This is a genomic window from Agrobacterium sp. CNPSo 2736 (assembly GCF_004005385.1).
Lineage (GTDB): Bacteria > Pseudomonadota > Alphaproteobacteria > Rhizobiales > Rhizobiaceae > Agrobacterium > Agrobacterium leguminum.
This window is the reverse complement of the sequence record NZ_RZTX01000002.1, coordinates 397,602-447,847: the sequence shown is the minus strand read 5'-3', so window position 1 is coordinate 447,847 and position 50,246 is coordinate 397,602. Positions and strand designations below refer to the sequence as shown.

54 protein-coding genes and 2 tRNA genes (1 of these 56 only partly in view) are annotated in these 50,246 nt (G+C 59.2%); 22 read left to right on the top strand and 34 right to left on the bottom strand.

The window, feature by feature from the left end; all coding sequences use genetic code 11:
- Positions 1-578 precede the first annotated feature (578 nt).
- Positions 579-833 (bottom strand): heavy-metal-associated domain-containing protein, encoded by a 255-nt coding sequence (locus tag EM858_RS06265; RefSeq protein ID WP_127756169.1) that lies wholly within the window; start codon positions 831-833, stop codon positions 579-581.
- Positions 834-939: 106 nt separating this feature from the next.
- Positions 940-2,397 carry a TrkH family potassium uptake protein gene (locus tag EM858_RS06260; RefSeq protein ID WP_020811121.1) on the bottom strand — a complete coding sequence of 486 codons (1,458 nt, stop codon included), beginning with the start codon at positions 2,395-2,397 and terminating at the stop codon, positions 940-942.
- 80 nt (positions 2,398-2,477) lie between these two features.
- Here EM858_RS06260 and ilvA point away from each other — a divergent pair, with 80 nt between their 5' ends.
- The 3 genes from ilvA (at position 2,478) to EM858_RS06245 (ending at position 5,522) form a co-directional block, all read left to right on the top strand.
- Positions 2,478-3,752: a threonine ammonia-lyase gene (ilvA, locus tag EM858_RS06255; RefSeq protein WP_127756168.1), complete on the top strand. Its 1,275-nt coding sequence runs from the start codon at positions 2,478-2,480 to the stop codon at positions 3,750-3,752.
- A gap of 75 nt (positions 3,753-3,827) precedes the next feature.
- A complete protein-coding gene (locus tag EM858_RS06250; protein WP_020811123.1) occupies positions 3,828-4,139 on the top strand; it encodes an HlyU family transcriptional regulator in 312 nt (103 codons plus the stop codon).
- 117 nt (positions 4,140-4,256) lie between these two features.
- The gene (locus tag EM858_RS06245) at positions 4,257-5,522 is read left to right on the top strand and encodes a GGDEF domain-containing protein (RefSeq protein WP_020811124.1); all 1,266 of its coding nucleotides are present in this window, start codon (positions 4,257-4,259) and stop codon (positions 5,520-5,522) included.
- A gap of 43 nt (positions 5,523-5,565) precedes the next feature.
- On the opposite strand, the gene EM858_RS06240 is transcribed toward EM858_RS06245, so the two are convergent.
- Positions 5,566-6,183: an FMN-dependent NADH-azoreductase gene (locus EM858_RS06240; protein WP_080856228.1), complete on the bottom strand. Its 618-nt coding sequence runs from the start codon at positions 6,181-6,183 to the stop codon at positions 5,566-5,568.
- 149 nt (positions 6,184-6,332) lie between these two features.
- Between EM858_RS06240 and EM858_RS06235 the strand changes: the two genes are divergently transcribed.
- The gene (locus EM858_RS06235; protein ID WP_127756167.1) at positions 6,333-7,301 is read left to right on the top strand and encodes a LysR family transcriptional regulator; all 969 of its coding nucleotides are present in this window, start codon (positions 6,333-6,335) and stop codon (positions 7,299-7,301) included.
- 279 nt (positions 7,302-7,580) lie between these two features.
- Positions 7,581-8,123 (top strand): DUF2087 domain-containing protein, encoded by a 543-nt coding sequence (locus EM858_RS06230; RefSeq protein WP_127756166.1) that lies wholly within the window; start codon positions 7,581-7,583, stop codon positions 8,121-8,123.
- 172 nt (positions 8,124-8,295) lie between these two features.
- Here the strand turns inward: EM858_RS06230 and EM858_RS06220 are convergent, their stop codons facing one another.
- From EM858_RS06220 to EM858_RS06210, 3 genes are all read right to left on the bottom strand, one after another.
- Positions 8,296-10,284 (bottom strand): bifunctional 2',3'-cyclic-nucleotide 2'-phosphodiesterase/3'-nucleotidase, encoded by a 1,989-nt coding sequence (locus EM858_RS06220; RefSeq protein WP_127756164.1) that lies wholly within the window; start codon positions 10,282-10,284, stop codon positions 8,296-8,298.
- A gap of 207 nt (positions 10,285-10,491) precedes the next feature.
- Positions 10,492-10,827, bottom strand: a complete 336-nt coding sequence (locus EM858_RS06215) for a PilZ domain-containing protein (RefSeq protein WP_003502271.1) — start codon at positions 10,825-10,827, stop codon at positions 10,492-10,494.
- A 97-nt stretch (positions 10,828-10,924) separates the two neighbouring features.
- Complete coding sequence (locus tag EM858_RS06210; RefSeq protein WP_127756163.1) at positions 10,925-11,392, bottom strand: DUF1203 domain-containing protein; 468 nt, start codon at positions 11,390-11,392, stop codon at positions 10,925-10,927.
- A 164-nt stretch (positions 11,393-11,556) separates the two neighbouring features.
- Between EM858_RS06210 and EM858_RS06205 the strand changes: the two genes are divergently transcribed.
- A complete protein-coding gene (locus EM858_RS06205) occupies positions 11,557-12,444 on the top strand; it encodes a DUF4344 domain-containing metallopeptidase (protein WP_127756162.1) in 888 nt (295 codons plus the stop codon).
- A gap of 291 nt (positions 12,445-12,735) precedes the next feature.
- On the opposite strand, the gene sseA is transcribed toward EM858_RS06205, so the two are convergent.
- From sseA to EM858_RS06180, 4 genes are all read right to left on the bottom strand, one after another.
- Positions 12,736-14,157 (bottom strand): 3-mercaptopyruvate sulfurtransferase, encoded by a 1,422-nt coding sequence (gene sseA / locus EM858_RS06195; RefSeq protein ID WP_127756161.1) that lies wholly within the window; start codon positions 14,155-14,157, stop codon positions 12,736-12,738.
- Between the two features lie 16 nt (positions 14,158-14,173).
- On the bottom strand, positions 14,174-14,911 hold the full coding sequence (locus EM858_RS06190; RefSeq protein ID WP_080817217.1) for an alanyl-tRNA editing protein: 738 nt from the start codon (positions 14,909-14,911) through the stop codon (positions 14,174-14,176).
- A 12-nt stretch (positions 14,912-14,923) separates the two neighbouring features.
- The gene (locus tag EM858_RS06185; protein ID WP_020810800.1) at positions 14,924-15,961 is read right to left on the bottom strand and encodes a cysteine synthase A; all 1,038 of its coding nucleotides are present in this window, start codon (positions 15,959-15,961) and stop codon (positions 14,924-14,926) included.
- A 122-nt stretch (positions 15,962-16,083) separates the two neighbouring features.
- Positions 16,084-17,523, bottom strand: a complete 1,440-nt coding sequence (locus EM858_RS06180; protein WP_127756160.1) for a deoxyribodipyrimidine photo-lyase — start codon at positions 17,521-17,523, stop codon at positions 16,084-16,086.
- Between the two features lie 189 nt (positions 17,524-17,712).
- Here EM858_RS06180 and EM858_RS06175 point away from each other — a divergent pair, with 189 nt between their 5' ends.
- From EM858_RS06175 to EM858_RS06165, 3 genes are all read left to right on the top strand, one after another.
- Entirely contained in the window at positions 17,713-17,982 is a 270-nt protein-coding gene (locus EM858_RS06175; protein WP_003521573.1) for a DUF982 domain-containing protein, read from the top strand.
- 134 nt (positions 17,983-18,116) lie between these two features.
- The gene (locus EM858_RS06170; RefSeq protein WP_127756159.1) at positions 18,117-18,674 is read left to right on the top strand and encodes a methylated-DNA--[protein]-cysteine S-methyltransferase; all 558 of its coding nucleotides are present in this window, start codon (positions 18,117-18,119) and stop codon (positions 18,672-18,674) included.
- Positions 18,675-18,787: 113 nt separating this feature from the next.
- A complete protein-coding gene (locus EM858_RS06165) occupies positions 18,788-19,231 on the top strand; it encodes a TIGR02594 family protein (RefSeq protein ID WP_080817213.1) in 444 nt (147 codons plus the stop codon).
- 69 nt (positions 19,232-19,300) lie between these two features.
- Here EM858_RS06165 and EM858_RS06160 read toward each other — a convergent pair whose 3' ends face one another.
- A complete protein-coding gene (locus EM858_RS06160) occupies positions 19,301-19,540 on the bottom strand; it encodes a hypothetical protein (RefSeq protein WP_127756158.1) in 240 nt (79 codons plus the stop codon).
- A gap of 170 nt (positions 19,541-19,710) precedes the next feature.
- Here EM858_RS06160 and EM858_RS06155 point away from each other — a divergent pair, with 170 nt between their 5' ends.
- Positions 19,711-20,100: a DUF2934 domain-containing protein gene (locus EM858_RS06155; protein ID WP_127756157.1), complete on the top strand. Its 390-nt coding sequence runs from the start codon at positions 19,711-19,713 to the stop codon at positions 20,098-20,100.
- Between the two features lie 101 nt (positions 20,101-20,201).
- Here the strand turns inward: EM858_RS06155 and EM858_RS06150 are convergent.
- Positions 20,202-20,276: transfer RNA gene (locus tag EM858_RS06150), tRNA-Asn, on the bottom strand.
- Positions 20,277-20,452: 176 nt separating this feature from the next.
- Here EM858_RS06150 and EM858_RS06145 point away from each other — a divergent pair.
- Positions 20,453-20,731 carry a hypothetical protein gene (locus EM858_RS06145; RefSeq protein WP_080817210.1) on the top strand — a complete coding sequence of 93 codons (279 nt, stop codon included), beginning with the start codon at positions 20,453-20,455 and terminating at the stop codon, positions 20,729-20,731.
- A gap of 3 nt (positions 20,732-20,734) precedes the next feature.
- Here EM858_RS06145 and EM858_RS06140 read toward each other — a convergent pair whose 3' ends face one another.
- On the bottom strand, positions 20,735-21,379 hold the full coding sequence (locus EM858_RS06140) for an exopolysaccharide biosynthesis protein (protein WP_003521567.1): 645 nt from the start codon (positions 21,377-21,379) through the stop codon (positions 20,735-20,737).
- Positions 21,380-21,889: 510 nt separating this feature from the next.
- Between EM858_RS06140 and EM858_RS06135 the strand changes: the two genes are divergently transcribed.
- Both EM858_RS06135 and EM858_RS06130 read left to right on the top strand, forming a co-directional pair.
- The gene (locus EM858_RS06135) at positions 21,890-22,477 is read left to right on the top strand and encodes a YqaA family protein (protein WP_059752579.1); all 588 of its coding nucleotides are present in this window, start codon (positions 21,890-21,892) and stop codon (positions 22,475-22,477) included.
- Positions 22,478-22,615: 138 nt separating this feature from the next.
- Positions 22,616-23,170, top strand: coding sequence for a dual specificity protein phosphatase family protein (locus EM858_RS06130; RefSeq protein WP_162936677.1), 555 nt, complete (start codon positions 22,616-22,618; stop codon positions 23,168-23,170).
- 202 nt (positions 23,171-23,372) lie between these two features.
- Here EM858_RS06130 and EM858_RS06125 read toward each other — a convergent pair whose 3' ends face one another.
- From EM858_RS06125 to EM858_RS06115, 3 genes are all read right to left on the bottom strand, one after another.
- On the bottom strand, positions 23,373-23,576 hold the full coding sequence (locus EM858_RS06125) for a hypothetical protein (RefSeq protein ID WP_080817208.1): 204 nt from the start codon (positions 23,574-23,576) through the stop codon (positions 23,373-23,375).
- Between the two features lie 103 nt (positions 23,577-23,679).
- The gene (locus EM858_RS06120) at positions 23,680-23,940 is read right to left on the bottom strand and encodes a hypothetical protein (RefSeq protein ID WP_020811146.1); all 261 of its coding nucleotides are present in this window, start codon (positions 23,938-23,940) and stop codon (positions 23,680-23,682) included.
- A gap of 137 nt (positions 23,941-24,077) precedes the next feature.
- Positions 24,078-24,154 (bottom strand) — tRNA-Pro (locus tag EM858_RS06115).
- Between the two features lie 219 nt (positions 24,155-24,373).
- Between EM858_RS06115 and EM858_RS06110 the strand changes: the two genes are divergently transcribed.
- Entirely contained in the window at positions 24,374-24,910 is a 537-nt protein-coding gene (locus tag EM858_RS06110) for a DUF1269 domain-containing protein (protein WP_003521556.1), read from the top strand.
- A gap of 71 nt (positions 24,911-24,981) precedes the next feature.
- Here the strand turns inward: EM858_RS06110 and EM858_RS06105 are convergent, their stop codons facing one another.
- From EM858_RS06105 to uppC, 6 genes are all read right to left on the bottom strand, one after another.
- A complete protein-coding gene (locus tag EM858_RS06105; protein WP_127756156.1) occupies positions 24,982-25,635 on the bottom strand; it encodes a hypothetical protein in 654 nt (217 codons plus the stop codon).
- Between the two features lie 172 nt (positions 25,636-25,807).
- Positions 25,808-25,957 (bottom strand): hypothetical protein, encoded by a 150-nt coding sequence (locus EM858_RS06100; RefSeq protein ID WP_003521552.1) that lies wholly within the window; start codon positions 25,955-25,957, stop codon positions 25,808-25,810.
- Positions 25,958-26,036: 79 nt separating this feature from the next.
- Entirely contained in the window at positions 26,037-27,278 is a 1,242-nt protein-coding gene (uppF, locus tag EM858_RS06095) for a polysaccharide biosynthesis O-antigen ligase family protein UppF (RefSeq protein WP_127756155.1), read from the bottom strand.
- A complete protein-coding gene (uppE, locus tag EM858_RS06090) occupies positions 27,275-28,828 on the bottom strand; it encodes a polysaccharide biosynthesis glycosyltransferase UppE (protein WP_080852228.1) in 1,554 nt (517 codons plus the stop codon). Before uppE ends, uppF begins: the two co-directional genes overlap by 4 nt.
- 223 nt (positions 28,829-29,051) lie before the next feature.
- Positions 29,052-30,194: a polysaccharide biosynthesis type 4 glycosyltransferase UppD gene (gene uppD / locus EM858_RS06085; RefSeq protein ID WP_164865322.1), complete on the bottom strand. Its 1,143-nt coding sequence runs from the start codon at positions 30,192-30,194 to the stop codon at positions 29,052-29,054.
- A gap of 16 nt (positions 30,195-30,210) precedes the next feature.
- Positions 30,211-30,783 (bottom strand): polysaccharide export protein UppC, encoded by a 573-nt coding sequence (uppC, locus tag EM858_RS06080; RefSeq protein WP_003502309.1) that lies wholly within the window; start codon positions 30,781-30,783, stop codon positions 30,211-30,213.
- Between the two features lie 210 nt (positions 30,784-30,993).
- Between uppC and uppB the strand changes: the two genes are divergently transcribed.
- Positions 30,994-33,264: a polysaccharide biosynthesis protein UppB gene (gene uppB / locus EM858_RS06075; protein WP_127756153.1), complete on the top strand. Its 2,271-nt coding sequence runs from the start codon at positions 30,994-30,996 to the stop codon at positions 33,262-33,264.
- An 18-nt stretch (positions 33,265-33,282) separates the two neighbouring features.
- Here the strand turns inward: uppB and uppA are convergent, their stop codons facing one another.
- A complete protein-coding gene (gene uppA / locus EM858_RS06070) occupies positions 33,283-34,509 on the bottom strand; it encodes a polysaccharide biosynthesis GNAT family N-acetyltransferase UppA (protein WP_127756152.1) in 1,227 nt (408 codons plus the stop codon).
- Positions 34,510-34,607: 98 nt separating this feature from the next.
- The gene (locus EM858_RS06065) at positions 34,608-34,820 is read right to left on the bottom strand and encodes a DUF2842 domain-containing protein (RefSeq protein WP_020811154.1); all 213 of its coding nucleotides are present in this window, start codon (positions 34,818-34,820) and stop codon (positions 34,608-34,610) included.
- A gap of 143 nt (positions 34,821-34,963) precedes the next feature.
- On the opposite strand from EM858_RS06065, the gene EM858_RS06060 reads away from it, so the two are divergent.
- Positions 34,964-36,067 carry a COX15/CtaA family protein gene (locus EM858_RS06060; protein ID WP_164865335.1) on the top strand — a complete coding sequence of 368 codons (1,104 nt, stop codon included), beginning with the start codon at positions 34,964-34,966 and terminating at the stop codon, positions 36,065-36,067.
- Positions 36,068-36,073: 6 nt separating this feature from the next.
- Here the strand turns inward: EM858_RS06060 and EM858_RS06055 are convergent, their stop codons facing one another.
- From EM858_RS06055 to EM858_RS06020, 8 genes are all read right to left on the bottom strand, one after another.
- The gene (locus EM858_RS06055; protein ID WP_127756150.1) at positions 36,074-36,919 is read right to left on the bottom strand and encodes an aminoglycoside phosphotransferase family protein; all 846 of its coding nucleotides are present in this window, start codon (positions 36,917-36,919) and stop codon (positions 36,074-36,076) included.
- A gap of 10 nt (positions 36,920-36,929) precedes the next feature.
- Positions 36,930-37,862 (bottom strand): N-acetyl-gamma-glutamyl-phosphate reductase, encoded by a 933-nt coding sequence (argC, locus tag EM858_RS06050; protein ID WP_035217708.1) that lies wholly within the window; start codon positions 37,860-37,862, stop codon positions 36,930-36,932.
- 70 nt (positions 37,863-37,932) lie between these two features.
- Positions 37,933-38,886, bottom strand: coding sequence for an agmatinase (gene speB / locus EM858_RS06045; protein ID WP_080817200.1), 954 nt, complete (start codon positions 38,884-38,886; stop codon positions 37,933-37,935).
- Positions 38,886-39,218, bottom strand: coding sequence for an XRE family transcriptional regulator (locus EM858_RS06040; RefSeq protein WP_065653999.1), 333 nt, complete (start codon positions 39,216-39,218; stop codon positions 38,886-38,888). The genes speB and EM858_RS06040 overlap by 1 nt, the downstream gene beginning before the upstream one ends.
- Entirely contained in the window at positions 39,215-39,574 is a 360-nt protein-coding gene (locus EM858_RS06035) for a type II toxin-antitoxin system RelE/ParE family toxin (protein ID WP_127756149.1), read from the bottom strand. Before EM858_RS06035 ends, EM858_RS06040 begins: the two co-directional genes overlap by 4 nt.
- Before the next feature lie 115 nt (positions 39,575-39,689).
- Positions 39,690-40,157 carry a 30S ribosomal protein S9 gene (gene rpsI, locus EM858_RS06030; protein ID WP_003521540.1) on the bottom strand — a complete coding sequence of 156 codons (468 nt, stop codon included), beginning with the start codon at positions 40,155-40,157 and terminating at the stop codon, positions 39,690-39,692.
- Positions 40,158-40,159: 2 nt separating this feature from the next.
- Positions 40,160-40,624: a 50S ribosomal protein L13 gene (gene rplM, locus EM858_RS06025; RefSeq protein ID WP_004441288.1), complete on the bottom strand. Its 465-nt coding sequence runs from the start codon at positions 40,622-40,624 to the stop codon at positions 40,160-40,162.
- A 252-nt stretch (positions 40,625-40,876) separates the two neighbouring features.
- Entirely contained in the window at positions 40,877-41,713 is an 837-nt protein-coding gene (locus EM858_RS06020) for an EamA family transporter (RefSeq protein ID WP_127756148.1), read from the bottom strand.
- A gap of 907 nt (positions 41,714-42,620) precedes the next feature.
- On the opposite strand from EM858_RS06020, the gene EM858_RS06010 reads away from it, so the two are divergent.
- The 4 genes from EM858_RS06010 to EM858_RS05995 all read left to right on the top strand — a co-directional run bounded on the left by EM858_RS06010 (position 42,621) and on the right by EM858_RS05995 (position 45,530).
- Positions 42,621-43,055: a CoA-binding protein gene (locus EM858_RS06010; protein WP_080817198.1), complete on the top strand. Its 435-nt coding sequence runs from the start codon at positions 42,621-42,623 to the stop codon at positions 43,053-43,055.
- A gap of 74 nt (positions 43,056-43,129) precedes the next feature.
- The gene (locus EM858_RS06005; protein ID WP_127756147.1) at positions 43,130-44,413 is read left to right on the top strand and encodes an O-acetylhomoserine aminocarboxypropyltransferase; all 1,284 of its coding nucleotides are present in this window, start codon (positions 43,130-43,132) and stop codon (positions 44,411-44,413) included.
- Between the two features lie 147 nt (positions 44,414-44,560).
- The gene (locus EM858_RS06000; RefSeq protein WP_127756146.1) at positions 44,561-45,073 is read left to right on the top strand and encodes a hypothetical protein; all 513 of its coding nucleotides are present in this window, start codon (positions 44,561-44,563) and stop codon (positions 45,071-45,073) included.
- 115 nt (positions 45,074-45,188) lie between these two features.
- A complete protein-coding gene (locus EM858_RS05995) occupies positions 45,189-45,530 on the top strand; it encodes a cupin domain-containing protein (RefSeq protein WP_080817196.1) in 342 nt (113 codons plus the stop codon).
- A gap of 38 nt (positions 45,531-45,568) precedes the next feature.
- On the opposite strand, the gene EM858_RS05990 is transcribed toward EM858_RS05995, so the two are convergent.
- Together EM858_RS05990 and EM858_RS05985 are read right to left on the bottom strand one after the other, a co-directional pair.
- Positions 45,569-46,822 (bottom strand): cytochrome P450, encoded by a 1,254-nt coding sequence (locus EM858_RS05990; protein ID WP_164865321.1) that lies wholly within the window; start codon positions 46,820-46,822, stop codon positions 45,569-45,571.
- 82 nt (positions 46,823-46,904) lie between these two features.
- Positions 46,905-48,152 (bottom strand): GGDEF domain-containing protein, encoded by a 1,248-nt coding sequence (locus tag EM858_RS05985; protein ID WP_080817194.1) that lies wholly within the window; start codon positions 48,150-48,152, stop codon positions 46,905-46,907.
- A gap of 451 nt (positions 48,153-48,603) precedes the next feature.
- Between EM858_RS05985 and clpP the strand changes: the two genes are divergently transcribed.
- On the top strand, positions 48,604-49,236 hold the full coding sequence (clpP, locus tag EM858_RS05980; RefSeq protein ID WP_003521529.1) for an ATP-dependent Clp endopeptidase proteolytic subunit ClpP: 633 nt from the start codon (positions 48,604-48,606) through the stop codon (positions 49,234-49,236).
- Between the two features lie 293 nt (positions 49,237-49,529).
- Positions 49,530-50,246, top strand: partial view of an ATP-dependent Clp protease ATP-binding subunit ClpX gene (gene clpX / locus EM858_RS05975; protein ID WP_059752638.1) — the 5' portion only. Its footprint extends 561 nt past the window's final position; the window shows 717 of its 1,278 coding nt (coding positions 1-717); the start codon lies at positions 49,530-49,532; its stop codon lies off the right edge, out of view.

Sequence of the window (50,246 nt, the reverse complement as noted above, 5' to 3'; positions counted from 1 at the left end):
CGGTGCCGGTATTGGCGATGCGGACGGCTTTTTGTGTTGCGGCATCGAAAAGATCCAGATGTGCCTTTGAGACGTCGCATCCGATGTAAACAGGGTGTACCATGGCAAGCCTCATCCTGTGCTACGAGGTCCGCGCTCACGGCCTCCATCAACTGTTCAGGTTGGGATTATCAGAGCGGGCGGAGGTCCAAAAGCCAGCAGGCGGTCTCTAACGACCAGGATTCCGACGGCCTTCCGCCCGCACTCTACATAGCACAAATCCAATACACAGGATTCCGGCTCAAGGCCGGAATGACGGAGGTGGGGAACGTCACGAATACAATAAATATCGTGCCTTGATCCACCCGAAGGGGTCAGACAGGTTCACAGGGCCGGTGTGACGGCATGTGGATGATTCGCTTCATTAAACTGGAAAAAATCTCCTCCGTCATCCCTGATCGAAAGGGAGAGGCGTTCGCCATCCGGGAGGAAAGAGGGACGGATGCCGTCCATAACCCGTCACATAATTCAGCGTGAAGCGGGGCAGGTGGGGCGATCCGGCGGCTGCAGGGATGAAGCGCCGCCGGTATCTCTTCGGATCAGGCGCGTGCTTCCGGCGTATAGCCTGCAGCGGTGATGATTTCGGCAATACGTGCCGCATCGGAGACGCCGCCGACCACAACCGTGCGGCTTGCCGGATCGGCATGCACGGCAGCGCCGGGAACGGTCTTTTCGATCGCGCCCTTGATCACTCCGGCGCAGTGACCGCAGGTCATGTCTTCAACGTGAAAAGAAAGGTCTGCATCAACCGGTACCGTGGTGGTTTCGGCGTGATGCTGGTGAGCGGTGCACATAGGCGGTTCTCCATGGTTTGGAATTCTAACAGGAGGAGCCTGGACTATTCCAACGTGGGAAGGTCAAGCGCTTTATTCGACGGCGCTCAACAAGTCTGCCACGACATCAGCTGCGCCAGAAGATCGGCATCAGCAGCACCAGAACCGTCAGGATTTCCAGACGTCCGAGCAGCATCAGGACCGAGAGGAGATAAAGCGCGGGATCGCTGATGGTGGAGAAATTACCCGCCGGGCCGATGATCGGGCCGATGCCGGGGCCGACATTGGCGAGCGAGGTCGCAACGGCGGAGGTGGCGGTCAGGAAATCGTAACCCATCAGGCTCATGGCAAGGCTGCCGGCGATCCACAGCGCGATGAAGCAGCTGACGAACAGGAAGATCGTCCGGATCGTATCGGGATCGACCACCTGCTGGCCGTAACGCACCGAATAGACCGCGTTCGGATAGATCAGCTTCTTCAGCCCGGCGCGCACCACGTTAAACATGATGAGAAAACGATAGGCCTTGATACCGCCCGCCGTCGAGCCGGAACAGCCGCCCATGAAGGTTGCGAAAAACGCGACGACGACGACGAAAGGCCCCCAGAGCGTATAATCGTCACTGGCAAAACCGCCGGTCGAAAGGATCGAGGTCATATTGAAGAAGGAATGGCTGAGTGCGTCATCCAGCGGCACGCCGTTCCTGAAATGATGGTAGACGCCGACCGCAATCGAGATCGCACAGAGATAACCGAGGAAGACGGCGATCTGCGGGTCGCGCAGCGTTTCCAGCCGGCGGCGCACGGCCAGCAGGATCATGACCGAGAAGGGCAGGCTGCCGAAGATCAGGAAGATGGTGGCGATCCACAACAGCGCCGTATTGTCGAAATAGGCGAAAGACGCGTCATGGGTGGAGAAACCGCCGGTCGCGACCGTCGACATGGCATGGTTCAGCGCATCGAAATGCGACATGCCGGCAAAATCGTAAGCGATCGTACAGGCAAGCGTCATGATGATGTAAATGGCCACGAAAGCCCGGGTAAAGCTCGCCAGCCGCGCGAAAGGCCGGTCGTTGCCGGTATCGGAAGATTCCATGCGGAAGAAGGTCATGCCGCCGACGCGCAGCAGCGGCAGGATGAAGAGGCCAAGCGCCACGATACCGATACCGCCAAGCCAGCACAGCAGAGAGCGCCAGAGAAGGATGCCCTGCGGCGCGTTGTCGAGACCGGCAATGGCTGTCGATCCCGTCGTCGTAATGGCGGAAACGGATTCGAACAGCGCCTGGCCGAGCGTCAGGTTGAGTTCGGACAGGTAAAGCGGAACCGCGCCGACAATGGAAAACACCAGCCAGAGCAGGTTGACGAGCAGAAAGCCGAAACGTTTGTTGAAGGCCGCAATCGGCCCGCGCGTCGCCAGCGCGCAGGCAAGCGCAAAGCCCCCGCACATGAAACCCGACAGCGCAAACACCATCCAGTCGTCATTGCCGTAATAAAGATCGGTGAGCGCCGGCAGGAACATGGCCGTCGCCATGTAAAGCCCGAAGATGGACGCCACATAAATGACCGAGCGCAGAAGGTTGCTGTTCAAGAAATGAAACCCGGAGTTTGTTGCCGCGCTGAAATGAGTCTTTGTCTCGGACGTCTTCCTATGGCATAGCGGGTGCCATTATGAATTTCAATGGATTGACTATCGTGGACAAGCAGCTTGTGGAAGCAGCGCGGCGAGAAGTGCGGGAAATATTCCCGGAAACGCCGTTGCAGTTGAATGAACATCTCAGCCGTCGGTATGGCGCGTCGATTTGGCTGAAGCGTGAGGATCTGTCCCCGGTTCGTTCCTACAAGATTAGAGGCGCATTCAACTTCCTGCGCAAGGCGGTGGCCAAGGCCGGCAAGAACAAGGTTTTCGTCTGCGCTTCGGCCGGCAACCATGCGCAGGGCTTTGCTTTCGCCTGCCGTCATTTCGGTGTTCACGGCGTTGTTTTCATGCCGGTGACGACACCGCAGCAGAAGATCGAAAAGACCCGCATCTTCGGCGGCGAATTCATCAGCATCCGTCTGGTGGGCGATATATTCGACCAGTGTTATGCCGCCGCCCGCAAATATGTTGAGGAGAATGACGGCTACATGGTGCCGCCATTCGACCATGAGGACATCATCGAAGGCCAGGCGACGGTCGCCGCCGAGATCATGGATCAGCTTCCGGAAGGCACGAAGCCGGATATCGTCGTCATGCCCGTTGGCGGCGGCGGTCTTTCTGCCGGTCTTTCGGGCTTTCTCGCCGGCACGGTCCGCAAGGAGAACTTCGTGTTCTGCGAGCCGGAAGGGGCGCCGAGCCTGAAGAAAAGCCTCGAACGCGGCGAACCGGTGACGCTCACCAAGGTCGACAATTTCGTCGACGGCGCCGCCGTTGCCCGCATCGGCGACCTGAACTTCAAGGCCCTGAAGGATTTTCCGGCCGAGCAGGTCATGCTCATCCCGGAAAACGCCATCTGCGTGACGATCATCGAGATGCTGAACCTCGAAGGCGTGGTGCTGGAGCCGGCCGGTGCGCTGGCGATTGCCGCGCTGGAAAAGCTCGGCCGCGAGAGGCTGGAAGGCAAGACGGTCATCGCCGTGGTTTCCGGCGGCAATTTCGATTTCGAGCGCCTTCCGGATGTGAAGGAACGCGCCATGCGTTATACTGGCGTGAAGAAATACTTCATTCTGCGCCTGCCGCAGCGCCCCGGCGCGCTGCGCGATTTCCTCAACCTGCTCGGCCCGGATGACGATATCGCCCGTTTCGAATATCTGAAGAAATCGGCCCGCAATTTCGGTTCGATCCTGATCGGCATCGAAACGAGCGCGAAGGAAAACTTCGCCGGCCTGCTGGAACGCTTCGAAGCGGCCGGTCTCGGTTATGAGGACATCACCGAAAACGACATCCTGTCGAACCTGATCATCTGATCGGGGAGCGAAAGGCAGGGAAGGGCGGATCGCCTCCGCCCTTCAAAACTGACACAGATTGAGGGAGTGAAAGCCATGGCATCGTTTTTTTCCAAAATCCTCTCGGCCTTCGGCTCCGGCCAGCCGTCCTCCGACGCGCCGCAGAAGACGGCCCAGGCGGAGCCGCATGCGCATGGCGACTATCTGATCTATGCGACGCCGATCAAGGAAGGCGGTCAGTTCCGTCTGGCGGGCCGCATCGAAAAAAAGGCCGGCGATGAAGTGCTGGTGCATGAATTCGTGCGCGCCGACGTCTTCACCAGCATGGACGATGCGGTGGAGTTCACGATCCGCAAGGCAAAGCTCATCATCGACCAGAACGGCGCTTCGCTTTTCCCAGGAAAATGATGACGCATTCTTGCCGCGGATATTAAGATTCCGTTGTTTGCTTCGGCCTATCGTCTCTAGAGGGCATGGAGTCGCGCCAATCAACCCGCGCGATATGGATCGATAGGGCATGTGCCGATGCAATGGGCAAATCTGGCCCTCTTTCTGACGGAGGCCATCGTCTATTTTTCGGTAATGACGGCATTCCTTCATTACCGGCATATTCTTGGCATCGGTGTTTTTCTCACCGCGCTGGGCGTCATGCATTTTCTGGAGACCTATCTGGCGGCCGTCTTTTACGTGCAGCTGCCTTTCGGTGTGGCGTCGCCCGGCTCCTCGATCCTTTTTGCCGGCAAGCTGATGATGATCCTCATGCTCTATATGCGGGAGGACGCGGCGGTCGTTCGACAGCCGATCTACGGCCTGTTTCTCGGCAATATAGTGACCGTCGCCATGGCGCAGATCATCCGTTTCCACCAGACGGTCGCGATCGTTCCCGGGCAGTCGGTCAGCACCGCATTTCTGGATGAGATGGGCGTGCTGATGGTCTGGGGAACCAGCCTGCTCTATATCGACGCCATCGCCATCATCCTGTTTTACGAAAAACTGGGGCGTTATCTGCAGCGCCATATCGTGCTGCGCTTCGCGATCTGCGGCGTCGTTATCCTGAGCTTCGATCAGGCAGGTTTTTATGGGGCGCTGCGATTGTTGTTCAACGCACCTCTCGATGTCTTTTACGATGGCTGGAAGGCGAAGATGGCGGCAGTCGGCATCTATTCGCTGCTGTTTGCCACCTATCTCTGGCTGACATCGGCCAAGGGCCGCTTTCTGACACGCCGCAGCGTTGCCGATGTCTTCAACGATCTCACTTTCAGGGAACGTTACGAGGAGCTTCTGTCCCGCTCCGGACGCGATATGCTGACCGGCGTATCGGACCGCGCCCGCATGGAACTCGATGCGCCCTCCGTCGTCGTGGAGTGCCTGGAGAAAAAGCGGCCGGTCAGCGTGCTGATTGTCGATATCGATCATTTCAAGACCGTCAACGATACGTTCGGGCACCTGCAGGGCGATGAGATCTTGCGGGAATTCGCCGCCGTCCTGAAGCGCGCCGTGCAGCCGCTGGGGCATCTCTACCGCTTCGGCGGCGAGGAATTCGTGGCGCTCCTGCCGGCGATGACGCATGAAACGGCGCTGGCATTTTCGGACAGTCTCCGGGCCGCGATCCTTGCGGACCTGCAGCGACCGGACGGTTCGCCGCTGACCGTCAGCATCGGCGTCGCCACCGCTTTCGAGGATGGACAGCTTTTCCGTGCGCTCTTATCGGAGGCCGATGCGCGGCTCTATGCGGCAAAAAATAACGGCCGGGACCAGGTCCACGGCCGTTACGGAATGTGGGTCGGCTGATACCGGCAATCCTGGCCGGCATCAGCCCGACATTCGATGTGCCTCAGGCGGCCTGCGCCAGCTCGGCAACCTTGGCTTCAGCGGCGGCCACAGCCTTTTCGACGGCTTCCGGACCGAATGCCAGGCCTTCGACATAGATGACTTCCACATCGGTCATGCCCATGAAGCCGAGAACGGTCTTCAGGTAAGGAACGGCATGGTTCATCGATACGGCCGGACCTTCGGAGTAAACGCCGGCAGCAGCCAGAACGATATAGACCTTCTTGCCGGTGGCGAGGCCGACCGGGCCGGTTTCGGTGTATTTGAAGGTCTGGCCGGCGCGGGCGACATTGTCGATCCACGACTTCAGGCCGGAATAAATGTTGAAATTGATGAGGCCGGTGCCGATGACGACGGTGTCGGCGGCCAGAAGCTCGGTCACCAGCTTGTCGGAATAATCGGCGGCAACCGCTTCTTCGGCGGTGCGCTGGTCGGGCGCCTTGCGGATGGCCGCGGTCTTGACGGTGTCGAGATGCGGGATCGGGTCAGCAGCGAGATCGCGGTGGACAAGGGTGTTGGAAGCCGACTTGGCCTTCAGCTTGCTGGCGAGTTCACCGGCAAACTTGTTCGAAACCGATTCGTCGCCACGCGGGCTGGAGGTGATGAGAAGAATGTTGGACATGGTCTTTCCTTGCATATGCGATGAATTGACGGGCGCCTTGGGAGGGCGGGAGAGCACAATGCCCTTCCTTTGCGCTCTATATGAAAAATTACTGCCATCAAGAAAACTGTGATAATGTGGAAGCAATCTATCGATGAAATGGATGGGACATGGACGCGAACCCGACGCTCGATCAATTGCAGGTGTTTTTGACGGTTGCTGAGACCGGCAGTTTTTCCGCCGCGTCACGGGCGCTCAATCGTGCTCAGTCGGTGGTCAGCTATACCATCGCCAATCTCGAGGCGCAGCTTGAAGTGACGCTGTTCGAGCGCAGCGGCGTGCGTCAGCCGAAGCTGACGGATGAAGGCCGCGCCATGCTGGAGGATGCAAGGCGCATCGTCGCCGGCCTGCAGGAGATGCGCGCCCGCGCCAAGGGGCTGAAGCAGGGGCTTGAGGCGGAACTCTCGGTCGCCATCAGCACCATGGTGCCGGCGGAGGCCATGGTGGCCGTGCTGCGGGATTTTCGCCAGCAATTCCCAACCGTCACCCTCAGCCTCAATGTCGGCGAGCTGGGCATGGTCATGGAGATGGTGCTCTCCCGCAAGGCAGGTATCGGCATTGGCGGGGCGATGCTGCGCCAGGACGATGAACTCGTCGTCGAAAAGGTCGGCCATTCCTTCATGTTGCCGGTCGTCGCGTCGGATCATCCGCTGGCGCAGATCGAGCGGCCGCTAGGCCTTGCCGATGTGCGCGAGGAGGTTCAGCTTGTCGTCACCGATGCATCCGGCCTGACCAAGGGCCGCGATTTCAATGTGCTTTCCTACAAGACATGGCGGGTCAGCGATATCGCCACAAAATACCAGCTCATCAAGGGCGGTCTGGGTTGGGGCGGTCTGCCCGCATCGATCGTTCGTAACGACATCACCAATGGCAGCCTCAAGGCGCTTGAACTCGAGGCCTATGAACAGGGCGAATATCCGCTCTTTGCGCTGCGGCGGATCGATTCGCCTGCCGGTCCGGCCGGCCAATGGCTTGCCGAAGCATTTCAGCAACGCCTCTCTGCCTGCCCGAACCACAAGGATTTCAACGGGATGCTTGCGGCGCACAAGCGGAGGACCATTCCTGTCGCCGCTGAGTGACATTGGCTAATTATATCTGGACCGAGCGGGGCCTGCTCGTTTCTTCTCCCCGGTGGGGAGAAGAAACGCGCGGCAACCTCGGCGCTATGCCAGCAAGGCCAATTGACGTGGGCGGGTCGCCTGCCTATACCTAAATCACGGTCAGCAGTTCACCGAGGCATCGCCGTCCCGCAAGGGAAGCTAAACCTGCATTTTCAAAGTTTGACAGCACTTATCCCGTGCCATGTCGGAAGCCGGCGATCAGCGACACCTTTTCGGAATGGCACTTGAGGGTAAGTCATGCCACGTTCGATCCTTTCCATTGATATCGCCGACCTCTCGACTTTCGCCAAATCCGTCCGCGAACAGATCGGCAGGCTGGACCGAAAGCCAAGCCATGTGGAGATGCTCAATCTTCTGAGCCGGGCTGCCGGGTTCCGAAATTTCCAGCATTTGCGAGCCTCGCGCGAGCCATCCGATGGCAGCGGACCATCCCGGCCAGAGATGCTGCCGGCAGCTAATGAGGGCAGGGTGCTGAAGACCGTTCGTGTCTTCGACGCTGCCGGCCGGCTGATGCAATGGCCGGCCCGCCGCTCCCAGCAGGAACTGTGCCTCTGGTATCTATGGGCGAAAATTCCCGCCGGGCGGAGCTTTTCAGAGCGCGAATTCAGCAGCTTTCTGGATAGGCTGCACCTGTTCGGGGATGCGGCCATGCTGAGGCGCGACATGGTCGGCCTCAAGCTCATCCGCCGTAACCGTGACGGCAGCGATTATCGGCGCATCGAGCAGAAACCGCCATTGGAACTGCCGCTTCTGCTGCGAGCGCTCGGTGGGCGCGGTTGAGGCGATAGCCCTCGGTATTGCCGATAGTTTCCATCAAACTCGACGTTATCCTCGGGCTCGTCCCGAGGATCTGCTACAGATTTATTTTGTTGACGTGGTTAGATCCTTGGGACAAGCCCAAGGATGACGGCAGAGCTTCACCCTGCCGCCAACAGTCGAAAGGCCGCAGCCCTCAAAGAACCAGACGGAACTTCGCGAAACCTTCCGCGCCGTCGCCGGCATCCTCGATCTTTGCGCCCTTGATATCGGCCGCATAGTGGCGGCCCTTGGGGCCGGTCTCGAAGATCGCCGTGGTATCGGCCACCGGCGCAAAGGACCAGTTCGCATCCGCAGACGGGTTGATGGTGCCCTGATCGATGATATAGCGCACGATCACGTCGCGGTTGGTATCGGGGGCCACGAAGATCACCTTGTCGCCGGCGATATCGGGGAATTTGCCGCCGCCGCTCGCCCGGTAATTATTGGTCGCCACCACGAATTTCTGCTCGGGATCGATCGGCTTGCCTTCAAATTGCAGGTTGACGATGCGGTTGCTGTCCGGGTTGACGGCCTTGCCGTCCTTGTCGAATTTCGCCGGTTTGGAAATGTCGATCTGATAGGTGACACCGTCGATGACATCGAAATTATAGGACGGGAAGTCCGCATTCAGCAGCGGCGCATCCTTTGCGCCGGCCTCGACCGTATTGAACATGCCGGCCGACATTTCCAGCCAGTTCTTCACCTGCGCGCCGTTGATCAGCACCGCCTGCACCGTGTTGGGGTAGAGGTAAAGATCGGCGACATTCTTGATGGCGATGTCACCGGCGGGGACATCGGTATAATAATCCGCACCGCCGCGACCGCCGGACTTGAAGGGGGCTGCCGCCGAAAGCACGGGCAGATCCTTATATTGCCCTTCCTTCAGCATGTCCTTGATGTACCAGGTCTGGGCATTGGAGACGATCTGCACGGAAGGATCGTCGGCCACCAGCGCGAAATAGGAATAGAGCGGCGCGGAGGTCTTGCCGACGGGACGGCGCACATAGGCAAGGGCCGCCTCGTGATCGGCCTTGGCGGCGGCGAGGACTTCCGCCTTGTCCGTGAAGTCGGCGACGACCTTGCGGTTTTCGTCGCGGTGGTAGATCGGCCGGGCTTCGGAGGTGAAGTCGACGATCTTCCAGCTCTTGCCGTCCTTTTCGAGCAGCAGGTCGATGAGACCCATATGCGAGCCCCAGAAACCGGCCATCACCGCCGGCTTACCCATCAGCGTGCCCTTGACGGCATCCGCACCCTCGATACCGTCCCAGGTCTTCGGACCGGGGAAAACCAGATGCTGGTGGCCGGTGAAGATCGCGTCGATGCCTTCGACACCCGCCAGATAAAGCGAGGCGTTTTCCATGCGCTCGGTCTGGCCCTTGCCGTCGATACCGGAATGGGAAAGGGCGATGACGATATCCGCACCTTCCTCCTTCATGACCGGAACCCAGGCTTTTGCCGCCTCGACGATATCACGCGTCTGCGCCTTGCCCTCGAGGTTCTTGGAATCCCACATCATGATCTGCGGCGGCACGAAGCCGATGATGCCGACCTTGACCGGGCTCGTCACGCCGCCGCCGTCGCGGATCTGCTTTTCCAGAATGACATAGGGCTTGAAGAACAGCTCGTCGTTCTTCGGATCGGAAGCAAGCTGGCCCTTGGTGAGGTTGGCGCAGACGTAAGGGAAACCCGCACCCGCCAGCGTGTTCGACATATAGTCGAGACCGTAATTGAATTCGTGGTTGCCGAGCGTGCCGCAATCGTAACCCAGCACGTTCATGGCGTTGATCACGGGGTGCTTGTCGCCGGCCTTCATGCCGCGCTCATAGGCGATATAGTCGCCGAGCGGGTTGCCCTGCAGGAAGTCGCCATTGTCCACCAGCATCGAGTTTCCGGCTTCGGCGCGGATGGTGTCTATGATCGAGGCGGTGCGCGCCAGTCCCATCGTGTCGTTCGGCTTGTCGGCGTAATAATCATAGGGAAAGACGTGAACATGGATATCGGTCGTTTCCATGATGCGCAGATGCGCCTGGTTGGCCGCCGCACGCGCAGCAAAAGGGTGCAGCATCACCAGCGCCGAGGTGGCTGCGAAGCCACCCAGAAGCGAACGGCGGGTGATGGGGTGGAGAGCGAGAAGCGACGACATGGGAACTCCTTCGGATGAAGCTTGCTCTGTCTTGAAAATTGACAGGGTAGAAGCAATCGCAGAGGAGTCCATCACCAAAATGACAGGCCCGTGACAGATGGGCCGGTTTTCAACCGTTTGATAAATTTTTTATCACGGGAGTGCGGCGCAGGTGTCGCCGCACCGGAGAATGCGCATCCTACGTTCTGTGCATTGCTGCTCTCAGGATCAGCGGGCCAGCGTCGGTTTCACTTCCTCGTGGAAGAAGCGGAAATAGGAAGAGAGCTGCGCCAGCGTGTTGGTGGAAAGCTTGAGCTGCAGGCCGAGGCGGTTCATGTGCTGCCATTGCACGACGCCCTCGATGAAGCCCAGATCCTCACTCTGCACCTTGACCCGGCTGCCCTTGGCGGCGGCGAAAGGCCCGTCCAGCTCGAGCGCCATTCCGGTGGCGGAAAGATCGACCACACGCCCTCTGGTCGACTGGCTGAAATAATGCACGGTCGCAAAAATCCTGGTCTTGCTGCGGGGCGCGGTCCGTGTCGCCATATTGAGGTTGTTTGTCATTTTGCTGCTCAAATCAATTGTTTCCGATACCTGCATCATGGCGCGGAAAACTTGAGAGCCATTTAGTTCTTCTCTTAAAATTGCATGTAATTGCCGATTATGCTGTGTCGATACGGCACTGATAGCAATTATTGCGGGCGGAGCGCACATGCACATAAGCGACATCCGCGCGTTCCAGAAGGTGCCGCGCGCGCGAAACGATCTCGTCTGTCGCCGTTACCGCGCCGGTGCCGTAGACGATGCGGTCATCGGCTCCATAACCGCGCACGATGTAATCGGGGCTGTCCAGCATCGGCGGAATGGCCTGCGTCTGCGGGTAGCGCTCACAGGCGTCGGCATGCAGAAACACCGGCCCCGTTTCCGCATAGGGCTGCAGCGAGGGAAAGGGCCGATAGGCGAGGATCAGCATCCCTTCGCTTTCGCCGATCTGACGCAGGCAGTGGCGACAGGGCATCTCGCCGGGAGAAACGGCCTTTTCCGGCGGATTGCCATAGGCGTCGGCGGCTCCCGCCCGGTAGGCTTCGGCTTGCTTGGCCGGCATTGCAGTGAAAACGAGATCGTTCATGGTAGAGACCTCCTGGGTTGGGATCGGCGTTGCTTCTTTGCAGCTATGGTCCCGAAACGGATCACTATCCACCCGATTCTTGAGAGGCGATGCAACCAGCCCATTGCGTGACTCGTTAGCTTCGGGAATCAGTGACGCTCCTCGTTCCCGGAAGGTCTGATTTTATGTTCCGTCGTTTTCTGGCCGCCGTTCCGCTGGCTTTCGTTTCGTTGACGGCTCCGCTTGAGGCCGAGGCGCAGGTCGCCTCCGGTCTCGATGGCCTGTCCGACGAACAGCTTCAGCAGGCGGTCAATTTCGTCATCGGCAATGCGATCTTCTCGCTTTATCACGAGGGTGCGCGCATGCTGATCTCGGATTTCGGAACGGCGGAGACGGCAAGTGTACAGGCCCCGGCCGATCAACTGGCTGGCACGCTCATCCTCCAGGCCAACGAGGAATGGCTCGACACCGCGCTCGTCAACGCCACGGACAGCTGGTATCTGGCGCGTGAGGCGGAGACTTTGCCTGAGCACGAAGCCCCGGTCTTCTCCGCGCTGGTGCCCGACAGGAGCCGCGATCGCAACATGGCCTGCCTGATGGTCGGCCGCGACAAGGACGGTTATGGCGATCTGGCCGCCATGATGGGGCTCAACAACGCCGAATTCGACAAATGCGCCGCCGCCTATCCGGGCGTCGCTTCGGCCTGGGAGAATTTTCTGAGCTCCCACCGCAGCCAGACGTCTTCCAGACTTTCCGTCAGCTACGTGCCGCCGCGCGACCCGGAGCTTGAGCCCTACGCCATCATGATCAAGGAATCGAAGGTTCTCGATCTCATCAGCCGCAGTTTTAGCAGCTATGGCCTGAAGGGGGACGTCAAGTTGGCGGCCAAATCCTGCGGCCGTCCCGACGTCTACTGGTCGGCGGAAAAGCGCGAGATCACCTATTGCTATGAACTCGGCAAGTTCCAGGCGGAACTGATTGCCGATCACCTGCTGAACACCGTCACCGAAGACAAGGGCGCTGCCGGTGGGCAAATCCCGACGGCCGCCGTTAATCTGGAACGGGAAATCTGAGGGCAGGATTGCCGGACGCTGGTAATCTGGCTTCCTGATATGGGAGGAGAGTGCCGTGCCGAAGATTGTCGTTCGCAATTTCGCCATCTCGCCTGACGGATACGGCGCGGGGCGAGAAGAGAGCAACTTTTCGAAGGGATGGATTCGCCTGCACTTGGTTATCGCTGCACGCTAACCGTGGCCGGCGAGGGCGCTACCCATCTGACTATCGACAAAGCGTGAGTGCTGCGTCCCCTTTCGCCGTCATTTCTGTGAACAAGCACGGGAATGAGGCTAGTGAACCGGCGCCCCTCAATTTCGCAGCGATATCTCCAGAAGCTCGGTATCGGCAAGCGGCTCCACCCAGGCCTCATAGGTGCCGACGGGCGAAAAGCCCATCATCTGGTAAAGCTGCAGCGCGCGCGGATGGTCGAGCGTGTTGGTGGTCACCGTCACCCGTTGCGGATTGTCCTGCCAGGCGGCGTAAAGCGCCTGCAACAGGAACCACTTGCCGACGCCTGCACCGATCGCCTCTTCCAGCAGCCCGAAATAGGACAGCTCGGTCACCTCGTCACTCGCCTTGTTCAGTTCGAAGAAACCGGCGGGCGCACCGTTCATATAAAGAACCGTGACGCTGTTTTTCGGATCGCGCAGGATGGCGGAAAGCTCGGCATCGCTCATGCGCATGCGCTTTTGCCAGTGCCAGCGTTTCCCCACCCGCCAGTAAAGATAGCGGTAGAAATGCAGGGGAATATTGTTGACCCGCATCAGCGCCGTCTGGATGTTCACGGGTATCGGCAGGCTGACCTTCGGCGGAGCCGTCATTTCGAGCTGTGTCACATGCGCCTTCAGCGGTCCGTGCGACAATGTGGGGATTGCATCCGCCGGACCCGTAACCACCGGCGTATCCTGCAATCCGCCCCATTCCGACCATGAGCCGTCATAAAGCGAATTATCCTTGTGACCGAGCGATTCCAGCGCCAGCGTAATGACGGCGGCGGTGACGCCCGAGCCGCAACTGGTGACGACGGGCTTCGAAAGATCGATACCGGCATCGGTCACCATCTTGCGGATGGCGGTGAGGTCCTTGAAGTGACCGTTTTCAGAAAAGGCCGTCGCGGGCAGGCTGCGTGCGCCGGGCATGTGGCCGGAACGCATGCCGGCACGCGGCTCGGCCTCGTCGCCCGTAAAGCGTCCGGCGCCACGGGCATCGGCAATCTGTTTTTCGCCGCTGTCGACAATGCCCCGCATGGCGTCAAGCGAGGTTACGCGCTTTTCGTTGAAATCAGGCGTGAAGGTTGCCGGCTCGATTTCCGGCATACCGGTTTCAAGCGGCCGGCCTTCGCGTTTCCAGCCATCGAGGCCGCCATCCAGCACATAGGCCTTGCGCACGCCCATCACCCGCAGCATCCACCACACGCGCGGCGCGGAAAAGAAGCCGGGGCCATCGTAAACCACGATCGTATCGGTGTCGCTGAGGCCAAGCGCACCGGCCTGTTCCGCGAAGAATTCCGGCGAGGGCAGGGAATGCGGCAGGCCGGTGGTATGATCGGCAATCTTGTCCTGATCGAAGAATACCGCACCGGGCAGGTGACCCGCCGCATATTCTTCCGCACCGTTGCGCTTGTGCGCCGGCAGATACCAGGAGGCATCAACGACACGAAACCCGGCCGTGCCGAGCTGCTTTTCCACCCAGTCCGCCGAAACGACGAAACGGCTCTTATCCGTGCTCACGATGTCTCTCCCAATCTCAGGCAACAGCTTCAGGCGCGCCGAAACGAATGCGGAACCGCCTGTTCTCCTTGCCCTTCTTTTCTATCTTGGCAATGTGAATATCGCCCACTTCCTGCGTTTCGGAAACATGGGTGCCGCCGCAGGGCTGGCTGTCGATGCTGGAATTTTCGCCGATGCAGACGAGGCTGACGCGGCCGAGGCCCATCGGCGGGCGCACATTCTTGGATTTGACGATACCCGGATTGGCCTGCAGTTCCTCGTCGGTGATCCATTGCAGGAAGACGGGATGGTTGGCTTTCACCAGCTCCATCAGCTTTGCCGTGACCTCATCCTTGTCGATGGTTTCCGACATGTCGAAATCGACACGCGATTCATCCTCGCCGACCGCCGCACCGGTAATCGGCCACTGGCAGACGACAGAGAGCAGATGACAGGCCGTGTGCATTCGCATCAGCTTGTAACGACGCGGCCAGTCTACATGCAGGGTGAGTTTTTCGCCGATATCAGGGGAAGGCTGGCCTTCGAGCGGCACATGGACGATCACGCTCTTGTCGGCACCGTTTCTGGTGATGCCGAGTTCGATGCGCGAACCATCGGCCCGCTCGAGAAAGCCGCTATCTCCCGGCTGTCCGCCGGAGGTGGCGTAAAAGCATGTCTGGTCCAGCTCTATGCCGCCATCCTCATGCACCGCCGTGACGATCGCTTCTGCGGTGGAAAGATAAAAATCGTCACGGAACAGGGCATTCACAGGCATTTCGGCATGTCCTCAAACGGTTTCGTACGGAACCGCAATCTCGCTTTTCGTCGCCAGCCACTGCGGAATCGGCAGCCCCTTGGAGCGCAGGAAATCCGGATTGAAAAGCTTCGACTGATAACGATTGCCGTAGTCGCACAGTATCGTCACGATTGTATGCCCCGGACCGAGCTCGCGGGCAAGGCGGATTGCGCCGGCGATGTTGATGCCGGAGGAGCCGCCGAGGCAAAGGCCCTCTTTCGTCACCAGATCGAACAGAACCGGCAGCGCCTCCGCATCGGAGACGCGGTAGGAAAAGTCAGGCGTAAAGCCTTCCAGATTGGCGGTGATGCGGCCCTGCCCAATGCCCTCGGTGATGGAAGAACCTTCGGACTTCAGGACGCCGTGCTTGTAGAATTCGTAAAGGGCCGCACCTTCAGGGTCGGCAAGGCCGATCTTGATGTCGGGGTTGAAATCGCGCAGGCCATCGGCCACGCCCGCAAGCGTCCCGCCGGAGCCGACGGAGCATATGAAGCCGTCGACCTTGCCATCCGTCTGGTCCCAGATCTCCGGGGCAGTCGTTTCGATATGGGCCTGACGGTTGGCGATATTGTCGAACTGGTTGGCCCAGATCGCGCCGTTCTCATCCGTCGCGGCAAGCTGTTTGGCCAGCCGGCCGGAAACCTTCACGTAATTATTCGGGTTGGAATAGGGAGCGGCCGGAACTTCGACCAGCTTGGCGCCAAGCAGCTTCAGCGCATCCTTCTTTTCCTGGCTCTGCGTCTCGGGAATGACGATGACTGTCTTGTAGCCGAGTGCATTGGCGACCAGCGACAGGCCGATGCCGGTATTGCCCGCAGTACCCTCCACGATGGTGCCGCCCGGTCGCAGCTGCCCGCGCCGTTCGGCATCGCGGATGATATAGAGCGCGGCCCGATCCTTCACCGACTGGCCGGGATTGAGGAACTCCGCCTTGCCGAGGATTTCACACCCCGTCGCTTCAGAGGCGGCTTTCAGGCGGATGAGCGGCGTGTTGCCGATGGCACTGAGCGCAGAGGAGTGAATGGTCATGATTGAGCCTTCTTGTCTGAGCGGAAATTAGGTGCCGTTATGTCCCGTTACAACCGCTTCAAGGCAAGAAATTATCTTCCCGGCTTTGGCTTCGCCACGCAAAATTTTGCCGATACCCAATTTTATGCGTTCTTCTTGACATCGGCATAGGCCGCAAGCGCTCTTTCCCGCGCCTTTCCATGGTCGATGATCGGCAGCGGATAGGTCTTGCCAAGTTCGATGCCCGCCTTCTTCAGCGCCTCTTTCGGTGCTTCGAACGGCTTGTGGATGTATTTCCGCTCGAGCTTTTCCAGCTCCGGCACGAAATGGCGCACATAATCGCCATCGGCGTCGAATTTTTCGCCCTGCAATATGGGGTTGAAGATGCGGAAAAACGGCGAGGCGTCCGCGCCCGAACCCGCCACCCATTGCCAGTTGGCGGCATTGGAGGCCGGGTCCGCATCGACCAGCGTGTCGCGGAACCATTTCTCGCCCTTCCGCCAGTCGATCAGCAGATGTTTGATGAGGAAGGACGCCACGATCATACGCACCCGGTTGTGCATGGTGCCGTGTTTCCACAATTGCCGCATGCCGGCATCGACGATCGGATATCCCGTCATCCCCCGGGTCCACGCCGTGAAGGATTTTTCATCGTCTCGCCAGCGGAAGGCGTCGAAACTGTCGTTCCAGTTCTTCTCGTCCAGTTCGGGAAAGTGAAACAGCAGGTGATAGCAGAATTCCCGCCAGACTATTTCCTTGCGAAAACGGCTGATATCGTTTGAGGCGATGTGTCGGGAAAGCCCCTTCGTCGCGTGCCAGACGGTAGAAGGCGATATTTCGCCGGACGCGAGATGCGGCGAAAGCAAAGAGGTTGCGTCCTTTGCCGGAAAGTCGCGGCCTTCTTCATAGCCCTTCAAAGCGCCATCGATGAAATCGTCGAGTTTTTCCCGCGCGCCGCCTTCGCCGGGAGACCAAATGTCGCCGAAGTGTTTCGCCCAGTCCGGCTTGGTGGGTAAGAGTTTCCAATCGCCAGGCTTTTCCGATTTCGGCCACGTCTTCGGCGCCTTCAGACGCTTCGGCGCATCCGCCGGCGCATGCGGCTCCTCGCCGCCCTCCAGCGCCCGCCAGAAGGGCGTATAGACCCGGTAGGGACCGCCGGATTTCGTCTGCAGCCGCGATGGCTCATGCAGCAGATGGCCGGAAAAGCTGCGGACCGTCAGGCCGTCATCCCGAAGCGTCTGTTTCAGCGCCTTGTCCGTCGCCATGCCGGCCGGATCGTATCGGCGGTTCCAGAATGCTGCCTCCGCACCGGTTTCCGATATCAGATGGCGCAACGTCTCGCCGGCGTCGCCGCTGAGAAGCACGAGGCGACTGCCGATTTTCTCCAGTGCGGCGGTAAGGGAGGTGAGGGAATGATGAAGCCACCATTCCTGTGCGCCGCCCAGCGGGCCGCATGATTTTTCCCTGATATAGACGGGGATGATGGGGCCGCCATGTTCCACGGCGGCAAGCAGGGCGAGGTTGTCCGAAAGGCGCAGGTCCTTGCGGAACCAGACGATGGCGGGGGAGGCTGTTGTCGGCATGAAAGGACCCGGTTCACTTCCGCTTGAACGAGTGTTGAAACGCTTTGTTCCGCAAATCGGCTAGAATGGAAAGATGGAGGTGCATGGTTTTTCGAGGGTTATTTTTTCGCCCTTGAAACCGCTGATAAAGGGAACCAACTGGAGGAGCCGGCGTTTGTCGCGGGTTAATAGAGCATGGAAGTGCAATCAATGTTGCTGAATGACGTTAAGTGGGAAAAGCCCGTTACCATCTCCCTTGAAAACGGTGCTCCCCGGATTTTCAATGGCGTTTACGAAGCCTTCGATTTTCTCCAGCACGAATGGCCTGAGCGTGGCGACAAGGTGCATGAACAGGCCCTGCGCCTGTGCCGCGCCTCGCTGATGGGCGACGTGGCGGGGGAAATTGCCCGCACGGCCTTCGTTGCCGCCAGCCGGCAGGCGCAGTGCCTTGTGGAAGAGCCGGGCAAAATCGCGTCCTGAACGGATTTTCGGAACTGATGTGTATAAGGCCACCCGCCAAAACGGGTGGCCTTGTTTGTTGAGGAGCAGGAAACGGGTTGTTTCGAATGCGGGATATGGCATCGTACATGCGAAAAAGCGGATGAGCGACGGCAATGAGCAACCACTACGGCTATATTGTTTTTCCCACAGCCCTCGGCCATTGCGGCCTTGCATGGGCGGGGCGGGGCATTGTGTGTTTGCAATTGCCCGGTTCTGATGCCGGCGAGACCGAAAAACTTCTCCAGAAGCGCCTGCCATCCGCCTCCATCGCCGTTCCCGAAACACGCACGCGTGAGGTGATTGCAATGATCACCCGTTATTTCGGCGGTGAGGAGATCGATTTTACCGCCGTCGAACTCGATCTCGTCGGGCAAGAGCGGTTTTTCCTCGATGTTTACGCCGTTGCGCGGCAGATCGGCTGGGGCGATACGACGACCTATGGCGGCATCGTAAAAACGCTTGGTCTCGGCATGGAAAAGGCACGCGATGTCGGCCAGGCCATGGCGAAAAATCCGGTGCCGCTGATCATTCCCTGCCACCGGGTTCTCGCCGCCGGCGGCAGGCTTGGCGGCTTCTCCGCACCGGGAGGCACCACCACCAAATTGCGTATGCTGGATCTTGAAAATGCCGGCCGCAGCCGCACTGACGAGGCGCAGGGCAGCCTGTTTTGAAGCAATGACAGATCAGCGCACAGGAATAGGCGTCTGATTTCTGCCCATTTCTCGTCAAATTGTCGCTAAATTGTCACAATACACGGGCGCCCTCTAACATAAGGGCGAGACGTTTGAGAGTATCCGCGTTAATTCTATCGGTTGCCTTGTCTTTTACAGTCGTTGCATCGGCCTCCGCCGGCATGCTGAACCAGGCAGAAAAATACACCGGACTGCATGAGTCCAAGAACAACAAGAGCCTCAAGAACATTCTTGGCGCAAATCCCCGCAGCACCCCATGGTGCGGCCTTTTCCTGCATGCGGTCGCCAGCAAGGCCGGCCGGCAATCTCCCAAATCCTATGGATTTGCGAAGTCGTGGACATCCTTCGGTTATGCCGTGCCCGTCAGTCAGGCGAAGCCCGGCGATGTCGTCGTCATTCGCAACGGACGTGGTTACCACGCCGGCATTTTGAAGAGCATGAGCGGCAAGACCGCCCAGATCCTCGGCGGCAACCAGTCCGGCCGGGTGCAGGTGTCGAACTTCAACCGCAAGGCCATCGTGTCGGTCCGTCGGTAAATCTCGTGACATTTTTGACGGCATTTTTTGATAAAGGCGGGCTTTGACCCGCCTTTTCCATTTTTGGGCCTAGGGTTGCTCTCTGGTGCCAGGTGCTGCGTCACGCTGGTCGTCGTCCTCAAGGTCTGTGGCGACGATGAAAGCGTCCTCGTGCTGCCTTGCAGCCTGCCGGCGTGCACGCAGGCTCATGCTCTCGTGCGGGTAAATCTCGCCATCTTTGGCTTTCAGCTCGCTGTCTGTTTCGAAACGCGCGACATCATCGTCCTCAATATCAAGCGGTTTGGTTTTCGGCTTCTGTGGGGTGGTCATGAAGCGATCTCCTGCTGGTTTCTGCAGGCCAAACGATCGGCGGACGATGACGGTTCCCTTTCTCGCGGAAATGCTCATTCGTCGCAGGCCAAGGCGGAACTAACTCTGGCTTTTTTTGTTTTTTCAATGGCACAATCAAAACCGGTGCAACGTAAACAGGGAGGTCCGTTATGAGCCATGACCGCGAAGCCGCAATCCGTGAAAAAGCGCGCGCAATATGGGAGAGGGAAGGAAGACCCGACGGGCATCATGAAAGACACTGGATCGAGGCGGAACGGGAGCTTTCCGCAGATGCGGAAGCGGCAAAGTCCAAAAGCGGAAATGGCGTGAAGAAGTCTGCTGCCACGAAGGCGCCTGCGAAGAAGACGCCCGCGAAAAAGGCAACTCCGGCAAAGGCCAAATCGCCCGCGGTAAAATCGCTTGAGAAAGAGCGGAAATCTACGGACAAGAACAAGGAAGACGATCTCACCGAGAGCCTTGAGGAGAGTTTTCCGGCAAGCGATCCTCCGGCGCTGACCAACGCCACGAAGGCGACGAAGCGGGCGGTCAAGAAGAACTGATCATTTGACGGCCGGATGATGGGGAAGTCACGACAATCCCCGAGAAGAACGGGGCGAATTGCAGCTGCACTTCGCTCTTCAAAACATGTTTTTGAGAGAAATGGCTCCCCGGGCCGGATTCGAACCGGCGACCTGTCGATTAACAGTCGAATGCTCTACCGCTGAGCTACCAGGGAACGTGCGCTGCTTGGCGCGGTGTGAGCGGGGTAATACAAATGCTTTTCCGATTTGCCAAGCGGTTTTTTCAAAAAAAACGCATTCCTCTTGTTTTATCCCTCCAGAGTCCCGATTTTCCGGGCTTATCGCCGGTGAAAAAATTATCCACAGGCCAGATGCAAAAGGGCAGGATGGAATGAAATTCGGTATCGACCACAGAACGCACCGCCTCCATGTCGGAAAATGGAGCCTTGCCATGCCGCGTTCGCGCGTCGGCAGGATTGCGACGGGCTCGGCGCTGGTGGTGGGCGGAACGCTGGGTTTCCTGCCCGTTCTCGGCTTCTGGATGATTCCGCTCGGTCTTATCGTGCTTTCCCACGATCTGCCGGCGGTTCGCCGCCAGCGGCGACGGCTGGCGGTCTGGTGGGCATCCCGGCAGAACCGTCGCGACACCCGCAATGGCGGCGGGCAATAGGCCTTATGCGCCGATGGAGCTGCTGATGCCCTGGCCAGCCCAGAAGGCCGCATAGGCGAGCGCTGCGAAATAAATCGCCGTCAGGCCCAGAAACAGGTAGCCGCCGAGCACGGTGACGCCATCCCTCTGGATCATCCCGGCCGAAAAAAGCAGGATCGCGACGCCTGGAAGGGTGTTGGAGAAGGGAATGAAGCCGAGCGGCATCATCAGCAATACGCCCGCCGTCATCAGCGCAAGCCCGTTTATGCGGTTGGCGATGATGCCGGTCGTCAGCGCGGGAATGCGCGGGCGAATGAAACCGTCGAGCTTGGAGACGATGGCGACGCCTTTTTGAAGGGCTGGAACGAGCTTTGCCGTCTCCATCTGCCGGTCGAGGATTTTCGCCGGCAACCATGGCAGGCGGTTGAGAGTGATTGCCAGGCTGACAAGGATGATCGCCGCACCAAAGACAGTACTGACGCCGGGAATGGAAACCGGAATGAGAAAGGGCAGGGAGGCGATTGCGCAGATAAGCAACAGGCCCTGTTCGCCGATCGCTTCCATCAACTCGCGCAACGTGATCGTCTGACCCTGCAGCTTTCCTATCAGCTTCTCCAGCGTCGTGCTGAGCTTTTCAGACGTATCAGTGAATGCGAATTCGTTCGTCATGCGGCTTCCCGGAAGTTGTTTAACTCCGGGATTGATAACATCCATCCGCCCCGATGCCTATCGCCGATAGAAAAGGAGCCTCATCACATTTGGTCGCGCGGTTCGCCTGGATCAGTGCGAAACCCAGTTGCTGTAGGCGCCCGCAAGAAGAACCACCAGCAGAATGACAAGTATGACCGGATTGATCGATGTAACGAAGTTTACATAGTCCATGATAACTTCCTCCTCTTTCCTCCACCTTCTATTCTACAGCAAAAAGGCGAGTTCATCTACCGCAGGGTGAAATTTCGCATTGCAACAACCGCCTTGCGGTGAGGGCTGGAAATGCTCGTATTTATGATTTTTTGCGATGCAAAAATAAATTTTCCAACATTTGCCATTCTCTTGCGTTGTCTCTAATCCTCATTCGGGCCGGTCTCTCCGGCCCGCCGGCAACCGCATGAATCACCGCCGATATGCCTTGGCTCCCGCCTGCCTTCACTCCGCAACACTCTTCCCCGGAGACACGACATGCTGAAAAACATCTATGCCTGGACGATGGCGCTCGCCGCGCGCAAAACCGCCGTGTGGTGGCTGGCAATCGTGGCTTTCGTGGAAAGCTCCATCTTCGTCGTGCCAGCCGATGTGCTTTTTCTGCCCATGGTGCTGGCCAGGCCGAAAAAGGCGATGTTTTATGCGCTCGTGGCAACTGTCGCCTCGGTTCTCGGCGGCATTGCCGGCTGGTTTCTCGGCCACTATGCCTTTGAAAGCATCGCGCGGCCCATTCTCGAATTTTACGGCAAGCTCGACAGCTTCGAGCATCTGAAGAACTCGGTCGACTACGAGACCATCGTTCTCCTGCTGGTGACATCGGGGCTCGCGCATCTGCCGCCGATCAAGGTCGTGACTATCCTTTCCGGCGCGGCCAATATCAGCCTTGGCCTGTTCATTCTTTCGGCGGTCGTCACGCGCGGCGCGCGCTTTTTCATCCTTGCCGGATTGCTGCAGAAATACGGGGAATCGGTGCGCCATTTCATCGAAAAACGCCTTGGCGCCATCACCGCGGCAGCGGCCGCCGCACTCATCGCGGTCTATGCGGTTTACGTTTTCGTGCGTTGATCAAGCGCAAATTTTCTACTCTTACAATACTGTCGCATAACTTTCAGCTTACTGTCAGAATCCGCCTGTATCGGTTCTCTCGTCGAATGAGGGAACCGTTTTATTATGACAAGATTCTGGAAGTGCTCCTTTTGGGGCATGGGTATTGCTGTGCTTGCGGCAGGCGGTTATCTCTACGCAATTCAGCTCCTGGGCAATTTTCACGAGGTTGTCGCGGGGCAGCTTTATCGCTCCAACCAGCCGAGCAATGAGCAGCTCGTCCGCTATACCAGGGACCACGGTATCAGGACGGTCATCAATCTGCGCGGCGCGAACGAATCCAAGGCCTGGTATCGCGATGAGGTCGAAACCGCCCGCGAGCTCGGACTTAATCATATCGATTTCGGCATGTCGGCAAGCCAGGAGCTCGACATGAACAGGGTCAACGAGCTGGTCGCCATCATGCGCGATGCGCCGAAGCCCATTCTCATTCATTGCAAGGCAGGTGCGGACAGGACAGGCCTCGCCACCGCGCTCTATCTCAGCCGCGTGGCAAAGCTTGATGAGGAACAGGCGGAAAGCCAGCTTTCCTTCCGCTTCGGCCATATCGGCATTCCCTATCTCTCGGAAACCTACGCCATGGACCGAACGTGGGAGAACGCGGAAAAGATGCCCGTCGTCGACGATTTCGCTATCGCCTCCAATGAATATTGAGCAAAGGCTTCGAGCGGATGGTGTAGGCAACGGATGCCGGCGCCGCCTTTGTCTGGACATCCAGCGGGGCCTTAAGCTTGTCGCTTTGCCTTGGCAGCCTTTAGCCGACACGGTTTGGGTTGCCTTGTGCCTGAAGACCTAATCGATCACCTGGCTTGCCGGCATGTGTCATGGTGCCCAAAAGACGGTGGCAGAGACAATTCTAATTCGGTCCCCCGCCCGGCGTCCATCCGCGCGTATATCCCTTTCCCATAATGGCGACCGCCAGGGAAAGCTGTTCCTGCAGATGCTCGATTTCGCCGAGAAGGGCTTCGACAGCCGCCTTCGCATCGCCGTCATGACACTGGATGACATATCCGGCTATGTCGTCAGGCCGTATGGGGGTGATTTTTTCAGCGTCGGACATAGTGGATGACCTCTCTTTTGTTCACTAAATGTTCTAATTTTAGCAGAGAGTCAACAAGGCAATGGGCGTCGCCCTTTACAGTCCGGCACTGCGGAGTTGAACGTTAGTGGACAGAGGGATCCTCGCCATCCAGAAAGCTGCGAATCCCGTCTTTCTCACACGTGGCCAGGAATTCTTCCCAGGCGTCTTTGTCGGTCGCGAAGGGTTCGTCCCAGGTGGTGACATCGTCGTGCTCGCTGATGACCTCGAGCGTCCAATCCTGCTGGGTGCCAGCGGGCCGGTAGATATCAACCAGAACCGTGATACCGTCGTCTTCAAACTCGCCCGAGAATTCTGAGTGTTCTATTTTCGTTTTTTTGGCCATCTCGGCACACCTCATTCTCAGGCCTGGACAAACGTATAGCCCAATCCGGGCTTTTAATTCGCGCATGGCGCGGGTTACCAGATAGCTGAAACAAATATAGCCAGCTCTGGGGGAACTGGCTATCTATCTGATTTTAATGGTCGGAGCGGCGGGATTCGAACCCACGACCCCTTGACCCCCAGTCAAGTGCGCTACCGGGCTGCGCTACGCTCCGAACCTGAAAGCCGTTTATATATAAGCCTGTTAGGGCGCAAGCGGAAAATGGTCTTTTCATAAAAAAAGGAGCAAAGGGTGTGGATGGCGCAGAAGGGGACTAAGCAGCCCGGATGGGCGGCCGTCAAACGCATGACACATCCTCTTTCCATCATTGTCGGAACAAGCCGCCCGCTTCGGCGTTCAATCGCAGCGGAATTGAAACTCAGGGAGACGAACTATGTCCGAACTCGTCGTTGTTGGTTTTGACGGAACGGAAGTGGCCGACAGGGTGCTTCTGAAGCTTGCAGGCCTGAAAAAGGAATATCTGGTCGATCTGGAAGATGCCGTGGTTGTCGTTCGCGATGAAGACGGCAAGGTGCATCTGAAACAGAGCGTCAATCTGACGGCGATCGGTGCAAGCTCCGGTTTCCTGTCCGGCGGTCTCTGGGGCGGCCTCGTCGGCCTGCTGTTCCTCAATCCGCTGGCGGGATTTGCCATCGGCGGCGCCATCGGTGCCGGTACGGGCGCTCTTGCGGGCTCGCTGACGGATTTCGGTATCGATGACGATTTCATCAAATCGCTCGGCGAGACCATTCCCAACGGTTCTTCGGCACTGTTCGTGCTGATCCGCAAGGTACAGCCGGAAAAGGTGCTGGCGGAATTCGAAGGCCTGCGCGGTCGGGTCATCAAGACGTCGCTGTCGCCGGCGCAGGAAGCGCAGTTGCAAAAGGCGCTTTCCGGCGGAGCCGAACCGGCTGCCGCACCTGCCGTCTGAGCAGACGATGAAAGCGAGGCTGCGGCAGGTTCCATGTCGCAGCCATCCGCTCAGGCATCGGGGAATTCGGCTTATACGGTCAAAGTGCCGTTTTTCGCCTGCGGCCAGGTGAGATAATAATAGCGGCTGCCGACGCTGCCGAAAAACGCGTTGTCGCCGGAAATGGTATCGACATAGGCGCCGGTTTCGCTTCTCGCATAGGCCGAGCCGTCGCGCTTGAGATGGTCTTTCAGAAAGTCGCTCCATCCCGTCATGGCGATATCTGAGGCCGGTCTGGAGGTGGTTTCTGTATCGGAGGCCACATCCCAGGCCTTGATTTGCGCACCCTCGGCGGGATCGGAGACGGTCAGCGTGCCGGCCGTCAAAGCCTCCAGCATGGCCTTGGCCTGCGAAGCCTTGTCCGGATCCGCGGCCAGCTCTTCCAGCGTCTCCTTCAGCTCCTTCATGAAATCGGCCTTGGTAATATCGCCTGAAGAAAGCTGGGTGTCCGTGTCGTCGGTCTGCGTATCCTCGTTCGAGGTCTGGGCATATTGCGCCAGAAGCTGCGTGAGCCGCGTGTTGGTGGAAGACGAGGAGGAGGTGGTGTCCAGCCCGTAGGAATCGAGGAGAGACGTCCGCGTCGAGGAGGAGGATGTGGCGGCGGAATTGTCTTCCTGCTCCTTGATGGCCTTGAGGGCCAGTCTGGTGGCGGTGAGGCGTGTGGACAGGTCGATGGAGGAGACCATTGCGCTAGCTGTTTCCTTGATCGGGCGATACGCATCATTCGTACCGAACCGGCTCGGCGGGCATCGATCCCGCCTTTCGTCTCCTCTCATAAGAAGACCGGGCGAATCCCGACCGTGTTCGGCTTGGGATGCACCCGGTCTTAATGGCCGGACTTTGCGCGACGCTTGCGGATCAATTCTCCTGAACGGAGACGCCGTTAGGGCCGATATTCATCTCGATCCCCTTCGGCTTGCTTTCCTCGTGCCAGACATAGATGCCGAGGCCTGCGATGACCACGATGAGCGCGCCGATGATGAGATAGAGATTATTGGTCTGCGTCATTAAGATGTCTCCCCGTTTGACAATCAGAATCCGGGGCTAAACGCATGAAATGGCGTAAGGTTCCGTAAGGGCAAGCGTTTTAGGCGGCACGCGTGCGGCGGCGCAGGTTTTCGCGTTTTTCAAGCGCCATGCATCCCCACAATATGCCGAGCAGCAGGAAGAAGTGTCGCCAGTGGTCGGTATCGATGACGGCGCCGATCATCACATGCCCGACGAAGGTTACCCAGGAAATGATGAGGAACGGCTGCCAGGGCCGTGGCCGCAGCAGATGCCTGAAACCCGCGGCGATGGTCCAGCAGATCAACACGAGATAGATCACGAAACCGAACCAGCCATGCGTCGTCAGGCTCTTCAACCAGATATTATGTTCGGCGGCGGGAAAGATATTGTCGAACACCATGGGGCCGATACCGAGCGGGTGTTCCATGGCGAGCAGGAAGCCGAGATAGTGGCGGGCAAAACGCCCGAGATGGCCGCCGTCATAAGATTGCACCGCCGAAGCGCGGCTGGAGAACAGATCCGCCACCTGCTTGAACTGCAACGCGATGATGACCGCCGCGACCATCAGCCCGGCGGCGACGAGAAACAGTACGAGAATCTTCAGGCGAAACGCGGCCGTCCGCTCCTTCAGCAGCATCACGAAGACGAGGAGGATGGTGGCGAACAGAAACAGGCCCCAGGCCGCGCGCGAGAACGACAGGAACACAGCAAGCGACAGGATGAGCAGCCCGGCGATCCGCCAGGGCGCATGCATCGCCTTGCCGGTGAGAAGGCCGTAAATGAGGTAAAGCGAGGGCGTCACCAGAAAGGGACCGAAAACGTTCGGGTCCTGAAAGGCGCCCTTGGCGCGGTCGTAAAGGGTGAAGACCTCGAAACCCGGAATGGCGTGGAAATATCCGATGATGCCGAGCAGGGCGGTGATCAGCGCCGCCGCAAGCCAGGCCCGGAAAATCAAAAGCAGCCGCTGGTATTTGTCCTCTATGATTGCCGCGTAAAAAACCGAGGTCAGCGCCAGAAAGGTCGAGACGGCGAGATAAAGCGGTCCCTCGTCCAGATCGGCCATGGTGGTGAGCGAAAGATAACCGCCGACATTGAAGGCAAGCAGCAGGCACAGAAGCAGGATGACGGTGCGCGAAAGGCGAAGGCCGAGCAGGAACCACAGGGCAACCTGTCCCACCATCATCAGCTCATAGGGCGCCGGCTCGGAAATGACGAAACCGGAAAGGAACACGCCGAATGCGATGAAGAACGAACCGACGAGCCGCATGGCGGCCAGCGGCGCGTCGAAATCCGGTGCGTGCTGGTAGCCGGTGTGGGTCAATAGGCGTTTTCCGATTTCAGCAGCCGTATCGGCGTGAGGAACAGGATCTTCAGATCGAGGAACAGCGACCAGTTCTCGATGTAATAAAGATCGTATTCGGTGCGGAACTTGATCTTGTCGCCATGGTCGATCTCTCCGCGCCAGCCGTTGATCTGCGCCCAGCCGGTAACACCGGGCTTGACCTTGTGGCGCGCGAAATAGTGCTCCACCACCTCGGTATATTTCAGGTCGCCCGTCTGGGCATGAACGGCATGCGGACGCGGCCCGACCAGCGAAAGGTCGCCATAAAGAACGTTGAAAAGCTGCGGCAGCTCGTCCATCGAGGATTTGCGCAGGAAGCGGCCGACGGGCGTGACGCGCGGGTCGTTCTTCGTCACGGCCTTTTTCGCCGTCGGATCGCTGAGTTCCGTATACATGGAACGGAACTTCCAGACGTTGATCGTCTCATTGTTGAAGCCGTGGCGCTTCTGCTTGAAAAGGACCGGGCCTTTCGAGGTTGTTTTCACGGCAATTCCCGCGCCCACCATCACCGGCCACAAAAGGGCGATGCCGATGAGACTGAAGGTGATGTCGAACACCCGTTTCGCCACCGAATCCCAGTCGCGGATCGGCTTGTCGAACACATCGAGCATCGGCACCTTGCCGACATGGGAATAGGCGCGGGGGCGGAAACGCAATTTATTTGCATGCGCCGCGATGCGGATATCGACCGGCAGCACCCACAGCTTGCGCAGAAGCTGGAGAATGCGCGCCTCGGCGCTGAGCGGCAGGGCAATGATCAGCATGTCCAGCTTCGTCAGTCGGGCAAATTCCACCAGCTCCGCAAAGGTGCCAAGCTTGGGATAGCCGGCGACAACCTCGGGAGAACGGGCGCTTTTCCGGTCATCGAAGATCCCGCAGATGCGGATATCGTTATCGGACTGCTGCTCCAGCGAGCGGATGAGGTCCTTGGCGGTATCGCCGCCGCCGACGATGACGGCACGGCGTTCCATGACGCCGTTGCGGCCCCAGTGGCGAATGGCGAAGCCGAGGATCAGCCGTCCGGCGAAGATCGCCACCGCACCCGTTGCATACCAGATGCCGAAGGCCTGCCAGGAATGCAGCGCATCGGGAAAGAAGAGGAGAAGGAAACAGGCAATTCCCACGAAGGAGAGGCACACGGCGCCCTGAATGCGGGCGAACATCTTCAGCGGCGTGCGCAGCGTCGGAAGCTGATAGCAGTCACCGGCCTGCAACAGAAACACGCAGAGCGCCGCCCCCAGCACGCCGCCGCCGAAAACCGACAGGAAGGTTTCGAGACCGCGATCGGCTGCTATGCCGTTGACGATGGCGGCGATGACGACGAGCATCGTGAATTCCAGAAGCCGCAATTGCCCGATCACCATGTTGGGCGAATGGTTGCCGGCGCGAAGCTGGTTGGCGATCTGCCGTGCAAGCGGATTGAGAACGACGGTTTCGGAGGCCGAAGCCCCGCCGGCTTCATGGTCGGAGAGTTTCTTGCGCAATGACGCCAGATCGAATTGCAGCCTGTCCTTGTCAGTCTTGGTCATTGCCTTGGTCCGCACCCTCCAGCGCATCGGCCTTAAAATCGCATTGGATTTTCGACCGGAACGATGCGCAACCTCAAAGTGGTAGAGCGCCCTTTTTGCATCCGAATGGACACGCGCGCTCTACGAGCAGAAAACTAGCCGAAACATGCTAAGAAACGTTTATGATGAGTTTCTACAGGACGGCCGGAATATACAATTAAAAATCGTGTTTTCGAGATGACTATCAGGTCGATAACAGGTCGCGATAGAGTTTCATCATCTCATCCGCCATGACCGGGGTTGAAAATTTCGCCTTGAAGCTGTCCGGGCGAGGCATGATCCGCTGCGCCCAGCCGGCATCCTCGGCATCCTTGACCATGATCCGGGCCAGCGCATCGGCGTCGCCAGCCGGTACGAGCGCCTCGCTGTCTTCTCCAAGGACTTCGGGAATGCCGCCGACATGCGAGGCGATGACCGTTTTTCCCGCCGCAAGCGCTTCGAGCACGATATAGGGCATGGCTTCGGCGCGCGACGGCACCACCACTGTCGTTGCCAGTTCGAAGGCCTGCCTCGCGGGCATGGCCGCATGCATGGAAATCCGGCGGGAAAGCCCTGCCTTGTCGATCATAGCCGCATATTTGTCCCTGTCCGGTCCGTCGCCGACGATCACGCCGGTCATCGGCTGGCCGATGCTGCGTTCCATTTTTGCAAATGCCCTGATGAAGACATCCGGTCCCTTCAGGTCGCGCAACATGCCGATATAGAGAAAACGGGCGGCATCTTCGCGGGCGGGTACGGTCTCGAACTCGCTTTCCTGCACGCCGTTATAGATCATCGCGGTGCGGGTGCGTGGCCTGCCGACCTTGGCTTCGTAAGTCGCCTGCTCGAAATTGCAGACGAAACAGAGCGCATCGGTGAAATGCTCCTGAAACCGCTCCAGCCGCAGGAAAAGCTGCCCCTTCAGGCTGTTTCGGGCATAATGCAGGCTGCCGCCATGCGGTGAATAGAGGCGGGCTACGCGATACCTGTTCGCCCGCAGGAGTGAGCCGATCAGCCGGGCAAGAGCGCCACCCTTGGCGCTGTGCCCGTGCAGAATGTCCGGCCGCAAACTTTTGATGTGCCTGTATGACTTGTAGAGCGCCGGCAGATCGCCGGGGCTGATGGACCGCCGGATGGGCAGGCGGGTGAGGCCAAGCTCCAGCATCGGGGTGATCTGCGCGAAAAGCCGTTCCTCATGCGCGCCGCCGGTGGAGCTGTCGCAGACGATGCCGACCTTGTGGCCCTGTTTCACATGTTCTTCGATGAGGTCGCGCACATGGCGGAAGACACCGCCCACCGGGGAGCGGAAGCAGTGAATGATGCGCAGGGGAGGGCCGTCATCCGACACGTTCGCCACTCCGTTTTCAGAAGAAGCGTTCACGCACATAGACGGTATCGCCGGCCAGAATGGGCGCAGTGATACCGATCCGGCCGGTCATCACCTCGGCATTGATCTTGCGGGTGATGTCGACATCGGCCTGATTGGCGCGCGGGGTGAAACCGCCGGCAATGGCGATGGCGTTTTGCACGGTCATGCCCGGCACGTAGGAATATTGGCCGGGACGGCCGACTTCGCCCATGATGAAGACCGGGCGATAACGGTCGATCTCGATCGTCACGTCCGGATCGCGAAGGTAACCCTGGCGCAGTTTGGCGGCGATGGCGGCTTCGAGCTGCGGCAGGGTCTTGCCGCGTGCCGGAACCTGGCCGACGAGCGGGAAGGCGACATAGCCGGCCTGATCGACCGTATAGGTATTGGTCAGCCCGGCCTGCTCGAACACGTTGATGCGCAGCCTGTCGCCGCTATCGACATGATAGGGTTGCAGGGCGGCCTCGTTGAAGGACCTCGGAGCGGGTTGATATGCCGCGCAGCCGGAAAGGGCCGTCAGAACGGCGAGCGTCAGTGCGGTGACATGTCGTGATCCGGCGAGCGGCATCTCATCTGGCTCCGAGTCGAACTTTGATCATTCTTATCGTTCTGTTAGGGTTAATGTGCGGTAAACGACCGGCGCGAGCGTTGGTAATATCGGCTTTATTTCGTCGGATTCGCCGGGATTAACTGTTGTGTTACCGGCAAGACTTAAACTTCGCGAAAATTGACCATCTATATTTGAGCGCCCGAGGTTTTTCTCGGTTACGGAGCCCGCATGAACGGCGATCGCATTGACGACAGGGATGTGGATATCGATCTTGCGCAGCTTGTCGCGGCCATATGGCAGCGCAAGGGCCGGATCGCGGCGATCACGCTTCTGGCGGGAGGCGCCGCCTTCGTGATCTCAAGCATGATGTCGCCCGCCTACAAGGGCGAGGCGCGCGTGCTGATCGAATCCCGCGCGGCCTCCTTCGGCGCCTCGCAGCAGTCCAATGCGCCGGCCGAACCCGTGCTAGATGAATTGACCGTTTCCAGCCAGGTGCAGATCCTGCAATCGGTCGACCTTATCAAGCAGGTCGCCAAAGACATGAAGCTTTACGAGCTGGATGAGTTCGATCCGGAGGCCCATCCTTCGCTCATCTCGCAGCTCCTGGTCGCCGTCGGCGTCAAGAAGGACCCGCTTCAGGTGCTGCCCGAAGAGCGGGTGCTGAAGGCCTTCCGGGAGAGGCTGCAGGTCTATCAGGTCGAAAGCTCGCGCGTCATCACGGTCGAATTTTCCTCGCAGGATCCGAAACTCGCCGCCGCCATCCCCAATGAGATGATGAAGGCCTATATCGCCCTGCAAAGCGGCGCGAAGCTGGATACAAGCACGGAAGCGGCGCGCTGGCTGGAGCCGGAAATCGCCAATCTGCGCGAAAAGGTGCGTGAGGCCGACAGGAAGGTCGCGGATTACCGCGCCTCCTCCGATCTTCTCTCGGCGGGGCAGGGCGAAACGCTTGCCACCCGCCAGCTCGGCGATATCTCCACCGAACTCGGCCGTATCCGCGGAGAGCGCGCCAATGCGGAGGCGCGGGCGGAAGGCGTGCGCAGCGCGCTTGCAAGCGGCCGCCCGCTCGATACTTTTCCCGATGTCGTCAGTTCCCCGACGATCCAGAGGCTGAAGGAAAACGAAACGACGATCCGCAGCCAGATTTCCGATCTGACCTCCTCGCTGCTGGAAGGCCATCCGCGCATCCGCGCGCTGCGCAACCAGCTCGACGGCATACAGCGGCAGATTCAGGAAGAAACCCGCAAGGTGCTGGCAAGTCTCGAAAACGAGGCCAATGTTTCGCGTCTGAGGGAGCGGCAACTGGTCCAGCAGCTGAACATGCTGAAATCGGAAAGCGTGCGTGCGGGCGAACAGCAGGTCGGTCTCAACGATCTGGAGCGGGAAGCCTCGGCGCAAAGGCAGCTTCTGGAAACCTATCTTGCCCGTTACCGCGAAGCGACATCGCGCGCCGGCTCGGTGGACTCCACGCCGGCCGATGCACGCGTCATCTCGACGGCGGTGGAGCCGCGCGAACCCTATTTCCCGAAGACCGGCGCCATCACCATCGTCGTGACGCTGGCGGCCTTTCTGCTGTCCTGCATCGTCGTCATGCTGGTGGAGCTTTTCACCGGCCGGGCTTTAAAGCCGATGGGCAGAAACCAGGTTCCGCCGCTCTCCGATCCGCCATCTCCTTCGCGCGCTCCAGCCGATCCGGACAAGACCACGGAGGTGCCGGAACAGCCTGTAGCGGCGCGCCATGAAACCATACAGCCTGCTGCGCGGGCCATGCCGGTCGCGGCATACCAGCCCGTTGCCGAAGAGGAAGAACGGAATGTACCGGCCGTTGCCGCTGCTGCTGCCATACCGGCCTTGCCGGTGGAGGATGTCGCGGCTGCGAAAGAGGAGGCAGGGGAAGAGGAAGTCGACACCGATGACGATTTCTCCATCGACGCGGTCGCAGGTTTCCTCGCCACCCGTGTTGCCAAACCGGTCGCCGCAATCGTGTCGCCGGCCGGTGATAGCGGCTCGACCACGTCCGTCATGCTGGCGCGCGCTTTATCCGAAATGGGCCGTTCGGTCGTTCTGGTCGACATGACGGCGTCAGCCTGTCCGACGCGGTTGATGGCGCCGGAAGCCGGGCTTCCCGGTGTCATGGACCTTCTGGCGGGCGCGGCCGCCTTCGGTGAAACCATTCACGGCGACCGCCTGTCCGACGCACATATCGTGCCGCGCGGCAATGCGCAGCCGCGTGAGGCCATGCGTGCGATAGACCGTCTGACGATGATCCTCGGCGCACTCTCCGACGCTTATGATACCGTCCTCGTCGAATGCGGCGCGGTGCAGATTTCGAGCCTCGGGAAAATGCTGCGCAACCTGCCGGCGGAAATCATCGTGTCGGTTCCCGGCAAGGATAGCGAATTGTTGGAAACGACGCTCGGTGACCTGGTTGCTGAAGGCTATGAACAGGCATTGCCGATGACCGGCATGCGCAAGCCGGACCATCTGAGCGCGGCCTGAGGTGCGGCAAGACCCTGCTCAGTCGGTGGCGGTGTCCATCTTCGAGCGTCCGGCGCGAAAACGCTGAATCAGCGCATAAAGCGCCGGATTGGATTTGATCAGGCTCTTCGTCCGGGCGATGGCGACGTAGGCCGAGGCCGCAACACGACCTTTCAACGTCACCGGCAGGAATATATCGTGCTGCACGGTGAAAAGCGGGCACCAGCTGCGTTTGTAGAGCTGGTCGCCGACGCCGAAATCGAAGATTGCCGCCTTTTCGCGGCATGCCCTTTCGATCATCAGCCAGAACAGCAATTCACCGGGGCTGAGTTCCGAAACGGATTCATCGATCGAACCGAACTGGCAGACGATGTGATCCTGCTTGCGCGAAAGGCCGGCTATCGCGGCGATGACGCCCTCGCTTTCGCCATGCAGGCGAATGGCATGCAACTCCAGCAGACTGTCCGTGCCCGTCTCGGGAAAATTGGCCAGATCGTAGAAGAAATCCCGCACCGATTGATCCCGAAACACATCCGGAATGCCCTGCGAGGCGAAACGGGCTGCTTTCTGGCGGAAAAATGCCTGCAACAATTCGCATTTTTCCTGTGGCGACCGTGCGATCACATGGCTGTAACCGCCCATTTCCTCTGCCCTTCGGCTCTGGATGCGGAATTTCTTCCGTCGCCTCTTGGCATTGACCTGCCGAAGCGTGGCCTCGAAACTTTCGAACAGGGGAAGCTGGAAGGCCGGATTCTGGTTTTCGACGGAAGCAAGATGCGAGAGGGGATTGGTCCTGTCGCGCCACGTCAGGGGTATGTTCTGCAACGCCAGAATATCGGCCCGGCCATGCAGCAGCTTCCGCGCTTCGCGGGCAATCGCCGCTGCGATTTCCTGTCCGGCCTGTTCGGCAAAGGAAGGGTCGAAAAGCCCCGTATTGATATTGTTGAAACGGCCGCCGGGAAAACGCGCCTTGCGGATACCGCCTTCCAGTACGATTTCGAGCGGCAGCAGAAAGATCGTCTTGCCGCCCTGCCGGCCGCGAAGCGTCAGGAGCGCGCTATCCTGCGTCTGCGCCCAGATGGAACACCAGCCGAAACCCTGATGCAGTGAATTGAGCGGGTCGTTTTCCAGCCGCTCCCAGTCGGCACGGATGGTGGAGGCGTCATCGACCAGATCGATCAACAGACGATCAGCACCCCGCCGCTCGTTTTGCACGGCGGTCGGTGCTTGCTCGTCGCTGACAAAGACCGGCCCCTCAGCCGCCATCCACTCTCTCCGGTTGTTTCGGTCGGACTATATCGCTGAGCGGCAAACAATCGGTTTATAAAAATTGCGACCTCAGGATGTCATGCAATGGTCGGCGCTTAACCCTGCTTTTTGGGTCCGGCCATCCATTTGATGATCAGCATCGCCGGCAGAACCCACAGGATTCCGGTCAGCACGAAATAAGCGAGATGCACCCACCAGGGCGATTGCGCCAGCGCCGCCGATGCAATGGCCGTCGCCACCACGGCGTAAACGACGACGAGGCAGATGATGACGATGGTGCCGATAAGCGATCTGAGGCGAGGGTGCATGAAGTCTTCCGTCATTGAGTATCTGGGAGGGACTATAGCGCCGCGACCGGATGCCGCAAACCCTGAGGCCTTGTTTTGTGGTGCCGGTTGGGGCTAATCAACATGACTGTATGATGGAGACCTGAAAGATGCGTTCGAGCGGCATGACGATGGCAAATGGTTCTGCGGAAATGGTGGTGGAGGCTGCCCTGCAGAAACAGGAGAAGGACCGCCGCCTGCTGCGCATCTGGCTGCGCGTCGTGCTCTTCACGCTCTTCTGTCTGGTCCTCGTCGGCGGCGCCACGCGGCTTACCGAATCCGGCCTGTCGATTACCGAATGGAAGCCGATCCACGGCGCCATTCCGCCGCTTTCCGTCGCCGAATGGGAAGAGGAGTTCCAGCTCTACAAGCGCATTCCCCAATATCAGGAAATCAACAAGGGCATGTCGCTCGACGAGTTCAAGACGATTTTCTGGTGGGAATGGGCGCATCGCCTGCTTGCCCGCACCATCGGCGTCATCTTCGCTTTGCCGCTTGCTTTCTTCTGGCTCACCGGCCGCGTCGAAAAGCGCCTGCGCCTGCCGTTGGTCGGCCTTCTGGCGTTGGGCGGCTTTCAGGGCTTCATCGGCTGGTGGATGGTCTCTTCCGGCCTCGTCAACCGCACGGATGTTTCGCAATATCGCCTTGCCACACACCTGACCATCGCCTGCCTCATCTTTGCGGGCTGCATGTGGATTTTGCGCGGACTGTCGCATCATTCCCCCGAGGCCGCAGACGAAAAGACGGGCAGGGGTTTTGCCGCGCTGCTGACAGTGCTCTGTCTCTTCCAGATCTATCTCGGCGCATTGGTGGCGGGGCTGAATGCCGGCCTTTCCTATAATACCTGGCCGCTGATGGACGGCTCGCTGGTGCCGGGCGATCTCTTCCTGCAACAGCCCTGGTGGATCAACCTCTTCGAGAACCCCAAGACGGTGCAATTCGTCCACCGCCTCGGCGCTTATACGCTGTTTGCCGTCACGCTGTGGCATATGGCGTCGATGGCCCGCGCCTTGCCCGGCACGCCACACGCCCGCCGCGCGGTGCTGTTCTTCGTGCTCGTCTCCATTCAGGCGGCGCTCGGCATCACCACGCTGCTCATGCATGTGGATATTCACGTCGCGCTCGCTCATCAGGGCATGGCGCTGATCGTGCTCGGTTTCGCCGTCGCCCACTGGCGCGGTTTCATCGGCGAATATCCGGCGCCCGTTGCGGTCGAAGTCAGGGACTGAAGCGGCTTAGAACTGCCCGAGCACCGTTTTGATGGTGGCCGCGACGGCGAGTTCGTTGTCGCGTTCCTCCGCATTGCCGTCCTCTTCGTGCCACGCGGCAGAAAGGCAGCCATAGGCAAAGGCATATTGCAGCAATAGCCGTTCGTCCCGTTGCAGCGCCTTCGCAAAAATCGCCGCCATGGAGGCGATGCGCGCCTCGCTGCGGGTGAGATCGAAACGGTCGAGCGGATTGGAGAACATGTTGGCGACATCGAGCGCCGCATCGCCGATCAGGCCGGCCGGGTCGATGATGATCCAGCCGCGTTCACTGCGCATGATGTTTTCATGGTGCAGATCGCCGTGCAGCGGCTTCACATCCCGCTGCCGGTCGATCAGTGCCTGCGCCAGCGTGGCCGCCTCGATATAGGGGCTGTCCATGCCGTCGGTACGGTCCTGTTCGGCCTTGCGGAACAGGCTCTCGAAATAGCGCGGCAGTGTCAGCAGGCTTGAAGGCGGCTGCTGCTGCGATGGTTGATGATATCTGAGCAGGACATCGGCGGCGATTTCCGTGGTGGCGTCGTCATTGCCGTCACGAAACAGCACGTCGCGCAGGGTCTCGGTGCCGGCATGTTCCATCAGCAGAATATCGTCGGAGCGGTCGAGCAGTTCCACGCAACCGATGCCGGCGCGCCATTTAATGAAATCCGCGCCGCGAAGGCTGTCCTTCAGCACTTTCTTTTTCAGAACCTTGGCGACGGCAAGGGAACCGTCGCCGCGCGTAAGCTCGTAGACCACCCCGGCCGGCGTATCGGCAATAGGTTTCGCGGCCTCGATATTCCACGAGGCCGGAAAAGAGGGCGGGGCAATGTTCATGAGAAAAGTCTCATGCGGAAAGCATCAGTTCCATGTTCTGCACGGCAGCACCGGATGCGCCCTTGCCGAGATTATCGAGCAGCGCGACAAGGTTGATGTGTTCGCCGCCCGGCGTACCGAAGACGAACAGTTTCATCGTGTCCTTGCCTGCCAGTTCCTCGGCGTCGATGCGCGCGAGCCCCTTGCTTTCGGCAAGCGGCACCACATTGACGATGTCCTGTCCCGCATAGTGGGCGGTCAGCGCCGCATGGATCGTTTCGACGGTCGCGCCTTCCTTCAGGTCGGCGGCAAACAGTGGAACCTGCACGATCATGCCCTGCGGGAAACGCCCGACGGAAGGCGAAAACAGCGGTGCGCGGTCGAGCTGGCCGTGAATGGTCATTTCCGGCACGTGCTTGTGCTTGAGCGTCAGGCCATAAAGGAAATTATTGGCGCTGATCGCGTCATCGCGGCTCTGGTCTTCCATCTGGGCGATCATCTGCTTGCCGCCGCCGGTGTAGCCGGAAACCGCGTTGACGCTGACGGGATAACCGTCCGGCAGCAGGCCTGCGGCGCGCAGCGGGCGCAGAAGCGCGATCGCGCCGGTCGGGTAGCAGCCCGGATTGGCGACGAGACGGGCGGAACGAACCTTCTCGCCCTGTTCCTTATCCATTTCGGCAAAGCCATAGGCCCAGTCCTGATGGACGCGATAGGCGGTCGAGGTATCGATGATGCGGACATTGTTATTGCCAGCCACCATGGAGACCGCTTCCCGGGAAGCATCATCCGGCAGGCAGAGGATCGAAATGTCGGCATTGTTGAGCATATCCTCGCGCATCGCCGCATTGCGGCGCTCGGCCTCGGGTATGGACAGCAGCTCAATATCGCGGCGACCGGCAAGGCGCGTGCGGATCTGCAGACCCGTGGTGCCGTGTTCGCCATCGATGAAGATCTTCGCTGTCATATCCTTGTCCTGACTTTTCAAAGGGTTGCGAGGGCAATCGGAATCAGTTTGGCAGGCGCCGGTTTCTTTATCAGCCGGCCTTGGCCAGCCGTTCGGCGCGCAGGCCAAGCATATACATTGCAACGGTGGCTCCGGCAATGGCGGTAATGTCAGCATGGTCGTATGCGGGCGCGACTTCCACGACGTCCGAGCCGCGAATATCGAGCTGGCCAAGCCCGCGCAGAACGGAGAGAATTTTAGCGCTGGTCGGCCCGCCGGCCACCGGCGTTCCGGTTCCCGGCGCAAAGGCGGGATCGAGGCAATCGATATCGAAGGTCAGATAAGCGGGCATGCCGGCCGTATGCTTGACGATCAGCGAGGCGATGTCGCCCGCCCGCATCTCCTCCACCTCATAACCGTGGAGAATGCGAATGCCGAAATCGTCAGGCGCATGGGTGCGGATGCCGATCTGGATGGAACGGTCGGGATCGATCAGACCGTCACGCACGGCGCGCGCCACGAAGGAGCCATGGTCGATGCGCTTGCCGTCATCGAACCAGGTGTCCTGATGCGCATCGAACTGCACCAGCGCCAATGGCCCGTGTTTGGCCACATGCGCCTTCAAAAGCGGCCAGGTAATGAAGTGATCGCCGCCGAGCGTCAGGAGGTAATCCGTCTTGGAAATGATCCGGCGCGCTTCCTTTTCGATCGTATCAGGCGTTTTCCAGTGATTGCCATAGTCGAGCAGACAGTCACCATAGTCGATGGTCGGCATATGGGCGAAAAGATCGCGCGCGAAAGGATATTGCGGATCGTTGTCGAAGATCGCCGAGGCGCGGCGGATCGCCTGCGGCCCGAAACGGGCGCCCGGCCGATTGGAGGTGGCCGCATCGAAGGGAATGCCCCAGACGGCCGTCGATACGCCCTTGAGGTTCTTGGTGTATTTGCGCCGCATGAAGGAGAGGACGCCCGCATGGGTCGGGTCGGTGGCGGCCGATGTCAGGGTCGTTGCGGTGAAGGCATGGTCGATGGTTTTGCTGGGCATTATTTATCCGCCTTTTCTGCAAGATCGGCGAAGTTGCGAATTTTGATCGCGCGACCGTCGAAGCGCGCGACGATTTCAAGTTCGCCGCCCATCGCCTCGATGAACCGGCGTAAGGTCCCAACATACATATCAGCGCGCTTTTCCAATTTTGCGACAGAGCTTTGGCCGATATCAAGCGCCTGGGCTATTTCGTCCTGCGAGAGTTTCAGCGCCCTGCGAACATCCGCAAGGTCCATTTCTTCTTCCAGACGATCTGCTTCGGTTTTCGACTTAACACGCGCGTCGTCCGACATCCGGTTGCGCAACCGCGCAAAACTGTGCCTACCGCTCATTGTGTTTCTCCTTTTTCAAGCTCGGCCAGATGCTCGTCATAAAGGTCGTCGGCAATCGGGATCATGCGATCATAAAACCGTTTGTCTCCCGTCTTGTCGCCGCCAATCAAGAGGATCGCCATTCGACGGGGATCGAAGGCATAAAAAATCCGAAACGGCTTTCCGTTACTTTGGATTCGCAATTCGCGCATATGCGCGTGACGCGATCCATGAATGCCGCTCGAATAGGGGAACGGCAGGCGAGGGCCACGTTCTTCCAGTTTCTGAACATGAGCGTCGATGCTGATGTGTTCGCTTTCTTCAAGCGTTTCCCACCATGTTCCAAATTCGTCCGTATACTCGACGATATAGCTCATGCCGCAATATTATTCCCTTGAAGGAATAATTCAAGGTGCCGTCGGGGCAAAATAAAAAAAGGCGGAGCCGAAGCCCCGCCTTTCGAAGTTCTGAACGAACCGTTCGTAGAAGCGATTAGCGCTTCGAGAACTGGAACGAACGGCGGGCCTTGGCCTTACCGTACTTCTTACGCTCGACGACGCGGCTGTCGCGGGTCAGGAAGCCGCCCTTCTTCAGAACGGAGCGCAGGCCCGGTTCGAAGTAGGTGAGGGCCTTGGACAGGCCGTGACGAACGGCGCCGGCCTGACCGGACAGACCACCACCGGCAACGGTGGCGATGATGTCGAACTGACCCGTGCGGGCAGCGGCGACGATCGGCTGCTGAAGGATCATCTGCAGAACCGGACGTGCGAAATACGTGGTGAAATCGCGGCCGTTGATGATGATCTTGCCAGAACCTGCCTTGACCCATACGCGGGCTACGGCGTTCTTGCGCTTGCCGGTCGCGTAGGAGCGGCCGAGGGTGTCAACCTTGCGGACATGCACGGGAGCCGAAGCTTCCGAAGCCGGGGCGAGGTCTTTCAGAGAGGAAAGATCGGCCATTATCAGGCGCTCCTTACGTTCTTCTTGTTGAGCGCGGCAACGTCGAGAACGACCGGCTGCTGTGCTTCGTGCGGGTGGTTGGAACCGGCGTAAACGCGCAGGTTCTTCATCTGGCGACGGCCGAGCGGGCCGCGCGGGATCATGCGCTCGACGGCCTTTTCAACGACGCGCTCCGGGAAGCGGCCTTCGATGATCTGGCGAGCCGTACGCTCCTTGATGCCACCCGGGTGACCGGTGTGCCAGTAGTACTTCTTGTCGGAATACTTCTTGCCGGTGAGGGCAACCTTTTCCGCGTTGATGACGATGACGTTGTCGCCATCATCGACGTGGGGGGTGTAGGTAGCCTTGTGCTTGCCGCGCAGGCGGGTTGCAACGATGGTGGCGAGGCGACCAACAACGAGGCCTTCGGCGTCGATGATGACCCACTTCTTCTCCACCTCAGCGGGCTTCTGAACGAAAGTAGACATGGATTTCACTTTCTAACGTGGACCCGTCATCCTCTTTATGAAAGAGCATACGGGCGTTTCTTGTTGCTTGGTTTGGTTGCCATCAGGGGCAACCGCAAATGACCCTATTCCGGCTGGAATCCGATCTGGCGCGCTTATACGGTGCGCGAGCGAAAGCGTCAATATGACGGATTCTGGAGGGCGTAAAAATAATATAGCAAAAACAATGACTTGATAATGGGGTATTATTTTACCTCATTGAACGGTCCCGTTTTACCCCAGTCGCATCACCAGAACGCCCGCTGCAATGATGCCTCCGGCAAGATAACGCCAGATGCTGGCGCGTTCTTTGAGGATCACCACGGAGATCACCAGCGCGAAGAGAATGGAGGTTTCCCGCAGCGCCGCGACGACGGCGACGGGCGCCTTGGTCATGGCGTAGAGCGCCAGCCCGTAGGAGAGAATGGAGCCGCCGCCGCCAATAAGGCCGTGCCACCAGTTGCGCCGGACATGGTCCGCGACCGGGCCCGCACCGCGCTGATAAAAGGCGAAGCCGAAAAGCAGCACGGGCGGCAGAAGCGACATCCACAGCGTATAGGAGATGGCGTTGCCGGAAAGCCTTGCGCCGACACCGTCGACGAAGGTGTAGGATGCGATCACGAAGGCGTTGAGCAGGGCGACCATGATCGCCTTTCCGCCACCGCGCCGCGCCTCGAAAGCGAGCGTCAGGATGCCGCCGGAGATGACGGCGATGCCGGCAAGGGCCAGCGGGCTCAAAATCTCGCTCAGGAACAGGCTGCTCGTCGCAGCGACAATCAGGGGCGCCACGCCGCGCATGACGGGATAGACAAGACCGATGTCGCCGATCGTATAAGCGGCGGCGACAAGCCGAAAATAGGCGAATTGCAGAACGGCCGAAGCGATCAGGAAAGGAATGGCGACCGGCGCTGGAAATGGCAGGAAAGGCAGAAACGGCAGCGAACAGGCCGCAGCGCCCGCCGCGATCAGCGAGGCGTCCAGCGATTTGTCGGATCCGGCTTTGACCAGCGCATTCCATCCGGCATGCAGCATCGCGCCCAGGAGCACCAGAAGAAGAATGTCAAATGTCACAATAGAGACTCGCTCGCGGGCTATTCTGGGCAACCTACAGCATCGGCTTGAAAACCGGAATCGATTTTCGGTACGGGCGGCAAGCCTTTGCCGATTGCTCGAGCACGCGTTTTGCGCCCGGGAAGCCGCCCGCAAGCGGCATACGGTCACTGCGGAAACTGCAACGCGCGTAAAATTTATGCTTTGTGCATGTCATGGCGCCGGGGAATGATTTTGCGCCGGGATCATATGACGTTCTGCTCATGATTTCATCCGTCAGATCGAGGCATGAGCGTCCGACGCACAGCTTATGGTTTCGCCTCGGGCCTAATTTTCACTTAAAATACTACCAATTTTCTCAAATATTATTGCCCGGGGCGCCATGGCGCTTCGGGCGCAAAGTGTATCAATCGGGCGAAGGCGCGCATGAAAAGAAATTTCATATCTTTCATGAATCGGCAACTGTAACGTTGTAGATTTGTATATAGATTGATTTGCAGAATAACTTTCTGAAAATTAGGTATCTCTAATTTTCTTGTGAACGGAATGAAAACAAACAGGAGACGAAGAGCGCATGAATTGCACGTTAATGTTGTTTGAGCCCTTATTTGCAGCAATTCGCGTCATTTTGAAAACTGGACAAAAATAGTCCATACACCCGCCATTCCCGCGCTCCGGTGAAATCATTTTGCGTGAGGGAAAATGTGCCACTGCGCGACGAGGAGACTGCCATAGTGGCGATTTTCAGGCGGGCAGGGGTTCAAGAGAGCGAAGAACCTTCCTAGATGGAAAGGGCGGGCGCAATCGGCAGCGTCAGGAACGCGTCAGTGGAATTATGCAGAAGACGCTATGCTCGCGGCGCTTTCGAATGGCGCAGCTGCATTGGTATTCTTCAAACCGTGCGACGCTCCAGAAGGGATAAGTTGACATGCAGCATGATAGTTACGAGCCCGATTACCTCAGAAAAATTCTGACCGATGTCAAAACCATCGCCCTGCTCGGTGCTTCGCCCAACCCGGACAGGCCGAGCCACGGCGTGATGCGCTTCCTGCTGTCCAGGGGTTATCGTGTGTTTCCGGTCAATCCCGGCCAGGCAGGCAAGGAGATATTGGGGCAGAAGGTCTATGCCAGACTCGCCGATATTCCCGAGCCGGTGGACATGATCGACGTTTTCCGGGCACCGGAATATTTGTCGGCAATCGTCGAGGAGGCGATATTGCTGCCGGAGCGGCCATCGGTAATCTGGGGCCAGCTTTCCGTTCGCGATGACAATGCCGCCGCCAAGGCGGAAGCCTACGGTATGGAAGTCGTGATGGACCGTTGTCCTGCAATTGAGTATCCGCGTCTCAATATTGTGCGATAGTTGGTACGGATCGGACTTACCATTTGGCGGCAAGGCATTATGATCCCTCCGAAATTCCAATTGGAGGAAACATCATGCCGAGCAGCAATCCCGGGTTTTCGACGCTGGCCGTTCATGCGGGCGCGCAACCCGATCCGACCACCGGCGCGCGCGCCACGCCCATTTATCAGACCACGGCTTATGCTTTCCGCGACGCCGATCACGCCGCCGCCCTGTTCGGATTGAAAGAGTTCGGCAATATCTACACCCGCATCATGAACCCCACCCAGGCGGTTCTGGAAGAGCGCGTGGCAGCACTTGAAGGCGGCACGGCCGCGCTTGCCGTTGCGTCCGGCCATGCCGCGCAATTGCTGGTCTTCCATACGCTGCTGCAGTCCGGTGACAATTTCGTCGCCGCCCGCCAGCTCTATGGCGGCTCGATCAACCAGTTCGGCCATGCCTTCAAGGGCTTCGACTGGCAGGTGCGCTGGGCCGACGCCACCGATCCGGCCAGCTTCGAGGCGCAGATCGATGATCGCACCCGTGCCGTCTTCATCGAAAGCCTTGCCAATCCCGGCGGTACTTTCGTGGATATCGCCGCAATCGCCGATGTCGCCCATCGGCACGGTCTGCCGCTGATCGTCGATAACACCATGGCGAGCCCCTATCTGCTGCGGCCGCTGGAACACGGCGCTGACATCGTACTGCATTCGCTGACGAAATTCCTCGGAGGCCACGGCAACTCCATGGGTGGCATCATTGTGGACGGCGGAACCTTCGACTGGTCTGCGACGGACAGATATCCGGCGCTGTCACAGCCCCGGCCGGAATATTCCGGCGTCGCGCTGCACCAGACCTTCGGCAATTTCGCCTTCGCCATCGCCTGCCGCGTGCTGGGATTGCGTGACCTCGGCCCGGCGATCTCGCCCTTCAACGCCTTCCTCATCCTGACCGGCATAGAAACCCTGCCTTTGCGCGTTCAGCGCCATTCCGACAATGCGCTTGCCGTCGCGAAATGGCTGAAGGCGCATCCCAAGGTTGGCTGGGTGCATTATGCGGGGCTGGAAGACAGCGACAACCACGCCATCCAACAGCACTATTCGCCAAAGGGGGCGGGCTCCGTCTTCACCTTCGGTGTCAAGGGCGGTTATGCGGCCGGCAAGGCGCTGGTGGAAGGGCTGCAGCTCTTCTCCCATCTGGCCAATATCGGCGACACGCGCTCTCTCGTCATCCACCCTGCCTCCACCACCCATGCGCAGTTGACACCGGAACAGCAGGCGGCCGCCGGCGCCGGTCCGGATGTGGTTCGCCTGTCGGTCGGCATCGAGGACGTCAAGGACATCATCGCCGATCTCGAGCAATCGCTCGCCAAGGTTTGACCTGGTGGCTCATGCGCTGCCCGCGTGACACCCAATAGTATTTTAGTGTGATTGAGCGGCCGCCGGAAAACCATGGAACAATGTGTTTTCGGGCGGCAGCGGATTTGAGTGTATGCCCCTGCAGTCCCATCGCGAAAGATACGCCATATGAAAAACCGAACCGGAATGCTCCGTATTGTCACCCTTCTCTTTGCAATCGGAGGCGTGGGTGTGGCTGATATACCGGTCGTGGCTTCGGTTTCGCCGGCAAAAGCCGAGGCGGAATATTTCCCGACGCAGCAGGATTTTGTCGGAAAATGGAAGCTCACCGGCGCGACCAGCCGCCCGCCGCGCGATATGAAGACTGCGCCGACCTCTCAGCAGGAAGCGGATGCGACACTGTTCCAGGAGACGGTGACGACATTTTACTCCGCGTTTGATTATCTGGAGATCACGGCGGACGGTCGTTACAATTTCCATCAACCCGGCGATCCCTCAGGTTCATGCGTCTGGTGCGGCACATGGTCCTTTGACAAGAGTTCGCTGTGGCTGAAGCTGGATACCGCGCCCCGGCTCGATATATATGCGAAGGACGGCGATATACAGATGACGTACACGGCCGAACCCGACAAGAAGTCGAAATACACCTGGCTGGTTTTCGGCTGGACGAAGATGGAGTAAGGCACGGCGTTTCATCGGCGGCAACGCCGAACCGTGACACCCAGGACTATTTGACGAAGAGCCCACAATTGAGCAAAGCTGTATGGCCAACCATATTTGACGGACAGGGGACGTCATGACGAATTTTCTGTCCTTAGATGATGTTACCGAGCTGGAATACGGTGCGCCCGCGCCGGAAAGACTGATTTCCGGCGATCCCAAATTCACCACATGGAATATCGAGGAAGCCCCCGGCGGCATCTATGCCGGCATCTGGCAGTCCACGCCCGGCAAATGGCGGGTGGTCTATGACGAATGGGAATATTTCAACATCCTCGAAGGCCATTCCATCCTGACCGAAGACGGCGGTGCGCCGCGCGATCTGAGACCGGGCGACCGCGTTATCCTGCGCCCGGGCTTTACGGGCACCTGGGAGGTCGTGGAAACGACGCGCAAGGATTATGTCATCCGGCTCTGAACCGGGATGATCCTTGCGAGTGCTCTACCGGCCAAATCTCACCAACTGAGATCGAGCCGCTCCAGACCATGGAAATGATAGACATCCTTGACCCTGGGCGGCTCGGCGATCTTCAGGCCCGGCAGGCGTTTGAAAAGCAGGGGCAGGGCAAGATTGAGCTCCAGCCTCGCCAGCGGCGCGCCGATGCAGAAATGGATGCCGGCGCCGAAGGAGACGTTGGCGCCCTCGTTGCGGTCCGGCCGGAAGGTCAAGGGATCGGAAAATTTTGCCGGGTCGAGATTGGCGGCTGCGAGGATGAGGCTGACCTTGTCGCCGCGCTTGAACGCGACGCCGTCGATTTCGACCGGTTCCAGAACCCAGCGCTGGAAAATATGAACCGGGGCACAGATACGCAGGGTTTCCTCCACCGTGCGTTCCGTGGTCGCATCGTCGTTAAACAGCGTCTCGGGAGAGATGCCGCTTTCCAGAATGATGCGCACGGAATTGCCGATCTGGTGCACGGTCGCCTCGTGCCCGGCATTCAGCAGCACGATGGTGGTGGAGACGAGCTCGTCGTAGGTCAGATACTGGCCCTTGTGCTCCGTATGGATCATGTGACTCAGCAGATCGTCTTTCGGCTCCGCCCGCCGCTCCGCGATCACACTGCGCACATAGTCTGAGAATTCATGTGCGGCCCTGTCGGCCAGCAGCTCGTCTTCCGGCGTGCGCTTGAACATATACATGCCGACATAGGCATGCGACCATTTCAGAAGCTGCGGCCCCATCTCCTCGGGAATGCCGATCATGCGGGCGATCATCGTCACCGGAATGATATCGGCATAGGAGGAGAGCAGTTCCGTTTCACCCTTGCTTTCGAAGGCGTCGATCAGACGGTTGGCGAGTTCCTCGATTTCCGGCTTCATCTTGTCGACGTGCCGCGACACGAAGGCGCGGTTGATGAGCGTGCGCAGCCGCGTGTGCTCCGGCGGTTCCAGCTCCAGAAGCGAATGCTGCTCGGCGGCGTCGAAATGCTTCACATGTTCGTGCGGCTGCGCCAGGCCCATCTCTTCGCGGCTTGCCACATGCAGGATCTGCCGTCCGAAGCGGCGGTCGCGCAAAAGCGCGCTGACATGGTCGTATCCGGTGAAAAACCATTGCCGCTGTTCTTCCCAGTAGAAGGTGGGACATTCAGCGTGCAGGGCCGCATAGACCGGGTTCGGATCGTTGTAGAAAGCCGGGTCGCGGGCATCGAGGGAAACGCGGCGGGTGGCGGGATCGATTTTGAGAAACGGAAATGTCGCTGTCATGCCCATGGTCTATTCCGCGCGCGGCGCTTTGGGAAGGAGGGAAATCCCTTCCGGATACCTCTATGCCGGTCACTGGGTGGTTACATCGTCATCGGCTGGCGATGGCGGATATCCGGTTCAGCGCCGCGACCTGGCGGTCGGCATTGTTGTCCATCGGATTTTCGTCGCGGTCCGAGGCGGGCACGACGACATTGGCCGAATTGACGTGGATGACGGTCCGGTTGCGCCCGGCCTTCTTGGCGGCATAGAGCGCGCGGTCGGCTTCCGTCATCATCACGCTCAGGTCCGCATCCTTGATCATGGCTTCCGATATGCCGACGCTGGTGGTCACCTCGATAGCTTCACCGCGTGAACTGATCTTCGAAAGGCGCAGATTGCTGCGGATGGCTTCCGCAAGCGTCGCCGTGCTGGAAGGACTTTCCACTTCGGCAACCAGCGCGAATTCCTCGCCCCCCATTCTGACGAAAAGGCCGCGATCGCCGATTGCGCGCTGCGCGATATTGCAGAAATGCACAAGGACCGCATCGCCGGACTGGTGGCCGTATCTGTCGTTGATCTTCTTGAAATGGTCGATATCGAACAGTACCAGCGCCACGTAACGGCTGGAGGCCGGCGACCTCTTCTTGATACGCTCGAACTCCTCCAGCAGACCGCGACGATTGAGAACGCCGGTCAGATGATCGGTCATGGCGAGACGATGGAGACGAATCTCCGTATCTTCCATGATGATCTTGGCGCTGAGCATGATGATGGCCGTGAAGCCGAGCATGCCGGAAATGGAGAGCGCGGATGTCATGGGGATGGCGTTGGGAACCGCGGCATTGGCCGGGATGACGATGGAGGCGACGAGCGCTCCGGCAAAAGCCTGCAGGATCAGGATCGTGGCCAGTACCTTTCGGCTGCGTGTTGCGCGCGCCTTGCTGGCCAGAAGCACGCCGGCGAGCATGAAATAGCCCGTGGCCGCGCTGGCATGATAAAGCAGGATGCGGGCGACCATGTCTTCGCGCACGGACGGCACGAACATTCCCGCGATCCACAACAGGGCCGGAATTGCAATCCAGCCGCCGAGTTTGCGCTGTTCGAAACCCAGGAGGCCGGCGAGCCAGAAACCGAAGGCGGAAAGTGCGAGCGTATTGCCGACCTGAATGGACAGAAAACTGGAAATATCCCCGCGAAACGCCACCATGACAGTGCCGAAGCCCGTGGCGAGGAAACCGGCGGCGAAATAGAGATTATGCCGGCGGGAAGGGCGGTGCAGCCACAGCGTTCCCAAAAGCACGGCAAGGGTGAACGTTTCCGCCGCCCACAGTAGCGTGCTCGTCTTTGCATCCAGCATTGCAAAATCCTATCTGCGCCATAATGCGGTAAAAGCGGGCCCTCTCGCACAAGGTGCGTTATGCCCGCTGGAATTGTTGAGCTGCCATTTCGCCCGGATGGGCCCATTCCCCGACGGGAACCGGAAATTCGCTGGCCAGTATCGGCAGCAAATACTAACGAGTTCTTGCCGGTGAGAAGTTATATCTGTGCATGGCGGGCAATTTTTGCCTTCGTCGCCTGCCATAGTAAAAAAATGGTGGCAGCGAGGGAAAGGGGCCCGGCTGGCGCCGCCCCGTCCTAAAGCCCTGTCGCCTCGGCCCGAAAGGCCTGCAAACGCTGTTGAGCCGTTAAGGATATGCGGCTTCGTGTCTTGAAGTACGGGGCAGGGACACTCTATGTAGGGACTATGAAGGTTAGAAGTGATTCCGGAGCGGCTTTCCGCGAAGGGCAGAGTTTGACAAAGGACGGACATGAAAAATCCAGTTGATACCGCCATGGCTCTGGTGCCGATGGTCGTTGAGCAGACCAATCGCGGCGAACGCTCCTACGACATATTTTCCCGTCTTCTCAAGGAACGCATCATTTTCCTCACCGGCCCGGTGGAAGACCAGATGGCTTCGCTCGTCTGCGCGCAGCTGCTTTTCCTCGAGGCTGAAAACCCGAAGAAGGAAATCGCGCTTTACATCAATTCGCCAGGTGGCGTCGTGACCGCCGGCATGGCGATTTACGATACGATGCAGTTCATTCGCCCTGCGGTGTCCACGCTCTGCGTCGGCCAGGCCGCATCCATGGGCTCGCTGCTTCTGGCTGCCGGTGAAAAGGGAATGCGTTTCGCAACCCCGAACGCCCGCATCATGGTGCACCAGCCTTCCGGCGGTTTCCAGGGACAGGCATCGGATATCGAGCGCCACGCCCGCGACATCATCAAGATGAAGCGTCGCCTCAATGAAGTCTACGTGAAGCACACCGGCCGCACGCTCGAAGAGGTTGAAAAAACCCTTGATCGCGACCACTTCATGGATGCAGACGAGGCGAAGGACTGGGGCGTGATCGACAAGATCCTGACCTCGCGCCAGGAAATCGAAGGCGCCGCCGCGAATTGAGGCGCGCCGCTTTTTGACGTTTGTTTGAACCCGCAAAAGTAATTTCGGGGCTTTCAACCGCAACAGAAAGCGATATTAGTATATATAAAGGCTATGTTGAATTTTTATGACGTGGCCTTTGGTTTGATGGGGAATTCGTTGCAGCCGGTTGTCAGCTCATGTATCTGATACCGGTTAGTACCCCGGGAAACGAGGCGGATACGGCGATGCACCCCAAGGGCTGCCGTATCTGCGGGCGGTAAGTTGACCGCGATCCGTTTGGCGGACCTGCGGCGTGCTGGAAGGAAAGAGATATGAGCAAAGTCAGCGGCAGCAACGGCGGCGACTCTAAGAATACACTCTATTGTTCATTCTGCGGCAAGAGCCAGCACGAAGTCCGGAAACTCATTGCCGGACCGACGGTATTCATCTGCGATGAATGCGTCGAATTGTGCATGGACATCATCCGCGAGGAGAACAAGACGTCGATGGTGAAGTCGCGCGAGGGTGTTCCCACCCCGCAGGATATCATCAAGATCCTCGACGAATACGTCATCGGCCAGAAGCAGGCGAAGAAGATCCTGTCTGTTGCCGTTCACAACCACTACAAGCGCCTCGCGCACGCCTCCAAGAATGGCGATGTCGAGCTGGCGAAGTCGAACATCATGCTCGTCGGTCCGACGGGTTGCGGCAAGACCTATCTTGCCCAGACGCTCGCCCGCATCATCGACGTTCCCTTCACCATGGCGGACGCAACGACGCTGACCGAAGCCGGTTATGTCGGCGAGGACGTGGAAAACATCATCCTGAAGCTGTTGCAGGCTGCGGATTACAATGTCGAGCGCGCCCAGCGCGGCATCGTCTATATCGACGAAGTCGACAAGATTTCCCGCAAGTCGGACAACCCGTCCATCACGCGCGACGTGTCGGGCGAGGGCGTCCAGCAGGCGCTTCTGAAGATCATGGAAGGCACGGTCGCTTCCGTTCCGCCGCAGGGTGGCCGCAAGCATCCGCAGCAGGAATTCCTGCAG

Bases quoted from the DNA above. Each gene is read 5' to 3' on its own strand.
- EM858_RS06265 (WP_127756169.1), bottom strand. From the start codon at position 833: ATGTGCACCGCTCACCAGCATCACGCCGAAACCACCACGGTACCGGTT.
- ilvA (WP_127756168.1), top strand. From the start codon at position 2,478: ATGAATTTCAATGGATTGACTATCGTGGACAAGCAGCTTGTGGAAGCA.
- EM858_RS06250 (WP_020811123.1), top strand. From the start codon at position 3,828: ATGGCATCGTTTTTTTCCAAAATCCTCTCGGCCTTCGGCTCCGGCCAG.
- EM858_RS06245 (WP_020811124.1), top strand. From the start codon at position 4,257: ATGCAATGGGCAAATCTGGCCCTCTTTCTGACGGAGGCCATCGTCTAT.
- EM858_RS06240 (WP_080856228.1), bottom strand. From the start codon at position 6,183: ATGTCCAACATTCTTCTCATCACCTCCAGCCCGCGTGGCGACGAATCG.
- EM858_RS06235 (WP_127756167.1), top strand. From the start codon at position 6,333: ATGGACGCGAACCCGACGCTCGATCAATTGCAGGTGTTTTTGACGGTT.
- EM858_RS06230 (WP_127756166.1), top strand. From the start codon at position 7,581: ATGCCACGTTCGATCCTTTCCATTGATATCGCCGACCTCTCGACTTTC.
- EM858_RS06220 (WP_127756164.1), bottom strand. From the start codon at position 10,284: ATGTCGTCGCTTCTCGCTCTCCACCCCATCACCCGCCGTTCGCTTCTG.
- EM858_RS06215 (WP_003502271.1), bottom strand. From the start codon at position 10,827: ATGACAAACAACCTCAATATGGCGACACGGACCGCGCCCCGCAGCAAG.
- EM858_RS06210 (WP_127756163.1), bottom strand. From the start codon at position 11,392: ATGAACGATCTCGTTTTCACTGCAATGCCGGCCAAGCAAGCCGAAGCC.
- EM858_RS06205 (WP_127756162.1), top strand. From the start codon at position 11,557: ATGTTCCGTCGTTTTCTGGCCGCCGTTCCGCTGGCTTTCGTTTCGTTG.
- EM858_RS06190 (WP_080817217.1), bottom strand. From the start codon at position 14,911: ATGCCTGTGAATGCCCTGTTCCGTGACGATTTTTATCTTTCCACCGCA.
- EM858_RS06185 (WP_020810800.1), bottom strand. From the start codon at position 15,961: ATGACCATTCACTCCTCTGCGCTCAGTGCCATCGGCAACACGCCGCTC.
- EM858_RS06180 (WP_127756160.1), bottom strand. From the start codon at position 17,523: ATGCCGACAACAGCCTCCCCCGCCATCGTCTGGTTCCGCAAGGACCTG.
- EM858_RS06175 (WP_003521573.1), top strand. From the start codon at position 17,713: ATGTTGCTGAATGACGTTAAGTGGGAAAAGCCCGTTACCATCTCCCTT.
- EM858_RS06170 (WP_127756159.1), top strand. From the start codon at position 18,117: ATGAGCAACCACTACGGCTATATTGTTTTTCCCACAGCCCTCGGCCAT.
- EM858_RS06160 (WP_127756158.1), bottom strand. From the start codon at position 19,540: ATGACCACCCCACAGAAGCCGAAAACCAAACCGCTTGATATTGAGGAC.
- EM858_RS06155 (WP_127756157.1), top strand. From the start codon at position 19,711: ATGAGCCATGACCGCGAAGCCGCAATCCGTGAAAAAGCGCGCGCAATA.
- EM858_RS06145 (WP_080817210.1), top strand. From the start codon at position 20,453: ATGAAATTCGGTATCGACCACAGAACGCACCGCCTCCATGTCGGAAAA.
- EM858_RS06140 (WP_003521567.1), bottom strand. From the start codon at position 21,379: ATGACGAACGAATTCGCATTCACTGATACGTCTGAAAAGCTCAGCACG.
- EM858_RS06135 (WP_059752579.1), top strand. From the start codon at position 21,890: ATGCTGAAAAACATCTATGCCTGGACGATGGCGCTCGCCGCGCGCAAA.
- EM858_RS06130 (WP_162936677.1), top strand. From the start codon at position 22,616: ATGGGTATTGCTGTGCTTGCGGCAGGCGGTTATCTCTACGCAATTCAG.
- EM858_RS06125 (WP_080817208.1), bottom strand. From the start codon at position 23,576: ATGTCCGACGCTGAAAAAATCACCCCCATACGGCCTGACGACATAGCC.
- EM858_RS06120 (WP_020811146.1), bottom strand. From the start codon at position 23,940: ATGGCCAAAAAAACGAAAATAGAACACTCAGAATTCTCGGGCGAGTTT.
- EM858_RS06110 (WP_003521556.1), top strand. From the start codon at position 24,374: ATGTCCGAACTCGTCGTTGTTGGTTTTGACGGAACGGAAGTGGCCGAC.
- EM858_RS06105 (WP_127756156.1), bottom strand. From the start codon at position 25,635: ATGGTCTCCTCCATCGACCTGTCCACACGCCTCACCGCCACCAGACTG.
- EM858_RS06100 (WP_003521552.1), bottom strand. From the start codon at position 25,957: ATGACGCAGACCAATAATCTCTATCTCATCATCGGCGCGCTCATCGTG.
- uppE (WP_080852228.1), bottom strand. From the start codon at position 28,828: ATGACCAAGACTGACAAGGACAGGCTGCAATTCGATCTGGCGTCATTG.
- uppC (WP_003502309.1), bottom strand. From the start codon at position 30,783: ATGCCGCTCGCCGGATCACGACATGTCACCGCACTGACGCTCGCCGTT.
- uppB (WP_127756153.1), top strand. From the start codon at position 30,994: ATGAACGGCGATCGCATTGACGACAGGGATGTGGATATCGATCTTGCG.
- uppA (WP_127756152.1), bottom strand. From the start codon at position 34,509: ATGGCGGCTGAGGGGCCGGTCTTTGTCAGCGACGAGCAAGCACCGACC.
- EM858_RS06065 (WP_020811154.1), bottom strand. From the start codon at position 34,820: ATGCACCCTCGCCTCAGATCGCTTATCGGCACCATCGTCATCATCTGC.
- EM858_RS06060 (WP_164865335.1), top strand. From the start codon at position 34,964: ATGACGATGGCAAATGGTTCTGCGGAAATGGTGGTGGAGGCTGCCCTG.
- EM858_RS06055 (WP_127756150.1), bottom strand. From the start codon at position 36,919: ATGAACATTGCCCCGCCCTCTTTTCCGGCCTCGTGGAATATCGAGGCC.
- argC (WP_035217708.1), bottom strand. From the start codon at position 37,862: ATGACAGCGAAGATCTTCATCGATGGCGAACACGGCACCACGGGTCTG.
- speB (WP_080817200.1), bottom strand. From the start codon at position 38,886: ATGCCCAGCAAAACCATCGACCATGCCTTCACCGCAACGACCCTGACA.
- EM858_RS06040 (WP_065653999.1), bottom strand. From the start codon at position 39,218: ATGAGCGGTAGGCACAGTTTTGCGCGGTTGCGCAACCGGATGTCGGAC.
- EM858_RS06035 (WP_127756149.1), bottom strand. From the start codon at position 39,574: ATGAGCTATATCGTCGAGTATACGGACGAATTTGGAACATGGTGGGAA.
- rpsI (WP_003521540.1), bottom strand. From the start codon at position 40,157: ATGGCCGATCTTTCCTCTCTGAAAGACCTCGCCCCGGCTTCGGAAGCT.
- rplM (WP_004441288.1), bottom strand. From the start codon at position 40,624: ATGTCTACTTTCGTTCAGAAGCCCGCTGAGGTGGAGAAGAAGTGGGTC.
- EM858_RS06010 (WP_080817198.1), top strand. From the start codon at position 42,621: ATGCAGCATGATAGTTACGAGCCCGATTACCTCAGAAAAATTCTGACC.
- EM858_RS06005 (WP_127756147.1), top strand. From the start codon at position 43,130: ATGCCGAGCAGCAATCCCGGGTTTTCGACGCTGGCCGTTCATGCGGGC.
- EM858_RS06000 (WP_127756146.1), top strand. From the start codon at position 44,561: ATGAAAAACCGAACCGGAATGCTCCGTATTGTCACCCTTCTCTTTGCA.
- EM858_RS05995 (WP_080817196.1), top strand. From the start codon at position 45,189: ATGACGAATTTTCTGTCCTTAGATGATGTTACCGAGCTGGAATACGGT.
- EM858_RS05990 (WP_164865321.1), bottom strand. From the start codon at position 46,822: ATGGGCATGACAGCGACATTTCCGTTTCTCAAAATCGATCCCGCCACC.
- EM858_RS05985 (WP_080817194.1), bottom strand. From the start codon at position 48,152: ATGCTGGATGCAAAGACGAGCACGCTACTGTGGGCGGCGGAAACGTTC.
- clpP (WP_003521529.1), top strand. From the start codon at position 48,604: ATGAAAAATCCAGTTGATACCGCCATGGCTCTGGTGCCGATGGTCGTT.